The 50,769-nt window shown below is 57.4% G+C and carries 39 protein-coding genes and 1 pseudogene; 15 read left to right on the forward strand and 25 right to left on the reverse strand.

All coding sequences use genetic code 11. The annotated features are described in order from the left end of the window. The 4 genes from VK725_RS06270 to VK725_RS06285 all read right to left on the reverse strand — a co-directional run. Positions 1 to 599 (reverse strand): 3-hydroxyacyl-CoA dehydrogenase NAD-binding domain-containing protein (locus VK725_RS06270; protein ID WP_325317202.1); only part of this gene is annotated, 599 nt, incomplete at its 3' end. A 1-nt stretch (position 600) separates the two neighbouring features. Beyond that, on the reverse strand, positions 601 to 1,383 hold the full coding sequence (locus VK725_RS06275) for a hypothetical protein (RefSeq protein ID WP_325317203.1): 783 nt from the start codon (positions 1,381 to 1,383) through the stop codon (positions 601 to 603). Between the two features lie 352 nt (positions 1,384 to 1,735). Beyond that, a complete protein-coding gene (locus VK725_RS06280) occupies positions 1,736 to 2,044 on the reverse strand; it encodes a UBP-type zinc finger domain-containing protein (RefSeq protein ID WP_325317204.1) in 309 nt (102 codons plus the stop codon). A 32-nt stretch (positions 2,045 to 2,076) separates the two neighbouring features. Further along, positions 2,077 to 2,550, reverse strand: a complete 474-nt coding sequence (locus VK725_RS06285) for a cupin domain-containing protein (RefSeq protein ID WP_325317205.1) — start codon at positions 2,548 to 2,550, stop codon at positions 2,077 to 2,079. Positions 2,551 to 3,260: 710 nt separating this feature from the next. On the opposite strand from VK725_RS06285, the gene VK725_RS06290 reads away from it, so the two are divergent. Beyond that, positions 3,261 to 4,100 carry an alpha/beta hydrolase gene (locus VK725_RS06290; RefSeq protein WP_325317238.1) on the forward strand — a complete coding sequence of 280 codons (840 nt, stop codon included), beginning with the start codon at positions 3,261 to 3,263 and terminating at the stop codon, positions 4,098 to 4,100. Between the two features lie 310 nt (positions 4,101 to 4,410). Further along, complete coding sequence (locus VK725_RS06295; RefSeq protein ID WP_325317206.1) at positions 4,411 to 6,735, forward strand: FdhF/YdeP family oxidoreductase; 2,325 nt, start codon at positions 4,411 to 4,413, stop codon at positions 6,733 to 6,735. Positions 6,736 to 6,889: 154 nt separating this feature from the next. On the opposite strand, the gene VK725_RS06300 is transcribed toward VK725_RS06295, so the two are convergent. From VK725_RS06300 to VK725_RS06355, 12 genes and pseudogenes are all read right to left on the reverse strand, one after another. Further along, the gene (locus VK725_RS06300) at positions 6,890 to 7,558 is read right to left on the reverse strand and encodes a hypothetical protein (RefSeq protein ID WP_325317207.1); all 669 of its coding nucleotides are present in this window, start codon (positions 7,556 to 7,558) and stop codon (positions 6,890 to 6,892) included. 123 nt (positions 7,559 to 7,681) lie between these two features. Beyond that, positions 7,682 to 10,612, reverse strand: a complete 2,931-nt coding sequence (locus VK725_RS06305; protein ID WP_325317208.1) for a TonB-dependent receptor — start codon at positions 10,610 to 10,612, stop codon at positions 7,682 to 7,684. 363 nt (positions 10,613 to 10,975) lie between these two features. Beyond that, positions 10,976 to 12,307, reverse strand: coding sequence for a hypothetical protein (locus VK725_RS06310; protein WP_325317209.1), 1,332 nt, complete (start codon positions 12,305 to 12,307; stop codon positions 10,976 to 10,978). A gap of 99 nt (positions 12,308 to 12,406) precedes the next feature. After that, on the reverse strand, positions 12,407 to 14,101 hold the full coding sequence (locus tag VK725_RS06315) for an alpha/beta hydrolase (protein ID WP_325317210.1): 1,695 nt from the start codon (positions 14,099 to 14,101) through the stop codon (positions 12,407 to 12,409). 102 nt (positions 14,102 to 14,203) lie between these two features. After that, entirely contained in the window at positions 14,204 to 16,429 is a 2,226-nt protein-coding gene (locus VK725_RS06320; RefSeq protein WP_325317211.1) for a family 20 glycosylhydrolase, read from the reverse strand. 81 nt (positions 16,430 to 16,510) lie between these two features. Then, complete coding sequence (locus VK725_RS06325; RefSeq protein WP_325317212.1) at positions 16,511 to 19,465, reverse strand: TonB-dependent receptor plug domain-containing protein; 2,955 nt, start codon at positions 19,463 to 19,465, stop codon at positions 16,511 to 16,513. A gap of 142 nt (positions 19,466 to 19,607) precedes the next feature. Further along, entirely contained in the window at positions 19,608 to 21,287 is a 1,680-nt protein-coding gene (locus VK725_RS06330; RefSeq protein WP_325317213.1) for an alpha-L-fucosidase, read from the reverse strand. Continuing rightward, entirely contained in the window at positions 21,284 to 22,378 is a 1,095-nt protein-coding gene (locus VK725_RS06335) for a glucokinase (RefSeq protein ID WP_325317214.1), read from the reverse strand. The genes VK725_RS06330 and VK725_RS06335 overlap by 4 nt, the downstream gene beginning before the upstream one ends. A gap of 364 nt (positions 22,379 to 22,742) precedes the next feature. Continuing rightward, positions 22,743 to 22,892, reverse strand: a pseudogene (locus VK725_RS06340) (exo-alpha-sialidase); the annotation flags it as partial. 92 nt (positions 22,893 to 22,984) lie between these two features. After that, entirely contained in the window at positions 22,985 to 24,034 is a 1,050-nt protein-coding gene (locus VK725_RS06345; RefSeq protein WP_325317215.1) for a glycosyl hydrolase family 18 protein, read from the reverse strand. Positions 24,035 to 24,058: 24 nt separating this feature from the next. Further along, the gene (locus tag VK725_RS06350) at positions 24,059 to 25,675 is read right to left on the reverse strand and encodes an alpha-L-fucosidase (RefSeq protein ID WP_414648456.1); all 1,617 of its coding nucleotides are present in this window, start codon (positions 25,673 to 25,675) and stop codon (positions 24,059 to 24,061) included. A gap of 98 nt (positions 25,676 to 25,773) precedes the next feature. Then, positions 25,774 to 26,895, reverse strand: coding sequence for a glucokinase (locus tag VK725_RS06355; protein ID WP_325317216.1), 1,122 nt, complete (start codon positions 26,893 to 26,895; stop codon positions 25,774 to 25,776). 386 nt (positions 26,896 to 27,281) lie between these two features. On the opposite strand from VK725_RS06355, the gene VK725_RS06360 reads away from it, so the two are divergent. From VK725_RS06360 to VK725_RS06385, 6 genes are read left to right on the forward strand one after another with little or no spacing between them, the layout of a single operon-like run. Next, a complete protein-coding gene (locus VK725_RS06360; protein WP_325317217.1) occupies positions 27,282 to 28,259 on the forward strand; it encodes an aldo/keto reductase in 978 nt (325 codons plus the stop codon). Then, positions 28,256 to 29,131, forward strand: a complete 876-nt coding sequence (locus tag VK725_RS06365; RefSeq protein ID WP_325317218.1) for an amidohydrolase family protein — start codon at positions 28,256 to 28,258, stop codon at positions 29,129 to 29,131. The genes VK725_RS06360 and VK725_RS06365 overlap by 4 nt, the downstream gene beginning before the upstream one ends. Positions 29,132 to 29,177: 46 nt before the next feature. Continuing rightward, entirely contained in the window at positions 29,178 to 29,924 is a 747-nt protein-coding gene (locus tag VK725_RS06370; protein WP_325317219.1) for an SDR family oxidoreductase, read from the forward strand. Positions 29,925 to 29,941: 17 nt separating this feature from the next. Next, entirely contained in the window at positions 29,942 to 30,805 is an 864-nt protein-coding gene (locus VK725_RS06375) for a fumarylacetoacetate hydrolase family protein (protein ID WP_325317220.1), read from the forward strand. A 43-nt stretch (positions 30,806 to 30,848) separates the two neighbouring features. Further along, complete coding sequence (locus VK725_RS06380; RefSeq protein ID WP_325317221.1) at positions 30,849 to 32,168, forward strand: L-fuconate dehydratase; 1,320 nt, start codon at positions 30,849 to 30,851, stop codon at positions 32,166 to 32,168. Next, positions 32,165 to 33,316 (forward strand): alpha-hydroxy acid oxidase, encoded by a 1,152-nt coding sequence (locus tag VK725_RS06385; RefSeq protein WP_325317222.1) that lies wholly within the window; start codon positions 32,165 to 32,167, stop codon positions 33,314 to 33,316. The genes VK725_RS06380 and VK725_RS06385 overlap by 4 nt, the downstream gene beginning before the upstream one ends. 32 nt (positions 33,317 to 33,348) lie before the next feature. On the opposite strand, the gene VK725_RS06390 is transcribed toward VK725_RS06385, so the two are convergent. Further along, entirely contained in the window at positions 33,349 to 33,717 is a 369-nt protein-coding gene (locus VK725_RS06390) for an L-rhamnose mutarotase (RefSeq protein WP_325317223.1), read from the reverse strand. Next, positions 33,717 to 35,003, reverse strand: a complete 1,287-nt coding sequence (fucP, locus tag VK725_RS06395) for an L-fucose:H+ symporter permease (protein ID WP_325317240.1) — start codon at positions 35,001 to 35,003, stop codon at positions 33,717 to 33,719. The genes VK725_RS06390 and fucP overlap by 1 nt, the downstream gene beginning before the upstream one ends. 231 nt (positions 35,004 to 35,234) lie before the next feature. On the opposite strand from fucP, the gene VK725_RS06400 reads away from it, so the two are divergent. Beyond that, positions 35,235 to 36,014 carry an IclR family transcriptional regulator gene (locus VK725_RS06400; RefSeq protein WP_325317224.1) on the forward strand — a complete coding sequence of 260 codons (780 nt, stop codon included), beginning with the start codon at positions 35,235 to 35,237 and terminating at the stop codon, positions 36,012 to 36,014. A gap of 63 nt (positions 36,015 to 36,077) precedes the next feature. Continuing rightward, complete coding sequence (locus VK725_RS06405; protein WP_325317225.1) at positions 36,078 to 37,436, forward strand: alpha-L-fucosidase; 1,359 nt, start codon at positions 36,078 to 36,080, stop codon at positions 37,434 to 37,436. 136 nt (positions 37,437 to 37,572) lie between these two features. Here the strand turns inward: VK725_RS06405 and ald are convergent, their stop codons facing one another. Beyond that, positions 37,573 to 38,691 carry an alanine dehydrogenase gene (ald, locus tag VK725_RS06410; protein WP_325317226.1) on the reverse strand — a complete coding sequence of 373 codons (1,119 nt, stop codon included), beginning with the start codon at positions 38,689 to 38,691 and terminating at the stop codon, positions 37,573 to 37,575. Between the two features lie 161 nt (positions 38,692 to 38,852). Here ald and VK725_RS06415 point away from each other — a divergent pair, with 161 nt between their 5' ends. After that, positions 38,853 to 39,326, forward strand: a complete 474-nt coding sequence (locus tag VK725_RS06415) for an Lrp/AsnC family transcriptional regulator (protein WP_325317227.1) — start codon at positions 38,853 to 38,855, stop codon at positions 39,324 to 39,326. Between the two features lie 25 nt (positions 39,327 to 39,351). On the opposite strand, the gene VK725_RS06420 is transcribed toward VK725_RS06415, so the two are convergent. Both VK725_RS06420 and VK725_RS06425 read right to left on the reverse strand, forming a co-directional pair. Next, entirely contained in the window at positions 39,352 to 41,055 is a 1,704-nt protein-coding gene (locus tag VK725_RS06420; RefSeq protein WP_325317228.1) for an NAD-dependent malic enzyme, read from the reverse strand. A 148-nt stretch (positions 41,056 to 41,203) separates the two neighbouring features. Beyond that, a complete protein-coding gene (locus VK725_RS06425; protein WP_325317229.1) occupies positions 41,204 to 41,875 on the reverse strand; it encodes a YceI family protein in 672 nt (223 codons plus the stop codon). Between the two features lie 278 nt (positions 41,876 to 42,153). Between VK725_RS06425 and VK725_RS06430 the strand changes: the two genes are divergently transcribed. Continuing rightward, on the forward strand, positions 42,154 to 43,020 hold the full coding sequence (locus VK725_RS06430; RefSeq protein ID WP_325317230.1) for a winged helix-turn-helix domain-containing protein: 867 nt from the start codon (positions 42,154 to 42,156) through the stop codon (positions 43,018 to 43,020). Between the two features lie 15 nt (positions 43,021 to 43,035). On the opposite strand, the gene fghA is transcribed toward VK725_RS06430, so the two are convergent. Both fghA and VK725_RS06440 read right to left on the reverse strand, forming a co-directional pair. Beyond that, positions 43,036 to 43,866 carry an S-formylglutathione hydrolase gene (gene fghA, locus VK725_RS06435; RefSeq protein ID WP_325317231.1) on the reverse strand — a complete coding sequence of 277 codons (831 nt, stop codon included), beginning with the start codon at positions 43,864 to 43,866 and terminating at the stop codon, positions 43,036 to 43,038. 18 nt (positions 43,867 to 43,884) lie between these two features. Continuing rightward, the gene (locus tag VK725_RS06440) at positions 43,885 to 44,994 is read right to left on the reverse strand and encodes an S-(hydroxymethyl)glutathione dehydrogenase/class III alcohol dehydrogenase (RefSeq protein ID WP_325317232.1); all 1,110 of its coding nucleotides are present in this window, start codon (positions 44,992 to 44,994) and stop codon (positions 43,885 to 43,887) included. A 208-nt stretch (positions 44,995 to 45,202) separates the two neighbouring features. On the opposite strand from VK725_RS06440, the gene VK725_RS06445 reads away from it, so the two are divergent. Then, complete coding sequence (locus tag VK725_RS06445; protein WP_325317233.1) at positions 45,203 to 45,790, forward strand: hypothetical protein; 588 nt, start codon at positions 45,203 to 45,205, stop codon at positions 45,788 to 45,790. A 24-nt stretch (positions 45,791 to 45,814) separates the two neighbouring features. Further along, on the forward strand, positions 45,815 to 47,176 hold the full coding sequence (locus tag VK725_RS06450; RefSeq protein WP_325317234.1) for a hypothetical protein: 1,362 nt from the start codon (positions 45,815 to 45,817) through the stop codon (positions 47,174 to 47,176). On the opposite strand, the gene VK725_RS06455 is transcribed toward VK725_RS06450, so the two are convergent. Beyond that, on the reverse strand, positions 47,170 to 48,288 hold the full coding sequence (locus VK725_RS06455; protein ID WP_325317235.1) for a hypothetical protein: 1,119 nt from the start codon (positions 48,286 to 48,288) through the stop codon (positions 47,170 to 47,172). The two genes, VK725_RS06450 and VK725_RS06455, sit on opposite strands and share 7 nt — an antisense overlap. A gap of 129 nt (positions 48,289 to 48,417) precedes the next feature. Continuing rightward, positions 48,418 to 48,921, reverse strand: coding sequence for a hypothetical protein (locus VK725_RS06460; RefSeq protein WP_325317236.1), 504 nt, complete (start codon positions 48,919 to 48,921; stop codon positions 48,418 to 48,420). A 941-nt stretch (positions 48,922 to 49,862) separates the two neighbouring features. Between VK725_RS06460 and VK725_RS06465 the strand changes: the two genes are divergently transcribed. Then, a partial coding sequence (locus VK725_RS06465; RefSeq protein WP_325317237.1) for an outer membrane beta-barrel protein occupies positions 49,863 to 50,769 on the forward strand: 907 nt, incomplete at its 3' end.

Below are 50,769 nucleotides of genomic sequence, written 5' to 3' on the forward strand. Positions count from 1 at the left end.
GCCAGCGCAGCTTGCAGACGATTGGCTACATGCCCGGGCACCTCCTTGTTCACGCGGACCGTTCGCTTGCCGAGGCTTGTGTAAAATTCGTCGACGCGCTCGATCGTATCTTTCGATGTCTTTGCGCCGCCGACAATCTCGACCAACGGGACCAGATGCGGGGGGTTGAAAGGATGACCGAGGACGCAGCGCTCGGGATGATTTGTGCATGCCGACTGGATTTCGCTCATCGTCAAACCCGATGAGCTTGAAGCGATGATGACGTTGGCAGGCAGCAATTCGTCCAGTTGACGATAGAGCGTTTTCTTGAAGTCGATTTTCTCGGGGCCGTTTTCCTGCACGAGGTCGGCGTCCTTCACAGCGTCAGCAAGCGAGGCGGTGAATGACAGCCGATCCTGTGAGGCACCCGGTGCGAGGCCGAGTCGTTGCAGTGCCGGCCATGCGGTTGAAACGAAGTGTCTCAGCGCTGCTTCCGCGCCCGGCGCAACGTCGGTTGCTACGACATCAAGACCCTTGGCAAGGAAGAGTGAGGCCCAGCTGGCACCGATGACTCCGGTGCCGATAATGGCAACGCGACGAATGGGCTTGTGTTGTGACATCTCACTTCTCCTTGGGAATTTCGGCGTATGCGATGCCGGCCAGGTTGCCCTGCGCGTAACGGACGTTCTCCTTATCGGATCCATCGAGCCGTGCGGAGTAAATCGATCCCCCAAGATCGGTCACATACATCCGGTCGGTTGCCACATTCAGGGCAATGCCAATGCCTTCCATCAGATGCCGGATAAGGATCTGTGGTTCGGCCGGCTTGTTGTCGATGGAGGCGCGATTGACGGTATTGCCGCGCGGCGCATCGCCCCGATCCGTCCAGTACAGCACGCGGTTTTCCGCATCGAGCTCAAGATCGATTGGCTCCGGCAGACCGTCGAAGAAAACCTCGATGTCGGTTCTGCTCGCTGCAGTTTGGCCTACGGGAATGTCGAGATTGGCGCGGAAGATACGACCGAGCCCCGCTTTATCGGGGCCCTTTTGCGTCCAGTAGATCTGTCCGCGTTTCGCATCGATCGTTAACCCAACGCACCAACGTTTCGGATCCCGGCTATCGGATTCACCATGGCCAGATTCAACAAGCGTTTCCAATTGCGAGCCATCAAGGTTGCAGCGCATGACGCGCATGCCTTCGCGGTCGCACCAATAAAGTTTGCCCGCGCTCTTGTCGGCGATGATCTGCTTCGGCGTATGGGTGTCGCCCTTCGCGACGATGGTCGTCCGGTTCTTGCCGTCGATATCGGCGCGCTCGATCGATCCGTCGTTTAGATTTGGCACACCCATGTTGGTCCAATAGATGTGGCCCGCTTCAACGTCGACGACGATGCCATCGGGCAAGCGACAGTCCGTCACGATGGTTTTTTTGTCGGAACCATCCGTATTCATGGAGTGGATGTGCCCGGCGTTTAGCTCAAGCACGAAGAGACGAGATACGGTGGCGTTAGCGGCAGCGCTTCGATGGTTTTCTTTGATAGCTTCGGACATGCAGCACCTGTGTGGCGCTCTGACACGACATCGTTCAGAGCTCTGCCGTTACGGTGCAGCGAAGAGTGGTTGCCGTATAGAACGAAACTATCATCGCAAGAATGATTGTGTTTCTACTCGATGTGTCGAGCCGAAGCACATCGGTCACGTCTTGGTTGTTATTTGGTTTTTGCTTCGTTTTGAACGTAAGCGCGAGAAGCGATGTTCAGTAGTAGCGCGGAATCGGGCCGACCTGCGGCGTGACGCGATCGCTTAAATCGAACATGACTTCATCGACATAGCACCAGCCCCAACCTTCCGGCGGATCGTAGCCTTCGATGATAGGGTGTTTGGTGTGATGGAAGTGCGCGGTTGCATGACGGTTTGGTGACTGATCGCAACAGCCCACGTGACCGCACGTGCGACACAGGCGCAAGTGCAGCCAGGTGTCTCCCGACTTGAGACATTCCTCGCAGCCGCGCGTATGCGGCGTGACATCTCGGATAGACGCAAAATGGGGACAATGGGTGGTCATCGGGCACTCCGCAGACGGCGAATGAAGCGCAATTAATGACGCTTGGAAATGCGCGGATCGTTGTCGGGGTCGACGTAGTCCATGCCCAAAGGACCTATCGCAGTGACTTGGCTTATATATTCGCCAGATTTTGCCCAATGGAAGTGGGATTGGTTGCCCGGCAGTATCACGACGCTTCCTGGCGCGTAAGCAACCAATTTACTTTCATCAAACTCTTCTCCAAGCCCGATGTAGAACACGCCCGATATCACCGTGTAGATGCGGTCTTCGGGATGTTTGTGCGGCATCATTTTCACATCGCCCGGCACCCTTACACGGATCGTATAAGGCCCTGGTTTGGACGGATCGCCCACGAGGATCGCGAGACCGACACCCGGCGGGTATGCCGCGAATGTCGTCCACTTGATCTCGTCGCTTCGGATCGCATGAAATCGATCCTGATCTGGCTGATGGATGCGACTGATTTGTGTAGCACCCGTCTTTTTGGTTTCTGACGCACGCACCATGACATCCTCCTTCGAGGCGAAACGGTATTGCCCCGTTACAACCATGGAAAACGCAAAAAGGTCAGAGTTAGTTCCTATACGAAAAAGTACTCTGCGCCCTTTTTTCGCGCTAGTCCACTCCGCAAGCCGCAGATTGTTGCTAAATGGACGATTGTTCGACAAATTGGATATCCAGGCTGTCTGAGTGCGTAAAACGGCATCCGCGTAAAAGCATCATTTTTAGTCAAAATGATGTTGAAAGTGACAGCGCTTGTGCGCCTAAAGAGTCCATTCTTCAGCCTGAGCTGGAGGCGAAGTTTGATTAACGTGTCCATGAGTACATTTGGACGAGACAGAAAGCTTGCACCCGGATAGTTAGTTGCTCGGCCTACATAGAACGCCCTGTATGCATGCTTGCCCCAGCAGGCACTGTTCGACACAAGGTATTGGGCATCACGAAGACGATGAAGCAAATACGTCGCGATTATTTTCCAGGATCTGGTCATTCATCTGCATTGAGGGCCAGGTATATTTCGCGTCTCCCTTATCGGAGGGTTGCCATGAATAGTAAAGATAAAGTCGACGTCCTCTGCGCGTCGCGTCGTAAGGTAGTGATCGGCGCCAGTGCGGTAGCTGCTGCCTCCATCGCGATACCCCTGCTTTCTTCGACAGGCGCAGCGAGCGCGGCGCCCGCGAATTCAACGCATCCATCCACTCAAGGCCGACAGATGATGAGCAGCAAGATTGTCACGAAAGATGGTGTTGAAATCTTCTATAAAGATTGGGGTCCGAAAGACGCGCAGCCTGTCGTGTTTCACCATGGCTGGCCCTTGTCGTCGGATGACTGGGACACGCAGATGCTGTTCTTCGTTGCCAACGGCTATCGCGTCGTCGCGCATGACCGGCGTGGCCACGGTCGCTCCTCGCAAGTGGACACCGGTCATGACATGGACCATTACGCGGCCGACGCCTCCGCAGTGGCCGAGCATCTGGATCTAAGAAATGCGATCCACATCGGCCATTCGACGGGTGGCGGCGAGGTGGCGCGCTATGTCGCGAAGTATGGCGAGCCTCAGGGACGCGTCGCCAAGGCGGTGCTTCTCGCCTCCGTTCCTCCGCTCATGCTCAAGACCGCGAACAACCCGGACGGCACTCCCATCGACGTATTCGATGGCCTTCGCAAGGCGCTAGCGGCCAATCGGGCGCAATTTTTCCTCGATGTTCCTTCAGGCCCGTTTTATGGCTTCAACAGAGCCGGCGCAAAGGCCTCGCAGGGAATCATCCAGAATTGGTGGCGCCAGGGAATGATGGGCAGCGCGCTCGCGCACTACGAAGGCATCAAGGCCTTTTCGGAGACAGATCAAACGGACGATCTGAAAGCGATCACGGTACCAACCCTCGTGATGCAGGGCGACGACGATCAAATCGTTCCGTACAAAGACGCTTCATTACTGCAGGCCAAACTGCTCAAGAATGCCACGCTCAAAATCTATCCGGGTTTCCCACACGGGTTGATGACGACTCACGCGGATGTCATCAATACCGACATTCTGGCCTTCATCAAGCGCTAGTGATGGCACGGCCTCTCCGATAAGGAGAGGCCGCACCCCCGCGCTCCGATGTCTGAGCGGCTTCCTTGCGGCAGCGCCGTGCCTCTTCCCCTAGCTCGTCGCTAAGGGGCTGCATAAATGTTCCACTTATTGCTTTCAATTGTTTGACGTCACGCTAACGCGTCGGTGGGCATCCCGAAGGCCAGAACATTCGATACGGACAGTGAGGGGTTTCGCCGGGCATTTTGGCCTCCTCTTCAGCGTTGCCTAAACAATCCGCGCCCTTGGGTATGGCGTAGAATGGAGTCCCCTCACCGCTCGAGTAATGGTTATGGCCGACGAGACGAAGGTGCCTGGCGTTGGCACGTACGATGGTCCCGCCGGTGGATGGGGCGCGCTGCGCGCTGTCGCGAAAGCATTGCAGGGCCAACTCGCTGTCGGGCGCGAAACCTCCGCACTCCGACGCGTAAATCAGCCGCATGGTTTTGACTGCCCGGGTTGCGCGTGGCCCGATCCCAAGGAAACGAGCTCGTTCGAGTTTTGCGAGAACGGCGCCAAAGCCGTTTCGTGGGAAGCGACGGCGAAGCGAGTGAAACCGGAGTTCTTCGCTGCCAATACGGTGTCGTCACTTTGGCATTTGACGGACTATGCGCTGGAAGGCCTTGGCCGCATTACGCATCCGATGGCGTACGACGCCGGTAGCGATACCTATGTGCCCATCGCGTGGGAGGAAGCGGCAAGGCGCATTGGCTCTGCGCTCAACGCGCTGCCGGATCCCAACATGGCGGAGTTTTACACCTCCGGCCGTGCATCGAATGAAGCGGCCTTTCTTTATCAGATTTTCGTTCGGGAATATGGCTCCAACAATTTTCCCGATTGCTCGAATATGTGCCACGAGGCGACGAGCGTCGGTCTTCCGCAATCGATCGGTGTCGGTAAAGGTACCGTGACACTAGAAGACTTCGATCACTGCGATGCCCTCTTCTGCATTGGTCACAATCCTGGGACCAATCACCCCCGCATGCTGAGCACGCTTCGCGAAGTCGCCAAACGCGGCGTACCCATTGTGGCGATCAACCCGCTGCCCGAGCGTGGACTTGAGCGATTCACTGCGCCGCAGGATCCGGTTGAAATGGTGGCGGGTCTTTCCACGCCGCTGGCTTCAACGTTCTACCAAATCAAATGCGGCGGTGATTTGGGGTTCCTTAAAGGGATGATGAAGTGGCTGTTTGAAGAGGATGCACGCGACCTTGAAGGTGGCGGTTCCGGTTTGATCGATTGGGAATTCATCAGAGAACATACGATCGGTATCGATGCGCTTAGAGCGGATATCGACAGCACGCGATGGGAAGACATCGAAATCAAATCAGGCTTGACGCGCGCCCAGGTTGAAGACGTCGCGCGAATCTATGGACAGGCCAAGCGCGTGATCGTGTGTTACGGCATGGGCATTACCCAACACGCGCATGGCACGGAAAACGTGCAGCAAATCGCCAATCTTTTGATGTTGCGGGGAAACATCGGGCGCGAAGGCGCTGGTATTTGTCCCTTGCGCGGTCATTCGAATGTTCAAGGCAATCGCACCGTGGGCATTACCGAAAAGCCGGATGATGCGCTTGTGGCAGGTATCGAGCGTGCGTTTGGGTTCAGTCCGCCCAAACATCACGGGCATGATGCGGTACGCGCGATTCAGGCGATTCGCGATGGCCATTCCAAGGTACTGCTGTGTTTGGGCGGGAATCTTGCGGTGGCGATGTCCGATCCTGACGCGACGTTCGAAGCAATGCGCAAGCTCGACTTGTCGGTGCATATTGCCACGAAGCTCAATCGGTCCCACCTGATCATCGGTAAAGAAGCCATCCTTTTGCCCTGTCTCGGCCGCACCGAGCAGGATTTGCAGGGCAGCGGCGCTCAATCGGTTACCGTCGAAGATTCGATGTCGATGGTGCATGCCTCCGAAGGTGGCCTGATGCCTGCGTCCGAGCATTTGCGCTCGGAACCGTGGATCGTTGCGCAGATAGCCAAAGCGACGTTACCGAATACGCGCGTGGATTGGGACGCACTGGTCGGTGACTACGACCGCATCCGCGACAAGATCGAGGTGGTCTATCCCGCCTTCAAGGATTACAACGAGCGCATCCGCCACCCGGGCGGCTTTCGTTTGTATATCCCAGCGTGCGAGCGCAAGTGGGCAACCTTCGATGGCAAGGCTCATTTTCTTATCGCGCGTTCCATAGACGAAGATCCGCAGCTTGTCGGCACGTACCTGACATTGACGACGGTGCGGTCGCACGATCAATACAACACCACGATTTACAGCTTGAACGATCGTTATCGCGGCATTACCGGGCGACGCGATGTGATCTTCATCCACCCCGACGATCTGAAGGCATCGGGTTTATCGCACGGCGAGCGCATCGATGTAGAAGTGATCGGTCCCGGCGCGGTTGCGCACGATGGCACGCCTCGCGCTGTGCGTGGTTTCATCGCCGTCAGCTATCCCATCGCACAAGGTACGGTGGCCATGTATTACCCCGAAGGAAACTGCCTGGTCGGATTGGAAAACTTCGATCAGGAATCGGGTACGCCTTCGTATAAATCGGTGCCTGTTGCGCTTCGTGCGTCGACGAAGACCAACGTGCCGCTCGACGTCTAAGAGATTATTCAAAGTCTTTTCTGCTGCGCTGCGAATTTCAAATGTGCGCGGATTCGCTCCCTCCCCTGCAAGCATGGGAGGGAGTAGATGCCGCTTCGCTGAGACTCTCCGAGCTGGTTTGAAAGTTCACTCTCGATATCAACGCACGAGCGCACTAACGATGATGATCTTGCTCATCGTTGGCAAATGGATCGCTACGAACCCCCATCCCGCCACCTCCCATGCCACCGCCGCCCATCCCGGCACCGCCACGCTTCCCCTCTTCCTTCGAACCGCCCTCTCCTTTTCCACGCGATGCGGAAGGACGCAGCGGGCCTTGTTTGGGAATGGATAGATGTTGCGGCACGGGTTCAAGGTCCAGCACTTCGCGTATGAAGTTGCGCAACGACACCACCAGTTCTGCCGTGTGAACAGGGCGTCCGGCGATGAGTTCCGTCGCGGCAGTCGTAGCAAGCTTCACTTGTTCTTCCGTGCCAAGAAGAATGATGTCGGACAAGGCAGCCTCAACCGCATCGCGCATCCGCCTTGAGCGATCGGAACCGATCTGCGCCCTCTCATTATCGGCATTTTCTTCGCGGCGCTTCAGATCACGCAGATGAGTGGGGTCCACGGCGAGGTTGCCCGTAAAGGAGCCGCCGAGCGTCTTATACGCAGCAATAAGCGTGCGCAAACGCTCGTTGATCTGGCGATTATCCCGCTCCCGTTTGTGCTGCACCGTCTGCATCAGCAACAGGCGTATGCCTACCATGATCAGCGAGACAACGGCCAGACCCACGAGCGTCGAAAGGAGTGCCTGCCACGAGCTGAAATCGAGGTTGCGCATAGGGACCTCCGGAGGATCGCCCCTAGTCTAATCGGCTGCGGCACACCTTTCGAATGCCCAGTCTTCAAATAACAAGGGCCGCGCACGAAGGCGTGACCCTTGTCCTCATACAGTAAGCGCAAATCAGAATTTAAGCTTCACACCGACATTCCAGAAGCGGCCCACGATGCCTGCGAAGGCATACGTCGGGTTGTAGTTGATGGCTGCATAGTTGGCGGGATCGAAAGGCGGCTTGCGATCGAACACATTCATGATCGACGCGGTGACGCTGATGTGCTGGTTGATGGCGTAGCTACCCACCAGGTCGAAATCCGTGAACGAGCCTGTGCGGCAGTTGGATGGGAAGAACTGGCCCTCCGTGTTCAGGGCTTCGCATGAACCAGGATAGAAGCCGAGATCCTCACCAATTTCGGACATGCCGCTTGTGTAGTAGAAGGTGCCGGTGACTGTCGCCGGGCCGTATTCGATCGTGTTCGACCACGATCCTTTGGTACGCGGCGTGCCGGCGCCCGATGACAGGTTGTACGGGCCCTGCGTGCCGACGTAAGTCTCCTTCGAGCCGTTCGGTTCAACGAGGTACCACTCAAAAATCTGCGTGCCCTGCAGTTCGCTGGTGTAATGAAAGCCGCCACCGAAGTCGAAATGCACTTGCAGGTCCAGATCGACGCCGGTGGTCTTGAGGTAATTGGCGTTGGTGTATTCGCCAATCAACTCGATTGCGCGCGGCAATGCATTGGGCGCTGCCGGATCGGGAACGTCTCGAACGGCAGTGATACCCGGAATGCTGATCACACCATTGTTCGCGTAGTACTCGGCGATCGCGTCATTGAAGTCCGGCGTGACGATGACGTTGCTCTTGACGATGTTGTAGTAGTCCAGCGATGCGTTAAGCCAGCTAGTGGGTTGAACGACAACACCGAACGTAAAGTTTCTTGCTTTCTCGGGCTTGATGTTGTGATTCGCCAGGCTGTATTCGGCGAGCGAATACGGCGTGGTGGCATACGTGCTGAAGTTGTGGTCCGCCTGGTAGTTGAGCGGCGCGACGTATTCTGGGATGAAACCCTCTGCGGAGCTTGAACCGTTTTCGGAAAAGCTCGGGGCGCGAAAGCCCTTAGAGTACGTACCGCGAATAGCAACCCAATCCAGCGGTTTCCATTTGAAGCCAATCTTCGGCGAGAAGTTATTGCCGAAATCGGAGTAGTGGTCGAAACGGCCCGACGCATCGACTTCCAGCGAATCGAGCAACGGCATGTCGAACTCGGCGTAGACACCTGCGACATCACGCGAGCCTTTGGTCTGCGCTATGCCGAGTCCTTGATAGACGTCATCTGGGTTGAGCGCGGGATCGTTCTGCGCTTCGTGCCGCACCTGTGTACCAATCGCCAGTCCCATGGGGCCGCCTGGCAAATCCCAAAGCTCGCGGTTGCCAGTCAAATCCAGCACATCCATGTCGGAGGTCGAGGTCTTGGTAATGGCCGGCGCTAATGTGTTGAGTTCGGAAGAACTGTTGGCACCCGGGTTGATGAAATTGTATGAACCACTGGTGATGGCATTCAATAAAGCCGGATAGCTGAGAAAACCGAAGTTATCGACGTTCAACCAAACATGATTCAATGCAACGGATGCATCGAAGTTCCAATCGCCCGCTGTACCGGAGACATCGCCTACAACCCGTAGATTGTGATTGTCGTAGTTGGCACCGGTGCCGCCCAACTGGCCAAAAGCATAGTTGAGTAGTGCGTATTCGCCGGCAGCTGCGTAAGGATCGTTGGGATTCAGTTGTCCGGCATTCGGGCCCGTGGTTAGCACCGGCGGAAGCGCGATACCGTTGGTATTGTTCGGGACCAGTGTCTGAATCTGCGCGGGAGGCGCGATGATTGTGTACGTCTTCTGCTCCATGTAACTGGCGGAGAGATAGGCCTTGGTCGTGTCATTGATCTTGACGGTGATACGGCCGTACAAACCACCGTTCTGCGTCTTCGGTTGAACCTGGTTGTATTGATTGATGAAGTCCTGTTCGCAATACGAGCCAGTTGAGTTGGTCGTATTGAACGAGCCCGCGCCACACGGACGCAACGGGGAGTAGAGCGAACCGGGGATCTGCGTGACACCGCCGACGAAGCCCTGTGCAGGATTGGTCAGCGTGCCTGGCGCGACGGACCCGTACACGGAGCCTGGGAAATTACTGGTATTGGTGCCCTGACCGCCATTGAGGTTGAAGCCGCCAATGGAACTCAGATTGGCCGTGTTGAACGGAAAGCTGCGCTCTCTGTTGTAGATGACGTTGTCGCTTTCATACTGCGCACTGAAGTAGGCGTTGTAGTGATCCGTATTGAGATCGCCGCCACCTGCCAGGAATGTCGCTTTCTTGGTGAAGCCACCGCCGTGCTGTGAGTTGCCCACGTCGATAGTGCCTTCTACGCCCTGGTAACCGGGCTTCATGATGATATTCACTACGCCTGCAATGGCATCGGCACCGTAGATTGAAGAAGCACCGTCCTTCAGCACTTCGATGCGTTCCACCGAGGCCAGCGGAATCGTGTTCAAGTCCACGAACGAACGTTCGCCGTCGTCTGCCAACGGATAGCTGGCGAGGCGTTTGCCATCGACCAACACCAGCGTCGAATTCACCGTCAAGCCACGCAACGCGACACCGGACGAACCTGCCGCAAACGCGCCGGTGAAGGACGTTGGCAAGCTGCCGCTGTTATCGGCGGAGATGGAGCGGACCACGTCGGAAACCGTGGTGAAGCCGCTGCGTGCAATCTGCTGGGCGGTGATCACCGTTACGGGCGATGGCGTTTCGGTGTCCACGCGCGGGAGCGCCGAACCCGTTACGGTGATGGTCTGCAACTGCTGCGCATTTTGCGAGGATGGCGGTGCCGGCGTCGGTGTTTGGCTTTGTTGCGCAGGTGGCGAGGCTCCTGTCGTGCTCTGGGCGATTGTCACCATGCTGCTTGCGGCCAGCGCGAGGCCGATGAGCGTCGATACCGGTGTGCGTACAAGGTGGCGTGTGCAATGGCGGATGTATCCGCTGTGGATGTGCGATGTCATCGTGGCCGTCCTCATTTTGGGGGCAACAACAAGCCGCAACGACCTGCAAACAGGTCGCTTCGTCGTACGCTAGACGTTGTAGAAAAAGCCCCGCAGGCGACCACATGGGGGGAAAGCCAGCCTGCGGGGTGAGGTAGCTGGCCCTTGAAACTGTCGTGGCGTTAAGGAACGTGACTACTACAACTTTCTCACGCTCCTTTTATGTATGAGGCTAGGCACCTGCGCACGCAGCATCCATAACCAATTCACGGAAAATTGTTGATGCCAATTTTTTACAGGGTGAAAACCAAGGCGACGCAACACAACGCCGAATGCAATGCGCTGAAAAAGAGTCATGACACTTTTTAGGCGGCGCAGGATGGATCAATGCACGAGCAGCTCGCCATCCACGTCCCGGTTTTTGCGCGCAAATCGCCGCAAACGTTGCGCAAGCAAGATTGCGAAAGCGATGTCGAATGCCAGGTAGGCATATTGTGTACGCGACACGCCCGTACCGAACGGGAACCAGATGCCGGGAACGTGTATCGCCGAGAGCTCCTGCGCGAACAGGCCGATGGAAATGAAAACGATGGCAGGTAGCGCATACCACCCTTCTCTGCCCATCTTCTGCATTCCGCGAACAACGATGAAACTCAGTGCAAGCAAGAGCATCGCGCGTACGGTCGTCGCCAACCAGCCGACTAACGTTGCTGTCCACGACGGCAACACGTCGTAAAACCACGAGCAATTCAAGAACTGAGCGACAACATAAATGAGCGTAAGTATCACGATGGACTGGCGTAACCAGTAAGGCTGGTTTACCTCGAACCACGCACGCCAAGCCATCACCCATGTGCCAAGACACAATGGCACCAACATCACATAGCTGACAAATTCGAATGTGTGGATGGATTCAAATTGCCCCCAGTAGAAAAACGCCTGATTGGCGCGATACGCAGCGACAAGTAGCAACGCCAGCGCAAACCAGCTGTACGCGGTATGGGAGCGATCAAAGGGAAGCAAACTGAGACACATCAACGCGAGCAAAAGAAACAGGAATGCCTCCACGACTTCAACGATGTAACCCTTCACCGTCTCTAGCCATTGCATCCGGTATTGCGCTTCGACGCCGCTGCGCTCTCCGATGGCTGGCGCGATATGGATACCACCTGCGTCATCGGCACCGATATCCCAAGGCCCCATGAAGACTCTTATGGCGAGCACAACGGGATGTCCGCTCACGACCGTGGCGGGCAATTCAAATACACGTGGCTGGATGCTGTAGGCGATGGGTGTGCGACCGGAAAAGTCGCCGATACCGCCCAGCAGATGCCCATCGAGAAACACTTGATAAGCGCTATCGACATCCGGTGGCCCGCTCAATGCGAGTGCGCTACCGGCAGGCGCGTTCACGGTAAGCGTCAACCGGTACCAGCCATAACCAACGTAACCGCGGTAGCCCCTCGCCTGCCATCCCGCCACGTAACCGGAAAGGCCAACATCTGAATCGTGCGCACCCGGTAAGGGTGTCAGGTCGACCGTTTCCCATGAGGCGTCGTCAGCATCCGGATTCGCCCCATTCGGATCGTCGCCTGCATGGAATTTCCACGGACCATTGAGCGCGGCGACTGAATGGCCAAGCGTAACCGATACCGGCGGTGCGGCGGCGCCTGCAATACCCGGTTGCCATGACAGCACGATGAGCGTCGCAACCATCCATCGTGCCCAAGCGGTACAACGAAGCATCGGTCGGTATCCGTGGATCGAGATGCGTTGCACTCTACTCAATTCGCAAGACCCCAGCGTGTGCCGCGTCTATGGGGTTGTGTCGTGATGGCGAAGAATATCGAGCACCGCGGCGATGGCCTGCGCGTTATTGGGTACTTGATGATCCGATTGCACGATCAACGTGGATGCAGCACCGGGAATCAAGGCGCTGCTTAGTGGTACGAATCCGTCACCGGGCGGCTTTCGTCCCGGAAGTACACCCGCAATGGTGTGATAACGCACACCGGCTACGGGGAGAAGTTGCGAGTCCACTTTGGTGACGGGTTCGTCGGGCAAGAGAGACGTGAGACTGCTTAGGTGCCCCAATCTGAAGTCCCGAAGAAGCTCGATTTGAATGGCGTTTGGGTTTTCTTTGGCCACGCGTCTAAGGCCCGCAAGCTCGGGGACTTCTTCCCAGGCCAGACTTTGCGCAATGCGCCCGTACCAATAGCCGGCAGCGGGGCTTCCATGCTGCGGCGCGGCCATGAAGATTTCTTCATCGATGCCCGGATATGGCGCGAACTCGAAAATATCCCTGAGCAACGCGAGGTCTTGATCATTATCGTGCAGGCTTTCGAATGGCACGGTAAACGCTGCGCTCCACAGTGCCGGAACGCTTTGAGCGCATAACAGACGTGCAATGACGCCACCCAGACTGTGGCCGATCAGCACGTCGCCTTTTCTCGCCGGAGCGGTACCGTCGGGATCGACCCTCTTCCAGGTTGTGTCGAGATACGTCTGAACGCGATACCGTTCGATAAGCAACGGCGCGTTGGTCTGATAGACCACGTGCCATATCTGATATCGCTTGTGCAGCTGCGGATCGCCCATGATGGCATTGCTTAGGCGCGCCCAGATTCGCGGACTGCTGGCAAGCCCGTGAATCATGATGATGGGTGTCTTGGTGGGGTCGTAATCGTCAAGCAAAAACACGCCAGCACGGTGGCCCACTGCGGTGCCGCCGATCAACCCCCACCATCCCAGGCGCCGCAAGTTGGAGTGTTCAATGAGCTGTGCGTAAGGTGCGGAAAGATCGTCGGCAAGGCGATATATTTGCGTGCCGACCTGATCGTCCGGTTGTGTCACGGAATACTGGAGAACGAATACCGGCTCCTCGCCCTTGTGAGCGCCATCCGGAGCACCTTCCAGCCAGAAGGTCGCGGGACGAAATATACCTTCCGGCGGATACAGCGCGCAGACTGGCCGATTTGTGCAGGTGGGTGCGAAGGCGACGAGCGGAACGCCGAAACCATCATGGCGATGACGCACGCCCCCGAAGATTTCCACCGAAACCTGACCGGAAGACTCTAACCATACGTGGTCGCCAAGGCTCTCGGGGAGCCCACGAAATTCGACTCGAACGATGCGATGGCCGAGCAATGCATGCCCGGCACGCACGTCGATCACATCGCCCTGAGCCAAGGTATCGATGTACCAGCGACTGCAGCTTGTCGCGAGCGATGCAGCGGCTTCCCGTGTGGAGGCTTGGTCGCTGGCCATCGCATCGTGTGCAAGAACGGCGCAGCGCATCCACGCGTTAGTCTGTGCGTCGATATTGTGCAAGGTTGGGGCTTGCGACGCCCACGTCATGGCGAGCTTGAGCGCTTCTTCCGTTGAAACACCGTGGCCGGGTCCCTTCACCGTTGCCGAAGGTGTGAGCGTCGTGCAGCCGTGCATCACAACGAGGGCGAACAGGCTCGCCAGACAGCGAATAATAAGCCGTATGCCCGAGCGACACGTCATGCTGGTAATCCCGCGTGGTTGGGTAACCGGATCGTCGAGAAACGTGTTACCCCCGCAAGTTTGCTAGCCTTCCGTCATGACAGCAAGCACTAAACCTCGATGTTAATGAACCAGAATCTCATCGACGAAAAGCCACGTATTTTTTGCACCACCCGAATAGGATGCCGGTGCCGATTGGGTTCTCTCTGCATTGACACGCACGTAGCGGGCCGTTACAGGTTGCGGCGAGACAAAACTGATCGGTTGAACGCGCAACGGTGATGAAAAGTCCGGCGTTGGCATATCGGTGTAAAGAGGCGTCCAGTTCTTACCGTCCATGGACACAAAGAAGTACACCTCTTTGGGTAGCAGAATTCGCGAATTGGGCCGCAGTAAAAAATTGACGTCGATAGCGTGAAACGTCGTGGCCCGCTGCAGATCGATCGTGGCGCGGAAATCGCTATCGTGCCAAGCAGCCCAACGTCCGTCGTAAAACTCGTCGCTTCCCATGATGCCGTCCACGAGCACGTCGCCCGCTCCGTACTGTGACGCTACCGGATTGGAAAACGTAATCGGTTTACCAAAGGCGAGATTGTCTACCAGGGTGAAAGAGCTGGCCTTGTCATAAGGAACACCGTGAAGAAATGGCGTGACTTTCACGATGCCGGCTTTTTTGATCGTCAACGTATCGTCAAAAGACGGCGACTTTATCGTCGGTTCCGAACCGTCCAGCGTGTAATGATTCTGAAGATCGGGAAATCCACGCACGGCTTTGAGCTGCCAATCATTCTGTTGCGCATCAAGGCCCATGGTGTAGCTCACGACGGGCTGGTCTTCCGGACCGTAGGCCACGTGCTGCGCACCCAACCAGCCGTATTGAGCTTGCAGTCGATGTTCAAAATCGGCGTAGGCAACGGCGTCGTGGGTTCCGCCCGTCCATAGGTTTTCAGCGAGCGCAAGGATGCGCGGGTAGATTTTCCATTCGGCATTCAGCGGATTGGCACGTTCGCTCCACAACGGCGCTTCGCCACCCAGAATTTGCGCGCGATGGCTTTGCAGGAATGCGTCTGTGTTTCCACCGGTTATGTCCGTGCTATAGACGTTTTTGATGGTCAGCTTATCCAGCGGCGCATCGAGGTAAAACGGGCCTGCGACAATAATGCGGTTGCCATTGGCGAGCGCCTTATGCGCTTCGTCGTCGCCGCGCCAGATTTCGACGATGGCATTTTTGTCGGCACCGCCCTCGAGAATTTCGTCCCAGCCCACCAACGTTTTGCCCTTGCTGGCGAGATAAGCCTGAATTTGCCGGATGAAATAGCTTTGCAGTCCTTCTTCGTCTTGCAGGCCCTGCTCTTTCATCAGCGCCTGACATGATGCGCAGTCTTTCCAACGATCCTTCGGCGTCTCGTCGCCGCCGATGTGTATATACGACGACGGGAAAAGATTAATGACCTCATCCAATACGTTCTGCAGGAATGTGAAGGTACTTTTGTTGCCCACGCAATCGATATCCTTGAAGACGCCCCAGGTGATGGCGACCGTCAAGGGTTGCTTCGTGCAGGAGAGTTCCGGGTACGACGCCAATGCGGCCAGGCTGTGCCCCGGCATTTCGATTTCGGGAACGACCATGATGTTGCGCTGACGCGCGTACTGCACCACGTCGCGAACCTGTGTTTGCGTGTAAAAGCCGCCGTAGCGCGTGCCGTCCTCTTCGGTACGCCATGCACCCACGCCGGTCAGTTTGGGATAGTGCTTGATTTGCAGACGCCAGCCCTGGTCTTCCGTCAGATGCCAGTGAAATGTGTTTATCTTGTAGTAGCTCAACAGATCGAGCTGCTTCTTGATGAAGGAAACCGGATAGAAATGCCGGCCCACATCGAGCATGAAACCGCGATAGGCAAAAGCCGGAGCGTCCTCGATCTGGACCGAGGGAATCGCGGCTGGTGAGCCGTGCTCAAGCGGCAACAGTTGACGCAGCGTTTGAACACCCCAGAACAGCCCCGTGTCGGTAGAGGCCTGAATGATTACACCACGGGGCGTAACAGAAAGCCGGTAGGCTTCATCGCCCTTCACAGAGGGATCGATCGCCAGCGCGATACCGTGTGCATGCACACTTCCGGAAAGCTGTATGCCCGTCTGATCGCGGACTGCCTCGCGCAAAAAAGAGACGATTTCGCGCGCTCGTGCATCGCCCGGGGCGTCGATACCAGTGTTGGCATCAAGTTGATAGCTGCCCTGCCCAGCTTCTATATGTTGCGGTTCCGGGATGATCGAGATCTCGGCGGACGCACATAAGCTCGTCATCAGGACCGAGGCACCAAAGCAGTAAGCAAGCAACGACTTCGACATCCGCAAAACTCCATCTGTTCAAACATACCGCTCAAAGCAAGCGAGCCCGGCTTTTGGCCGGGCTCGCTTGGATTGCTTACCTCAATCGATCTTCCAATCAACCGACAAAAAGACCTCGCGACCGTTGTATTCGTCGGCGCTCTGCCCCGTCGTGACGAACTCGAAGCCACCGGCGTAGTACGGGATTCCAGCAACCTTGTTGAAGATGTTGTTGACGGCGAAGGTCAATTTCACTTGCTTCAAGAGCTGGTAGCTGACCGCGCCGTTCCAGGTGATCCAAATCGGGACGTGACCGTTGTAGACCACGCATTCGGGATCGCCCAGGCTCGGCTGGATGCCGTTGGCTAGCGTTTCACAACCACCGTAGCCAGGAGAGCGCAAGGTGCCGTCGCGCTGGCCGGACACCGACACGTTCCAGAGATCCTTGTTCCAATCGGCAATCCAATTGACCCTGCTCGCCACTTGGTTATAGCGCGTATTGAGTAGCGGGTCGTTGGCCAGCACACGCTGCTTGTACGACAGATTGTTGGTGTAGTTGATGCTGCCGCGGAAGTTGCCGTACTCGGTCGCTTTCTTATAGTCCAGCGAAGCATCGATACCGCTCACATACAGCGAAGCCTCGTTGATCGGACCGGACTGCACTTCGGTAATTAGGCCAGCCGCATTGCGCGTGACCATTTTCTCCACCATCTGGCAATACGCCGACCCTGGGATGTGTGCGGTATATGCCTGCAAGCCGCTCGTGCCGTTCGCCTGCAGGCCGGTCATGCAGCCGGCCTCGTCCGTCAGCACGGTTTGCTGACTGAGGTACTCGATGGAGTTGTCCACGCCCATGTGCCAGTAGTCGGTGGAGAACGACAGGCCGTCCACGCCCGGAATCTGCCACACGAAACCATAGGTCCAGGAGTGACCAGTCTGCGGCAACAAGTAGCGGCTGCCGCCTGTGACCAGGTTGTAGTACTGCGAGGGCGGACGTTGTACCTGCGAGCACCACGTGCTGTTGGTCTGGCCGGCCTTGATGGCCTGGATGCACTGCAAGGGATCGATGAAATCGCCCTGCGGTTCCGTGGAGCCGGTCTGATAGATCGCCTGCATGTCCGGCGCCTTGAAGTTGGTGCCGTAGGTGCCACGAATCAGCAGACTATCGATGGGACGCCACTCGATGCCGGTGCCCCAGGTGCGGGCGACGTCGGCGCTGCTGGCGTCACGGTACTTGTCGAGGCGACCGGAGAGAGTCCAGGTCAACGTATCCAGAATCGGCATGCGGAACTCGGTACCGAACGAGAAACGCTGGCGAGTGCCGCCACCGGTGTTGTATTCGTCGAACGGGTTCTGGAACGTATCGCCATTGGCGCCGCGCGGATCGGGCGAAAGCAGGAAGCCGTTGTGCGCAGCTTCGAACACCGCTGCCCAGCCGATCGGCTCCTCGCTCACCCACGGCAACTTGTACAGGTCGCCGTTGACGCGGAACTGCGCCTGGTCCAGCCACGACGTCGAGGTGTTCTCGCCACTGGCTGCGAACGTGCCGTATTGCTGGGGCGTGATGGGGTTCCACCACTGCTGCCAGTTCATGGCGTAAATGGGCAAACCTGCGGCGTTGGTACCCAACTGCTTGCCGAGGAAGAAGTTGGTCATGGCCTCGGGATTGATGGCCGTGAAGTCCTCGCGCACGGTGTACTTCTGCGAGTTGAGGTTGAAATCCCAGTTGAACATGCCGTCGAACCAGGTGCCGCGCAGGCCGGCTTGCAGGTTCCAGTTCTGCTCGCGATCGTGGGTGTTAGCCGACGTGCCCATTTCCTGCGCGGTCAACTGGCGCACAGCCTGATTGATGACCTGCCCCGTCGTCTGGTCGTAAAACTGAGGGCTGACATATACCGGTAACTGGGTGTTGGAAATGCCCACCGTGTCATACAGCGCCGCCGAGCCGTAAAGCTGCAAGCCATTCTTGAAGTCGTACTCGCCTGCCACGAAGCCACTGTTGTTGCGGCTGCCTGGTGTGAGCACCCAGTCTTTGAACAGGGCCGGCTGCGAACAGTAGTAACCATTGTCGGTCACACCGGTAATCTGGTTGCCCTGGGTGGTGACAGTGTGCGACTGGCTGAGCTGGAAGTTGTTCCCGAACTTCGAGCAGCTGCCTGCCTGAGGCGTGATGTATTGACCCGAGCTGTTCGTCGCGGAGATGCCGATGGCGCTGGCCGCGTCGTACTGGTAGCCGAACATGCGGTCGGCCGGATTCCACGAACCGTATCCCGCATCGGACACAGAGTCCTGATAGGGACGATCGCTACCCCACAGCGCCGTGCGGTTGGATTTCTCCGCGTTGTAGATGATGTGCCAGTTCTCGCCGGACTTGCCACCGGAGAAATTGATGTCGCCGTATCTGCGACCGCCACGGGTGGCGCCACCGCCAGTCACCTGGAGATCGTCACCCTGGTAGTTCTTCTTCAAGATCACGTTGACCACGCCCGCGATCGCGTCCGAGCCGTAGATCGACGAGGCACCGGAGGCCAGAATTTCGATGTGGTCGATCATGCCCGTGGGCAGGTTGTTGTAGTTCTGGAAGTTGCTCTGCGCGTTCAACGGCTGCGGGTAGTCCACCACGCGATGTCCGTCGATCATCAACAGGCTGAAGCCAGCACCCAGGTTGCGCAGGTTGACCGAGCGCGCGTTCACCGACGTCGCACCCCAACTGGCCGGGTCCTGCGTCTGGCCAAACTGCGGCAGCGAATCGAGGAATTCCCACAGCGTGGTGAAGCCCTCTGACTTGATCTGTTCGCCTGTGACGATTTCGACCGGTGCAGGCCCTTCGATTTCCACGCGTGGGATCATCGAACCGGTGACGGTGACTGTCTGCAGTTTCGTCGCGTTTTGCTGACCGGCCGGCTGCCCGCTGGATGAGGTGCTTTGCTGCGTGGTTGATTGATCGCTCGAAGACGTTGTCGACGTTGTCGATGTTTGTGCGAAAGCATGCGGCGCGAACAGCGCCAAAGCCATGGAACTGGCCAGTACGCCACGGCGTACGCGGATAGTGCTCATGTTTCTCCCCTCCCGGTGAAGTTTAAGTGTCTCTTGCCGCATTCGATCCCCTACTTAGTCGAAATCGGCGTTTTTGCTTGCTCGTCTGTGATCGCGCTGAAAGCGGATCGGTGTTCGTCTTTCTTTTTCGAATGACAGCGATTTATGAATTGGGTACGTCTCCCTCCCTCGCTGCCGGCGCGACATGGTCTTTCATTTCTATTCGATAGACATAGGTACGCACACCAGCAGGTTGCGTAGGCAGATCGAGATGCAAGCCATCGGCTTGTTGATCGAACGTCACCGGCTTACCCGTAGCCAGCAACGTCACCGATGTGACGTTCATGCTCGGCGTAATCGAATGAATCAGCGCGTGACTTGTCGTCGGCCACGCCATTTCGATGGCGTAGAGGCGTCCATCTTTGGTGGTGAAGCGGAAATCTTCCGCGGTGTAAGGCTTGGTCTTAGTGTCTTGCATCGTGCCGGCTGCGACTTGCGTGGGACCTTCGCCGAATCGCTGCCACGGACGCGTGCCATAGATCGCTTCGCCGTTGACTTTCAGCCATTGCCCGATCGCCAGCAAGATGTGCTGCGCCTGTTCCGGAATGGTGCCATCGGCTTTAGGACCGATGTTCAACAGCAGATTGCCGTTCTTGCTCACCACATCGGCGAGCAGTTGCACGATTTCATCCGGCGACTTGTAGGTATCGCCTTCGGCATATCCCCAAGAATCGGGACTTACGGAGGTTTCAGTCTGCCAAGGTTGCGCGCGGATATCCGACGCCTGCCCGCGCTCAATGTTCAACGTTCCGGTGCCCGGACGCATGTCATCAAGCTTGTAGTTGAGTACGACGCCCTGCCCGCGCGCTGCCGCCTGGTTGTAATAGAACGCAGCGAACTCGGCCAATGCATTGCGGAAGCGCGGCTGACCCACCCACCAATCGAAGTACATCAGATCCGGGTGATAGTCCTGCACAATTTCGGAGGAGCGAGCTAGCCAGTCGTTGAGATATGCATCGGATACAAACGTCCAGTCCACATCCTGGCCGTCTTCGCCCTTGGCACCCTCCAACGGATGCGCCGGCCCATACAGCGCCGCATAACGCGGATCGTTCACATCGGAATTGAAAGTGCGGCCGTATTCGTAAAACCAATCGTGTTCGGCACGGTGCGACGACAACCCGAGCTTCATGCCTTGTGCACGGATCGCCTTGGCCAGCTCGCCGATCACGTCGCGATGCGGCCCCATTTTCACCGCCGTCCAGTCCGACAACTTCGAGTCGTACATGGCAAAGCCGTCATGATGCTCGGCCACCGGCACGACATAACGCGCGCCGGCTTCGCGAAACAGCGTCGCCCAGGCGTTGGGATCGAAGTGTTCCGCCTTGAACAACGGAATCAGATCCTTGTAGCCAACTTGTGGCATCGGGCCGTAGGTTGCGATCTGATGCTGATAGCGGTCGGAGTTTTCGCCGGTGCGCTCGTACATATGGCGCGGATACCACTCGCCCTTGTACGCAGGGACCGAGTACACGCCCCAATGAATGAAGATGCCGAACTTGGCATCCCGATACCACTCGGGCGTGGTGTAGCCGGTAAGGCTCTGCCAGTCTGGCTGCATGGGTCCTTGCCAAGCAACCTTGTGCGTCTGCGCGAGAATGGTATTGCGCGCGCCGTCGTATGGCTTATTGGCTGCTACCCATTGTTGCTCGATCGTTGCTGCATCCGGCGGCGTTGCGGCATGCGTATTGTCGGTGGCGACGACTGCTGTCACACCAAGTAATGCAGAAACAACGCCTACACATAGAGCGGCACCACGCGACATCGAACAGCGCGTTTTCATGCGGCCTTGTCCTGTGTCTGGTGGCTCATTAGCCAGCTTGCCGCACCAATGACACCAAGCCGCGTGTGATCCACCACATGGACAGGAATCGTTTGCAGGAACGGGCGCATTACACCCTTGTCGAGAAAGCGACTGACGAAAGTGCTCTTTTCTACAAACTCGACCATGTGCGAGAGGAAACCTCCAGCGAGGTAGATACCGCCGGTGGCGCCATACAACATCGCCAAATCGCCAAGGAAGGAGCCGAGCCATCCGCAAAACAGCTCTAAAGTCTCCACCGCTCTCACGTTCGTGCCGGCGCATGCAGCAGCAGTGATGGCAGCAGGCTCGTGAAACACGGCAGGTAACCGCTCGATGCGACACAACGCACCGTAAAGACGCAAAAGTCCAGGGCCGGACAATACGTGGTCGTAAGGTACATGCGTGTTGGCTTGCGCCAATTCAGCAAACACTTGCTGTTCGCGCCCTACGCGTGCCGCCAACTGGATATGACCGGCCTCGGTCGCCAACACTTTCGGCTGCGCACCGGGCAAACGTACCGCTACGCCGAGCCCCGTCCCTGGACCGACGATGACGACCGGACCTGTGCCCGCTTTTTCGAATCGTTGCGGGTTATGCAACGACGTGACATGAGTGGCATCCAGGTAGGCTGTACCATAAGCCAGTGCTTCAAAATCATTAAGTATTTTGACGTCGCTCAACCCCAACTCCGCTTCGAGCGCAGTCGGCGCGACTGGCCATTGCAAGTTGCTGTTGACGACGTGTCCTTCGTGCAGAAAACCCGCACAAGCGAGCGCAAGGTGAGACGGTTTGGCCGCGTACGTATCGCAGAATGCACGTACGATGGCATCAAGACCCGAGTAATCAGCACACTTGTACACACGGTACGCCAGCACATTGGGCGTGGTTTCGCCGTGCCCAAAGGCAATCAAGCCTATGCGCGCGTGGGTGCCTCCTACATCGGCAGCAAGGAACGGCTCGTTGGAAAACGGAACGACCTTTCCGGACGATGCAGTCCCTTCCCGTGCAGCACTGAACGGCGGAGAGTAAACGCCTGTGGACTCGTTGAAACCTTGATAGCCGCCTTTCATACGCGACGCGTTTCCACGCCGCCGAACGGCGGAGCCGCTGCGTATTTACTCAGCTGGATCGGTCCCATCATCTCCCCTCCCAGTGCCCTAGCGACAGCCCGGAACTCCTCCCGGCGTCACCTGGTTATTTCATACGTAAACATCCAATTCATATTTACGTATAAAGAGCTTATAGGTCGAATTTAGATCGAGGCAAGTCGCATCGCAACACAAATTTTCGATTGGCGACCCATGAAATCGCGCTTACTTGTAAATCATTGTTTTATATACACACCCAAGGACACCCTAGCCCCGGCTTTTGGGACGGGTTTCGTTGGCGACCGGTCGGTCCCTGCCGAACCGCCGTTGCCGTAGCCACAACGACTCAAAAGGACGACGGAATCGGCGCGAGCCAGGGCATTTGAAGATCGAGAACCACGTGCGCAATGCGCAATCGCTTCCATGTGTAAGTGATGTGAATCAACCCGTCGCTGGTCTGGATGACGGCCGGGTAAGAAAACTCCGCACCCGGACTTTTTTACAACGTCAGTACATGCTTCCCTTGTCCACGCCACCACGCGTAGGCGACGGCGCCGAGTCGCGGTATGAAAGGCGCGCCACTCTGCATCAACGCTGCATGACTGGCAGTTCATCCCAAACTTTTGGGTCTTCAGAACCCAATACCCAGGCGCAAAAACCTTCCAAACCGTACTGGTTTATCAATGCATAACGGTCGCGAAAGCTGTGCGCATCGGGCATGAAAACCCATTCGCGCATGTCGTCGCGATAGAAGTAAAACCAGGATTCGTGCTCCACCGGATCCCATTGCACGTTCGCTTGCTGCTCCTGCACTAAAGGCATCCATTCGTCCGCGTCTATGTAGTCGGCTTTGATGTTGGAAGCTTCGGTGCCATCCTCCCGCACGGGATCGCCGGTATACCAGTGGTATCCATACAGTGCGATGCCGAGCGAGAGTTTTTCCTTCGGCACCATCGTCAACGCGTACTTCAGCTGCGCCGATACCCATGGCATGCCGTCGACTGGGCCCGGTGTGGTCCAGCGGGTGTGCTGATCGTAGGTCATCAGGCAGATCAGATCCGCGTATTTGCCCAGCGCGGCCAAATCGTAAGCGCCACGCCAGTACTGCCACATCCATTTGGAGAACTTCCCTTCCCCTGCATGCCCCGGCGCGTTCGGAACTACCGCGATCGACAGCTTAAAACCGTGTTTGTGCAATGCCTCGGCGGTCTGTTTGACCAGCAAGGTGTAGGCGTCTCGATCTGTCCATGAAATGCTTTCAAAGTCGAACTGAAAACCGACGTAGCCATGTTCCGCCGCCTGCTGCAGCATGGCATCGATCATGTGCTGCTTGGCGATCTCGTCGTGCAGCAGATCGTGAAATCCTTTGCGGCCGGCCGACATCGACATGATTGGCATTACCGGAAGGCGGTGATCCTTGGCGATATTCAGTACGTAAACATTCGGTCCGCCATTGACCAATCCCTGATTGTCGACGCCGTACCAGGTTGGCACTAGCAAGCCGATCTTATCGACATGGGTCACAAAGGAGTTGAGCGACTTCGGCGTACCCATGAGATAAAACAGCGCATCAGGCTGTTTCGCAAACGCAACGCCACATGCAAGCATGGCGAGTAAAAGCCCGATGAATCGTTTCATGGAAATCCCTAGAAAAATGCGAATTTATGGCACTGCCGCGGATAATTCGATGCGGTAAACGTAGGCGTATTCGCCTGCCGATGGTTTAGGCAGCGTCAGGTGCAAGCCATCGGGCTTTTGTTGCCATGTCACAGGCTGATCGTTGACAACCAGATCGACGGCACGCACATGGTCGGTCGGTTTGATCGAGTGGATGACTACCGTTCCATCTTTAGGCCAATCCATCTCAATTGCATAAAGCACGCCCGGCTTGGTGGTGAAGCGAAAATCCTGCGCGGTATACGGTTGAGTCTTGGTGTCTTGGAATGAGCCACCTATCACTTCGGTAGGGCCTTCACCAAAGACGCGCCATGGCTTCGTGCCATAGATAGCGTCGCCGTTCGCTTGCAACCATTTGCCGATCGCTAATAACACCTCGCGCTCGCCATCCGGGATGGTGCCATCTGCACGCGGTCCGATATTGAGCATGAGGTTGCCGTTCTTGCTGACAACGTCGACAAGCAGATGGATAAGCTCCCTGGGCGATTTATACGTATCGTGCTCGATATAACCCCATGACTTGTCGCTGATAGACGTGTCGGTCTGCCAATGCGTGGGATGAATACCGGTCAGCTGGCCGCGCTCAATATCGAGCGTACCGGCACCCTCCGGAAAATCGCCAAGCTTGTAGTTGACCACCACACCGTCGCGGCGTGCACCATCGTTGTAGTAATACGCCAGCATTTTCGGCAAGGTGTTGCGGAACGTTGGATGGCCGATCCACCAATCGAAATAAATAAGGTCCGGGTGGTAGTCGTCGATCAGCTCGGCCGTCCGCGCAAGCCAGTCATCCAGCCATGCCTGCGATACATAGGTCCAGTCGTCGCCGAGGTTCTGGTCGTCTTTCGAAAGGTGCGCTTCGGCGGGGCCGTAGAGTCCGGCATATCGCGGGTCGTTGACATCCGAATCGAATTGCCGGCCGCCGTCGAAGAACCAATCATGTTCGGCACGATGCGAAGACAGGCCGAAACGAAGCCCTTCCGCGCGCGCAGCCTTGGCCAAGAGTCCGATGATGTCCTTGTGCGGCCCCATCTTCACGGCGGTCCACTCCGATAGCTGCGAGTCGTACATCGCAAAGCCATCGTGATGTTCCGCTACAGGCACGACGTAACGCGCGCCTGCCTCTCGAAACAATTTAGCCCAATCCTGTGGATCGAAATGTTCGGCTTTGAATAGCGGGATGAAATCCTTATAGCCGAACTTCGATTGCGGACCGTAAGTCGCTACATGATGGGCAAATTCCGCCGAGCCCTGTTGATACATCAGTCGCGGATACCATTCACTGCCAAACGCCGGAACCGAGTACACACCCCAATGGATGAAGATGCCGAATTTTGCATCGTCGTACCACGTTGGCGAGCGATAGTTTTGCAATGAGGCCCAGTCGGCGCGAAATGGCCCCTTGTCCATGCCACTGGCAACGCGGGACAAGATAGCGCGTCGCTCCGGTGCAAATTTTGCCGAGGCCTTCTGCCAAGCCATATCGGCATCGTGCGGCGAAAGCGTCTTCGCCGTGGCGGCGGTCGATGACTGCGCCACGGCGATATCGGCAAATACGACACAAGCGACAAACAGAACCATGCTGATGCGAAATCGTTTCATGGTCTGAATGCCTTTAGCCCTATGACATGGTGGTTATAAAAAAACCGATCGCGGCAACAGAGGGGCTGTTTAGCCGCGATCAGCGCGGGAAACTAGTACTAAAATTTGAGACCGGGCGAGCAAGCTTCGCGCTCGCTTCCCCATGGATTGCCAACATTGACGCAGTTATCGAGATGCCAACTGGCTGCGCCTATGACACCGTGTCGATCGTGGTCAATGACACGGATCGGGATCTTTTGCAGAAACGGACGCACCACTCCTTTGTCGAGAAACCGCTCGACAAACGGGCTTTGCCGCATGAAGTCGACCATGCTGGAAAGAAAACCACCGGCCAAATAGATGCCACCGGTGGCGCCGTAGAGCATGGCGAGATCTGCCGTAAAAGATCCGAGCCAACCACAAAACAAGGCGAGCGCCTCACGCGCAACGTCATCGTCATCAGCCAGTGCAGCGCACGTAATGGCGGCAGGTTCGGCAAGAGACGGATAGCGGTCTCGTATGGCACATAGCGCAATATAGAGACGATGCAGCCCCGGACCGGAAAGCACCGTCTCATAGGAAACATGACTATCGGCTTGGGCCAATTGCGCAAGCACTTGCTGCTCGATGCCAACGCGGGCCGCCAGTTGAGTATGGCCAGCCTCCGTGGTCATGACGCGCGGTGGCGCACCGGGAAACCATACGGCCGCCCCCAATCCAGTGCCTGGACCAACCACGACAATGGGGCCGTTTTCCGGTGTAGCCGCGATCGGAGCCTTGAGCATCGTTGCTTTATGGCCGGGCACACGCCCTACGGCATACGCGAGCGCTTCGAGATCATTGAGGAACGTGACGCTCTCAAAACCCAATGCCTCTTTCATCGCCTGAGGCATGACTCGCCACGCGAGATTCTTGTTGATCACAGAACCCGCGTGCATGTAGCCGGCGCATGCAAGCACCAGTTCGCGAGGCTGTACGCCAATTTCCTCGCAGAAGCAGCGAACGATGTCCTCCAGATGCGGATGATCGCTACAACGATACATACGATAGGCAAGGATCTCCGACCTGCCCCCTTGGGCAACCGGTGCGATGAGCCCGAGGCGCGCATGGGTACCACCGACGTCGGCTGCAAGAAATCCCCGGTCGCGGATGTCGACGGACACACCTATCTGAGTCGCAGCCACGTTCGCCTGGGCATCGTCCAACGGACCTGAGGACGTGGACGCCGTCATCTCAGTCATAACGCGGCATCCCATAGTGGAAGCGGGATTCGCCGAACTTTTCCATGGGAAACGGCATCTGCGCGGCCCCTGCCTGCTGCGAACCAAAAACAGTCCTAGCCGGTGGCTAGGGCATATTCATTAGCAAAACAACTATTCATATATGTTTTAGATCGTGGGAAATCGAATTGCAACCCTTTTTTTCGTCCCGTCATCCTGTCCCTTTCGAACACCTATAAATTTGATGTTTATATGTACACAGGCGAATAGATGCGCGATCATGCGCGGAAAGGTCATAGCAAGCAGCGGGAAACCCCGTTCTACGGCGGTTTCTCCCTAGCCACCCTGAGGTTGGAATGACGCAAGTGACAACCAGGTCGGTTCCAGACACCGCCAGAGATCAGCGGATGCCCTGGCTACGTTCGCCTTTGTCATTTGGAGGCGCCCCGATCGGCAACCTTTACGAACCCGTGGACGATGCTGGAGCCGCCGCCGCGATTGCGCGGGCCTGGCAACAAGGCATACGGCACTTCGATACGGCGCCCTACTACGGCTACGGCTTGAGCGAGAGCCGGCTAGGCAACGTGCTAAGCGGTCTAACGCGCGACAGTTATACGCTGTCGACCAAGGTCGGCCGCACGATCGAAACGGATCATCGTCAGACGCGTCACGAAGATGGTTTCATCGTCGATGGTCGACGCGCTCATTTCGATTACAGCCGGGACGGCATCATGCGCTCGGTCGAAGCCAGCCTGAGCCGGCTGCGCACCGATCATATCGATGTCCTCTTGCTACACGACATCGGTGCCCAAACCCATGTAGTAAACCATGCCGATGTGCTGCGTCAGGCATTGGATGAAGCATTGCCTACGATGGCGGAATTGCGCGCACAACGCGTGTGCGACGCGATCGGTATCGGCGTTAACGAAGAGGCAGTGTGTCTCGAAGTGATGCCACGGTTCCCGCTGGACGCCATCATGTTGGCCGGACGCTACACACTGTTTGAGCAACAGCACAGCGAAGGCGTAATGGCGCAAGCGCAAGCGCGCGGTGTAGCGATCCTTGCCGCAGGCCCCTATAACTCGGGGCTGTTAGGTGGAACAGGCGGACCGGGGAGTTTCTACAACTACGCTCCCGCTGACGATGCCATTCTCGAAAGAGCCCGACGCTTCTACGAGATCCTTGCCCTCTCTCACACCGAGGTCGGTGCGGCAGCCTTGCAATTTCCGTTGGCGCATCCCGCCGTTCTGAGCGTTGTTTGTGGATTGCGTTCCGTTGCAGAGGTCGATAGCGCCACTGCGCGCATGCAAGCCAGTGTTCCCCCTGACGCATGGCGCGCATTGCGCGAGGCAGGCTTATTACAGGTTGGCATTCCCACGCCATGATCATCGTCGATGCTCATCAGCACTATTGGCAGCCGTCGCGTGGCGACTATGGCTGGCTGGCGCATGCCCCTATAGCGTTGCAGCAGGCTTTTCTGCCGGCTGATCTTTGTGCCCAACGAGAAGCGGCAGGCGTCACGTTCAGCGTACTCGTGCAAGCGGCGCCGACTGAGGAAGAAACGCGCTATCTATTCGAATTGGCGCGCACCGATGAGGCTGTCGTCGGCGTCGTTGGCTGGGTTGACCTGGAGGCCGATGACGTGGGTGCCCGCATCGATGCCCTGCTTCGTGACGGCGGAGGCTTGCTACGTGGATTGCGCCCGATGGCGCAGGACATCGCCGACCCCGATTGGTTAGCCAGGCCATCACTCGATCGCGCCTTCGATTGCATACAGGACTGCGGCCTGGCTTTTGACGCATTAGTCGGAATGCCGCAGCTGCCTGCGCTCTGTCGCCGCCTACTCCGGAATCCACAACTGAGTGTTGTGCTCGATCACGCAGGCAAGCCGGCCATTGCCGACGGACGATTCGATCAGTGGACAAGCTGGATCGATGAGTTAGCACAACATCCGCAGCTTCACTGCAAGCTATCGGGTCTGCTCACACTGCTCGGCGAGCCTATCCATGAAGATGCGATAGAGCCTTACGTCGCCGATCTTTTTTCGCACTTCGGGCCGGAACGCCTGATGTGGGGCAGCGATTGGCCGGTGCTCACCACACATGCTGATTTTGGCCATTGGTTGCGTGTCGCCGTGATGTTGACCGAGCGCTACGCACCGGGCTCGCAAGCAGATGTCTTCGCCGCCAACGCGGTGCGTTTTTATGCACTGGACGTCGACTTACCTGTTCCAGACCTTGTAGGAGCACCACCATGACTTTATTCGTTGCATCGCTTTGCATCCGATATCGAGGGGATGCCGCATGAGTGAACGTTTGCACGGTAAGCACGCGCTGGTCACAGCGGCAGGCGCCGGCATCGGTCGCGCAACGGCACTTGCCTTCGCGCATGCCGGTGCCACGGTGCTGGCTACCGATATCGACAGCAGCGCACTTGACAGTTTGGCGGCGGAGCACCCCGCACTATCCACCCAGTTACTGGATGTCACCCACGCGGAAAGCATCCAGACGCTGATAAGTTCATCGGGCCCCTTCGATGTGCTGTTCAACTGTGCCGGCTACGTGCATGCGGGAAGCATCCTGGATACCGACGATGCGAGTTGGCACCGCTCATTCACCATCAACGTTGACAGCATGTTCCATTTATGCAAGGCAGTGCTTCCCAGCATGCTTGAGCGCGGCAAGGGCAGCATTATCAACATGGCATCGGTTGCCTCCAGCATCAAAGGCGTACCCAACCGATTTGCTTATGGCGCCACGAAAGCCGCCGTGATCGGTCTGACCCGCTCGATCGCCGCGGATTTCGTTGCGCGTGGCGTGCGCTGCAACGCGATCTGTCCCGGCACCGTAAAAACCCCATCACTGGCGCAGCGTGTGCGCGCGCTTGGCGGCGACGAGGCCACCAACTGGCGAAGCTTCACCGAACGTCAACCGATGGGACGCCTGGGCGAGCCTGAAGAAATTGCCGCACTCGCGCTGTATCTCGCATCCGATGAATCCGCCTTCACGACCGGCACCATCCACGTTGTGGATGGCGGCTGGTCCAACTGAGCGCAAGGAGCGCATCTATGAAATTGATACGTTACGGTGCCCTCGGTGAGGAAAAGCCCGGACTCATCGACGAAGCGGGCACGCTTCGCGATCTCTCATCCGTCATCAACGATGTCGACGCAAAGGCGCTTGGCCGCGATGGCCTCGCACGCATCGCGGCCATCGATCCAAAGACACTGCCAACCGTGGCCGGCCAACCACGCTTCGGCGTGCCGCTGGCGCATGTCAGCAAGATGATCTGCGTCGGCATGAACTACGCCGAACATGCTGCGGAAACCAACGCACAAGTTCCCGAACTGCCGGTGATTTTCATGAAAGCCACCAGCGCAATCACGGGCCCCCACGATGACGTCGTCATTCCGCAAGGTTCCAACAAGACCGACTGGGAAGTGGAGCTTGGCGTTGTCATCGGCGAAACGGCTCGCAGTGTGACGGTCGAGAACGCACTGTCGCATGTCGCCGGCTATCTCGTGGTGAATGACTTGTCCGAGCGCGCGTTCCAATTCGATCACGGCGGTCAATGGGTCAAAGGCAAGAGCTGCGACACATTCGGACCGCTCGGCCCATGGCTGGTAACCACCGATGAAATTACCGATCCGCAAAATCTCCATCTTTGGCTGGAGGTCAATGGGCACCGATATCAAAATGGGCATACGCGCACGATGATTTTCAACGTGGCAAAACTGGTAAGCCACATCAGCCGTTACATGACGCTGCTGCCTGGCGATGTCATCAGCACTGGCACGCCCTCCGGCGTGGGTCTTGGACAAAAGCCTCCCATCTATCTTCGCCCGGGCGATGTGATCGAACTGGGCATCGATGGGCTTGGCCGACAGCGACAGCAAGTTCGCGCACATGTCGCTGACGAACACGCGGCATGAATGCGACGAACTTGCGCACCTCTTACTCAAGGAAGGTCATTGCATGACAAAGATCACGGCATTGGATACCTACGATGTCCGCTTTCCGACCTCCCGTGAGTTAGACGGCTCGGATGCCATGAATCCCGATCCGGACTATTCGGCCGCCTACCTTGTTCTGCGCACCGATCAACCCGGTGTGGAGGGTTACGGCTTTGCGTTCACCATCGGTCGCGGCAACGATGTGCAGAAAGTCGCTATCGACGCGCTGGCTCACCATGTGTTGGGGCTTAACCTCAACGACGTAATCGGCGACCTGGGCGGATTCGCCCAGCGTCTGGTTGGCGATTCCCAGCTGCGTTGGCTCGGTCCTGAAAAGGGCGTGATGCACATGGCCATCGGCGCAGTGATCAATGCAGCCTGGGATCTCGCTGCACGGCTTGCTGGTAAACCGCTATGGCGCTTCATCGCCGACATGACGCCCGAGCAATTGGTCGCGACGATCGATTTCCGTTATCTCACCGACGCGCTCACGCCCGACGAAGCGCTGACCATGCTGCATACCGCCAAGGTCAGCAAACCGCAGCGCGTCGAAAAATTGCTTGCCGAAGGCTATCCGGCCTACACCACTTCGCCAGGCTGGTTGGGTTACACGGACGAAAAAATGCAGCGACTCGCACGCGAGGCCGTCGCAGCGGGTTTTCGTACCATCAAGCTCAAGGTCGGCATGAATGTGGAAGACGACGTGCGGCGTTGCCGCCTTGCACGCCAAACCGTTGGGCCCGACATAGCCATTGCTATCGACGCCAACCAGCGTTGGGACGTACCGGACGCCATCGCGTGGCTGCGGCGCCTATCGGATGTACACATTGCCTGGGCGGAGGAGCCGACCAGTCCGGACGATATCCTCGGCCATGCTGCCATCCGCCGCGCTGTCGCGCCGGTGCCGATTTCAACCGGCGAACACACGCACAATCGCGTCATGTTCAAGCAGCTGTTCCAAGCCGGTGCGGTCGACCTCGTGCAGATCGACGCGGCCCGCGTCGGTGGTGTCAACGAGAATCTGGCCATTCTTCTGCTAGCTGCAAAATTCGGCGTGCGCGTATTTCCGCACGCCGGTGGCGTGGGTCTATGCGAGTTGGTACAGCATCTTGCGATGGCGGACTTTGTTGCGATCAGCGGAAAGAAGGACGATCGCGCGATCGAATTCGTCGACCATCTGCACGAACATTTTGTCGATCCTGTCATCGTGCGCGATGGCTGTTACATAGCTCCTGAGTCGCCCGGCTTTTCCGCGCAAATGCATACGGGCACCTTGGCGCATTATCGTTACCCGGACGGTCCCGCATGGCGTGAACCGCCCAGTGTGGCCAGAGCACTATGACCAGCCCCATCACCTGTGTTGCCGACTTACGAGAACTGGCGAAGCGCCGCGTACCGCGCGCCTTCTTCGAATACGCCGACCGCGGTTCCTACGAGGAAACCACGTTGCGGGCGAATCGCGCCGCGCTGGCACAGATAAACCTGCGGCAACGGGTGATGCGTAACGTCGACAATCGCTCCCTGGCCACTGACATCGTCGGCCAGCCGGTATCGATGCCTTTGGCCATCGCTCCAACCGGTCTCACTGGGCTTCAACGCGGTGGCGGCGAAATCCTTGGTGCACGCGCTGCGGAGAAAGCCGGTATTCCGTTTTGCCTGAGTACCGTATCGATCTGCTCCATCGAACAAGTGCGTGACGCGGTCAAGACACCGTTCTGGTTTCAGGTCTACGTGATGCGCGATCGCGGTTTTACGCGCGAACTGATCGAGCGCGCGAAGGCCGCCGGTTGCACAGCACTGATGTTAACTGCGGACCTTACCGTGCAAGGTCAACGCCATCGCGAGATCAAGAACGGTTTGTCGGTACCACCTCGAATTACCCTGCATAACCTATTGGACATGCTCAGCAAGCCACGCTGGGCGTGGAGCATGTTGAATGCACCGAGCCGATCTTTCGGCAACTTGCGCGGGCGCATCGAGAATACCGACAGCCTCACCACACTCGCGCAGTGGATCGCCAATCAGTTCGACCCGACGCTGACCTGGGACGACCTCGAATGGATCCGCGCATTATGGCCCGGCAAGCTAATTATCAAAGGCATCCTTGATCCCGAAGACGCCCGTATCGCGGCAGATCATGCGGTCGATGCCATCGTTGTATCCAATCATGGCGGACGCCAGCTGGACGGTGCGCCCGCCAGCATCGATGTGCTGCCATCCATCGTGCAAGCAGTTGGCGATCGATTGCAGGTACTGTTCGATGGCGGCATTCTCAGCGGTCAGGACTTGCTCAAGGCGCTGGCCTGCGGTGCGCACGCCGGGTTGATCGGCAAGGCATTCCTGTATGGATTGGGTGCTATGGGTGAGGCTGGCGTCACGCAAACTATTGAGCTTATCCGTCGCGAACTAAGCGTGAGCATGGCGTTGACCGGACAAACTGACGTGCGCAACATCGCCAAAGATGTGATCTGGCGTAATCACTGCACCTAAACGCCATAGGCAGAGCTTGCGCTGCCTCTTGTTCAAATCTTCTTTGCAGAAAGGTCCGCACTGAGCGTTTCAGTCAACGAAAAAATGCGCTTCATGGGCATCCACTTCTGCCCCGTCTCAGCCCACGGCAAACGCTGCTGATAACGATCCATCAACGCCTCCCACGCATGCGTCATCGGATCGTCTACATGACGCTTGGCCGACGCATCGTAGCCATGGGGCACCTGCACAACCATCACTAAGCGATTGCCGGTGCGAAAAATCTCCATCTCTTCGATGCCCGACGTCTTGATCGACGCGGCGATCTCTGGCCACACATTTCCAGGTCGATGCAACCGCTCGTATTCGGCAATGGCAGCGTCATCGTCGCGCAGATCCAACGCATAGTAGTGACGCGGCATCATCCCTCTCCTTCCAAAGCATTCCGACGGCGTTGCCATGCGAACAGCAACACCACGGCAAAACTGCAGGCCGGCACAATCATCGCGCGCGCCATGCTGCTCTGATCGGATACGGCCCCCATCAACGCGGTAAGCACCGCGCCCCCAATAATGGTCATGACGAGCAAGGCCGAGCCGAGCTTACGTTCGTCGTCGCCGCGCCCTTCCACACCCAGTGCGAACACTGTCGGATACATCACCGACATGAAAAAGCTGCATGCCACCAGCGCATAGGCGCCGTGGGCGCCCGGTTGAAACACTGCAAACAAAGTCAAAGCGATATTCACCGTGGCAAACGCCATCAGCAGCCGCACCGGAGCCAGATACTTCATCAGCGCGGCGCCCGCAAAACGGCCCACCATGAAACACACCAGTCCGGCGGTGAGAAAATTGGCGGCTTCCCTAGACGATGTACCCGGCATCGTGGCCTGTACGTAGCGGATGGTGTAGCTCCATACACCTACCTGCGCGCCGACATAGAAGAACTGAGCGAACATCGCTCCGACAAAACGCCGGTCGCGCAGCAACCTCCGCAGTACTCCGCCACCACCGGCCAATATGGTAGTCGCGTGTGACGCCGTAGCCTTTGGAAAGCGCGTCAGCACAATCAATAGCGCCCAGCACAGCACGACGATGCCGATCACCAGGTATGGCCACTGCACAGCCTGCGTTTCGCTAGCGTAGTAAGCGGTACGCTGTGCAACACTCATCGCTGCCAGCTGGTCAGCGGAGTGATCGATGCCGGAAAAGATGAAGTGCTGGCCGATCAGAATGCCTGCGATCGAACCCAGCGGATTGAAGGCCTGGGCCAGGTTGAGCCGGCGCGTTGCCGTTTCCTGCGGACCAAGCAAGGTGACAAAGGGATTGGCCGATGTCTCCAGAAAGGCCAACCCGCTTGCGATCACGAACAGCGCAAACAGAAACAGGCCGTATGTGGCAGACGCCGCAGCCGGCCAGAACAAAAGCGCGCCCACCCCGTAAAGCGCCAAGCCGAACACGACGGCGCTCTTGTAGCCGAATCGACGCATGTACATCCCCGCCGGCATCGCGACCAGGAAGTACCCGAGGTAAAACGCGCTCTGTACCAGCCCGGCGCGAAAGTCGCTGAGTACAAAAGCCTTTTTGAACTGCGCGATCAGCACATCGTTGAGATTGTTGGCGCCGCCCCAGAGAAAGAACAGGCTGATGACCAAGATCAGTGGCAACCATGATTGCCGGTCGGTCTGAGTGGCGCCGGCGAGCGGCATCGCTTGGTTATCTGTCACCGGCTGCACGTCCACCCTCTTCTCTCAATGACGCGTACCCCAAAGCGGGAATCGCGGGACAGCATGGCGGCCTCCGCCGTTATGTGCAAATATGAAACGATTATTCACCTGCGTCACAAGACGCGCTGCAACAAATTCGCCGGATGGCCCGGCATGATAAGCGGCAGCGTTGCACGAGAGGCGGCAAGCTGGCCGCCAAAGGAAAGGAGAGTCATGCCGACCCAAGTCCCCAAATACCGTGCGCCTGCGCTCGACAAAGGGTTGGATATCCTCGAGCTTCTAGCCAGCGCCCATAAACCGCTCAGCATCGCCGAGATTTCAGAAGGCGTCGGCCGCTCTCGCGGCGAGATCTTCCGCATGCTGCAGGTGCTGGAAGAGCGTGATTACATTACGCGTGGCGAAGGCGACACGGGCTATTCGGTCACCACGAGGCTATTTCGCCTTGGCATGGAACAGCCGCCGGTAAAAAGTACGATCGAAGCAGCGTTGCCGGTCATGCATCAGCTCGCCGATACCAGTGGCCAGGCTTGCCATCTGGTTGTGCCGTCGCACGAACAGATCGTGGTCGTGGCCCGCGTGGATCCACCCGGTGAAGTTGCCTTGGTCGTACGCGTCGGACACCGCCGTCCTATGTCCAAGTCCACATCGGGTCATGTACTCCTCGCTTTTCAAGACGAGCCGGTACGCGAGCGTTGGCTGGACCTGATCGTCAAATACGAACCCGCACTGGACCGCAAGAAGCTCACCAAGTTATTGGTACAGCTGCGCGCACGCGGTTATGCCAGCGAACCGAGCCAAATAGTCGATGCAGTCACCGACCTGTCTGCGCCGGTGTTGCAACACGGACGTGCGGTATGCGCGCTCACCATTCCATTTATCGAGCAACGAACCGAAGCGCAAACCACCAAGGACGACGTGCTTGCTGAGCTGCGCCGCGCCACGAAAGAAATCTCCGATGCATTGCAGTTTGGAGCGGCAGCTCGTCCCGACTGAACTGCGCAGATTTCTTGTCCAGTTACTCCACTTCCAAAAAGCACTTACGCAGGATTTGAAAACATGCGGATGGGTTTACGCGTTCTCCTCACCATTGCAATCGGCATCCTGTTCGGCACAAGCACTTCTTCTGCACAAAATTTCGTCGACATCAAACCATCGCCGCAACAAGTGCATTGGCAAGATCTTGAATTCGGTGTGATCGTACATTTCGGTACGAACACCTTCCTCGATCGCGAATGGGGGGATGGCACGGCCAGCCCCAAAGTATTCAATCCAGACAACGTCGATCCGGCGCAATGGGCTCGCGCGGCCAAGTCTGCCGGCGCGACGTATCTCGTGCTTGTAGCCAAACATCACGATGGTTTCGCGCTTTGGCCGACGGAGCAAAGCGATTACTCCGTTAAAAACAGCCCGTGGTTGAATGGCAAGGGCAACCTGGTGCAAATGACCGAAGAAGCCGTCCGCAAGGAAGGCATGGGATTCGGTATCTATCTGTCGCCATGGGATCGCCATGAGCCGCGTTATGCCGACTCGGCGGCTTACGATAAATACTATCTCGCGCAGATGGATGAGTTGGTTCAAAGTTATGGACCACTCACGGAATGGTGGCTGGACGGCGCAGGTAGTGCAGGCCACGTTTACGATTTCAAGAAATATGTGGAAGAGCTGAGAACGTATCAGTCGAACGCGATGGTCTTTGCCGACGTTGCACTCTTTGGCTACGGCGACATTCGCTGGGTCGGCCAGGAAGACGGTCATATCCACGGCGAAAATTGGAATGTGATCGATCGGCACGCTGAATTGCGCTGGCGCCCGGTGGAAGTGGATACGCCGTTACACAAGCTGCAATGGTTCTGGCATCCGGATAGCGATAAGACGTTGAAGAGCGTCGACGAACTGGTCGATATATGGGAGAACAGCGTCGGTCGCGGCGGCCAGCTCATGCTTGGTATCGCGCCGAATCGTCATGGTGTTTTGCCCGATGCCGACGTCGCACGCCTGAAAGAGTTCGGTGAAGCACTGCAAGCACGCTATGGTGTCGACAAAGATCTAGCTCGCAACCATATCGCCAGCGACACGAATGTCGAGGCTGCCCTGGATGGCGATCCCGATACCTTCTGGTCTGCTGCAGAGGGTTCGCGCCACGCAACGCTTGAAGTCGATTTCGCCAAACCCATTACCATCAATCATGCGCTCACCATGGAATGGCTGAACGACGGTCAATGTGTGCAGAAATATGCGATCGATGTATGGGCCGATGGCAAATGGTTGCCAATAGCCAAGGCTGAAGCCATCGGCCATATGAAGATCGATCGCTTTGCTGCAACAACCACCAGCAAGGTGCGGCTGAATATCCTGTCCAGCGCCTGCACGCCTCGCATTCGCGAGCTTCAGTTATTCAACGTGGCAGGTGGTTGATCTTTGTTGCGTGACAACCCGAAAGGCGTTTCAGCAAGTTTCTAGAAAGCCGCCATCGTGAATGACGCCTTGCGGCCTACACAAAAAAATAGCCTCCCTGCGCTTACGCAACAGGGAGGCTACGTTGCACATCGCCTTACAGGCCGATCGCCGTTTCCGCTTTCACGTACGGCAAGCCATGGGCCAGCGCGACAGGTTCACACGTCACCTTGCCTTCGAACACGTTCAGACCGTTGCGCAGATGGGTGTCTTGCGCAAGCGCCTTCTTCCAGCCGTTGTTAGCCAGTGCCAGCGTAAACGGCAAGGTCACGCTATTGAGCGCAAACGTGGAAGTACGGGCGACCGCACCAGGCATATTGGCCACGCAGTAGTGCACCACACCGTCGACAACGTAGGTGGGATCGGAGTGCGTGGTGGCATGCGATGTCTCGACGCAACCGCCCTGATCGATCGCCACGTCGACGATGACCGAGCCAGGCTTCATGGTGCGCACCATGTCATGCGTCACCAATTTGGGAGCCGCTGCACCCGGGACCAGCACGGTGCCGATCAGCAGGTCGGCGCGACGCACCAGTTCTTCAATGGCCGAGCGAGTGGAGAACACAGTCGAGATGGAAGTGCCAAATTGCGAAGCCAGACGCTTCAGGACGTCGGCCGAACGATCGACCACAGTTACCTTGGCGCCCATGCCCACTGCGATGGTCGCCGCATGAGTGCCGGACACGCCGCCGCCCAAAATGACCACTTCAGCCGCCGGCACGCCCGGCACACCGCCGAGCAACACGCCACGGCCGCCCTGCGCTTTCTCCAGCGAATGCGCGCCCACTTGCGGTGCCAGGCGTCCAGCTACTTCTGACATCGGAGTCAGCAGCGGCAGCGCGCCATTGGCCGAGGTGACGGTCTCATAAGCGATACAGATGGCGCCCGAGGCGATCAGATCGTGTGTCTGCTCAGCATCGGGGGCGAGGTGCAGGTAGGTGAAGAGAATCTGGCCCTTGCGGAGCTTCTTGCGCTCGACGGCCAGCGGCTCCTTGACCTTAACGATCATGTCGGCTTCGGCAAAGATCTGGTCCGCGCTGGCTACGATCGTGGCACCGGCAGCGACGTAGTCGGCATCGGTCAGGCCCGCGCCGACGCCAGCGTCGGCCTGCACCAGCACTTGATGACCGTTGTGCACCAGTTCCTGCACGGACGAAGGCACGAGGCCCACGCGGTATTCATGATTCTTGATTTCTTTCGGCACACCGATGCGCATGGCTAGATTTCTCTCACTCAAGGGTTGGTCGCGCGCCGGCCCGCCCGGATTCGCGCGGATCGCAGTATGATCGAGGTATTGCGCAATTTCTCGCTTATTAAGCGGGACTATCAGCCATTAATTCGCACATGATGCGAATTATATTCATTATTATAGAATCCATGACGAACAACGATCAGACCCTCGACGACCGCGATCGCGCCATCCTTCGACTTCTCCAGGAGGACGGACGGCTAGCCAATATGGAGCTTGCCCTACAGATCAATCTCTCACCGTCCGCTTGCCTGCGACGGGTGAAGTTGTTGGAGGACCGCGGCCTGATTTCCCGCTATGTGATGTTGCTCGATGAGAAGGTGGCGGGGCTGCCGGGCACGGCCTTTGTGCTGGTGACACTCGATCAGCAAGGCCGCGCCGCGCTCGATGCATTCGAAGCAGCCATCCAGCGGCACCCGGAGGTCACTGAATGCTGCCTTCTAGCCGGTGCAGCCGATTACATGGTGCGCGTGGTCTACGCCGACTCCGCCGATTTTGAGCGCATCCACACCGAGATCCTGACGCAGCTTCCTGGCGTGGTGCGCGTTCAATCAACGCTGGCGCTACGGACGGTAAAGAAGACGACGGCATTGCCGATGTGATCGACGCCGTCGCCGTCGGTTCCGCTTACGATGGTTTCACCAATTCGTAAGGGCGATATCGCGGTTCCCACACCATGGCTTCAATGCGTTTGGCCAGCGTTGTTTCGTCGCAAGCCTCCGCAACACCATCGGTCTGGGCTTGGACCGCAACGGCCTTGGCAACGGCCAGAGATACAGCACGCAATTGATCGACCGGCGGAAGCAGGCGACCGTTGTGATCTTGCGCGGTAGGCGACATGGCTGCGACCACCTTTGCGGCCACCATGAACATGCCGTCCGTAACGCGTCGCGCGCGCGCGCCCAAGACCCCCAAGCCTATGCCCGGGAAAATATAGGAGTTGTTGGTCTGATCGACCGGGGTCGTCTTTCCATTCCAGGTCACCGGTGAGAACGGACTGCCGGTTCCTATCAATGCACGACCGTCCGTCCATTCCATCAAGTGTTGCGGTATCCCTTCGCTGCGCGAGGTCGGGTTGGACAGCGGAAAGATCACAGGCCGTTGAACATGCTTGGCCATTTCGCGGATAACCGGCTCCGTGAACGCACCAGCCTGCCCCGACACGCCGATCAAAACCGTGGGTTTCGCGTTTCGCATGACTTCGAGCAGGCCGATTTGATAAGGCTTCTCCAGCACCCACGTGTCGACTGCGTCGCGCTGCTGCACGAACGGCGTCTGCGCAGGCGTAATGCCTTCCATGCCTTCGACAATCAAACCGTTGCGATCCACCAGATAAAACGACGCGCGCGCCTGATCTTCAGCGAGACCGGCATCGACCATCGCGCGCAGCAAAAGATTGGAAATGCCGCAACCGGCCGAACCTGCACCCAATACAGCGATACGTTGATCGGTGAGCTTGACGCCCGTGACATTGATCGCAGCCAGCAACGTTCCCGCTGCAATGGACGCCGTACCCTGGATATCGTCGTTGAACGTGCACAGACGATCTCGGTACTTCTCAAGCAAACGACTGGCATTGGAGCCTGCGAAATCTTCCCATTGCAGCAAGATATGCGGCCAGCGTTCGACCACGGCTTGGACAAACTCTTCGACGAACGCGTCGTACTCTGCACCAACGATGCGCTCATGGCGCCATCCGATATAAAGCGGATTGGAAAGACGCTCGCTGTTGTTCGTACCCACATCGAGCAGGATGGGTAGCGTCAAATCCGGATGGATGCCCGCGCACGCGGTGTACAGCGATAACTTACCAATCGGTATGCCCATGCCCCCGGCACCCTGATCGCCAAGGCCGAGTATACGTTCGCCGTCGCTGACGACGATCACGCGCACGGGATCGAAACGCGGATCGGCGAGAATATCGCGAATGCGTTGCTTGTTCGGATAACTCAGAAACAAGCCACGCGGCTTGCGCCAGATCTCGCTGAAATGCTGACAACCCTCGCCCACCGTAGGCGTGTACACCAGCGGAAGCAGCTCTTCGATGTAACGAACCAGCAATGCGTAGAAAAGCGTTTCGTTACTGTCCTGCAGCTCTCGCAGAAAGGCGTAGCGCTCGAAATCTGTCGCGAAGGAACGCATGCCTTTCAAACGGCGTTCAATCTGCTCATCCATCGTACCGATATGCGGCGGGAGGATGCCATGCAATCGAAACGTGTCGCGCTCGCCCTGGTTGAAAGCAACGCCTTTATTCAACATCGACTTATTGATCAGATCGAAGCCCGTCACGCTGACCTGGATCGGCTTGCCTGCATCGGTCGTATCGCTCATCGCACATCATCTCCTCAAGCACAGCCGCGATACTTAAGCACACATCGTATGCACATGTGTTGCGTTTTTGTGCAAGCGAGCGGCCCGGCAATGCCGGGCACGACCGGGGCAGTTGCGCACGGCAGCTGCCCCGAACTTGACGAAACGATTACTGTTTCGCTGCCGCTTCAGCCTGGGAGGCACGTTGGGCGGCAGCCTTGGCATCGGCTGCTGCCGCATCCGCATCGGCGCGCAATATTTTTGCGTAGCCTTTTGCTTCGTCCGCCTGGACGGTGATATGGATGCTCACCTCGTCGCTGACCTGCGGAACGTACGCGCCCAAGCCAAAGTCCGATCGCTTTAGTGTTGTCGTAGCATCGAAACCAATCGATGGCAGATTATTACGAACATCGAGCCCGATCTTATTGAGCGTCACATCCAAGGTGACAGGCCGGGTCACCCCGTGCACGCTGAGATTGCCGGTGACGACGAACTTGTCTGCCGCCCCACCCGGTGCGACCTTGGTGCTCTTGAACATTGCGGTGGGAAACTTGGCGGTGTCGAAAAAATCCACGGAATGGAAATTATCGTCCAGATCCGGCACGCCGCTACTCATGTTGGCCAGCGCGATCGTGGCGGTAACGGAAGCGCGGGTCGGGTCGGCCGCATCGAAGTTCAGCGTGCCTTCTACCCGGCTGAACTGGGCGGTAGGGTTGGCGAAGCCCAGATGGCTCCAGCGCACGATGCCTTCGGTATGTTGCGGTTCGAAGGTGTAGGTGGTGGCGTGGAGCGGCAGATTGACGAGCGCGAACGCGACGGCAGCAGCGATGTAGCGAATCATGCGACAGGACTCCTTGAGATCATGGCCGGCTTTCGGCCCGGATGGCCGAAAAACGCAGCGGCACTGTGGACTCACCCCGTCGCTCAAGTCCTGAAAAGCACCCTGAAGGAAGCTGAAGATCTCTGAATCTCCTCGTTCATCGCCTGGGCTTTCAGCAGTTGCCGCTGTCCACGCCCGAATGCGAACATCGACGGATCGATTTCCTCACACACAAGGCGCGTATGTCTTCGAGCATGGGTCTGTCTGCCAAGGCAACACTGCGCATCGGGGAGTGGACCGTGAGCCCGTTGTCCGGCCAAATCTCTCGCGGCGAAGAAACCGTTCGGCTCGAAGCCCGCACCATGCGCCTGCTGCTGTGTCTGGCAGAGCGCGCAGGCGACGTGGTCAGCATCGAGGAGTTGCTCAATCAGGTGTGGGAAGGCGTGATCGTCACGCCCGATTCGGTCTATCAGGCGGTCACTTCACTGCGGCGCCTGCTCGGCGACGATCCCAAGCAGCCGGTTTATATCGCGACGGTTCCGCGTCGCGGTTATCGAATGGTGGCCCCTGTCAGCACGGACGATGCACCGCCGGGCGTGCCCGTCGCACCACAACGGGCTGCCAATGATGCGTTGGCGTCGCCGCAGAACGCATCGGTGCGAACGCACCGGGCCGCATGGTGGGCAATTGCGGTCGTGCTAGTGGCCGGCGCTGCACTGACTGCCTATTCATACACGCATCGGCATCAGACACAGGCGGCCGCGGCAGCGATACCGAATCCAAGGTCCATTGCAGTGCTTCCGTTCCTGGATATGACGGACACGATGACCGAGGAACCGTTCGCCGACGGCATGACCGATGAGTTGATCGATAAGCTGAGCCAGTCGCAAGGCTTGCACGTATCATCGCCAACATCGTCGTTCTACTTCAAAGACAAGCAGGTGACCGTTGCGCAGGTAGGCAAGGCGCTCAACGTTGCCTACGTGCTGGATGGCAGCGTACGCAAATCGGGCAACACACTGCGCGTATCGGCACGATTGGTACGCACCGACGACGGTTTCGTCGTCTGGTCGCAAACGTACGACCGTTCCTGGGCCGACAAACTGATGATTCAGGACGATATCGCGAGCGAAGTGACCAAGGCACTCAAGACGTCCATCAACTAGCGACTGCCTGCGTTTTCAGGCTCGCAATGCGGCAGCGTGATAGGCCACGTGCTCACCGATAAAGCTCGCGACAAAGTAATAGCTGTGATCGTAGCCCGGCTGCATGCGTAGCGTGACGGGATAACCGAGTGCATCGGCTTCGCGCTTGAGCCTATCGGGCTGCAATTGCTTATCGAGAAATTCGTCCGCATCGCCTTGATCGATCAGCAGCGGCAGCTTTTGCGTTGCCGCTTTCAGAAGCTCCACCGTGTCATAGGCCTTCCAGGCTTCGCGATCATCACCGAGGTAGGTTGAAAATGCCCGTTCGCCCCACGGTACCTGCGAGGGCGCCACGATCGGTGAAAATGCCGATGCACTGCGGTATCGCTCCGGGTTTCGTAGCGCAATCATCAGCGCACCGTGACCGCCCATGGAATGTCCGCTGATCGCACGCGAGGAAGTTGCCGGGCAATGCGCTTCGATCAGCGCCGGCAATTCGTTCACCACATAGTTGTACATGCGATAGTGCCGCGACCAAGGTTCTCTCGTCGCGTCGACATAAAAGCCCGCGCCCTTCCCCAGATCGTATCCGTCGGCATCGGGGACGTTATCCCCGCGTGGGCTGGTATCGGGCGCGACCAGCATCACGCCATGCTCGGCCGCATAACGTTGCGCGCCGGCCTTGGTGATGAAATTCTGCTCGGTACACGTCAGACCCGAGAGCCAGTACAGCACCGGCACGCTGCGCTCTGCTGCTTGCGGCGGCAGATACACCCCAACCTGCATGCTGCAATTGAGCGCGGGCGAATCGTGGCGATAGACATCCTGCCAGCCGCCAAAACAGGCGCGGTGTTCGATGCGTTCCATGAGCGTTCCCAACAATGGTCAGTAGTGAATGACGGTACGGATGGACTTGCCATCGTGCATCAGGTCGAACGCCTCGTTGATTTTCTCCAGCGGCAACGTGTGCGTAATGAAAGGATCCAGACGAATTTCTCCGCGCATCGCCTGCTGCACCATGTCCGGTAACTGACTGCGGCCTTTCACGCCACCGAATGCGCTACCGCGCCACACGCGGCCCGTCACCAATTGAAAGGGACGCGTACGGATTTCCTGTCCTGCGCCCGCGACGCCGATGATGATGCTTTCACCCCACCCTTTGTGGCAGCACTCCAGCGCTGCGCGCATAACGTCGACGTTGCCGATGCATTCGAAGCTGTAATCGACGCCACCATCGGTCAATGCCACGATCACGTCCTGAATGGGCTTGTCGTGATCTTTCGGATTGACGCAGTCGGTCGCGCCCATGTTGCGCGCAAGATCGAATTTGGCTGGGTTGGTATCGATCGCCAGAATACGCCCGGCCCTCGCCTGCTTGGCACCTTGAATCACCGCCAGACCGATGCCGCCCAGACCGAACACCGCAACGCTTGCGCCCGGTTCGACCTTGGCCGTGTTGTGCACCGCGCCGATGCCGGTGGTGACGCCGCAACCGAGCAGGCAGACTTTCTCCAGCGGCGCTTGCGGATCGATCTTCGCCAACGAAACTTCCGCCACCACGGTGTATTCGCTGAACGTGCTGGTGCCCATGTAGTGATACACGGGCTGCCCCTGGTAGGAGAAGCGCGTCGTACCGTCGGGCATCAGTCCTTTGCCCTGTGTAGCGCGCACGGCTTGGCACAGATTCGTTTTGCCCGACAGGCAGAACTTGCACTTACCGCATTCGGCCGTATAGAGCGGAATCACATGATCGCCCGGTTTGACGCTGGTGACGCCCTCGCCCACTTCGACCACCACGCCGCCACCCTCGTGTCCCAGCACGGCAGGAAAAATGCCTTCCGGATCGTCGCCGGACAGCGTGAACGCATCGGTATGGCAGACGCCGGTGTGCGTGATCTTGACGAGTACTTCCCCCGCACGTGGCGGTGCAACGTCGATCTCCACGATTTGCAGCGGTTGTCCTGGTGCGAAAGCGACGGCGGCGCGAGATTTCATGAGGGACTCCAGCTCGAAACATAGATAGATGAAAGGAGCACAGCATAACGGGCATGCGTCCATCGCGCAGGAGGCTAACCCGCTAGGTCATGTTATCTGAGCCCACCAAATGGCTATATCGCCGAACGCTAAAGTGGTTATTGGGACGTTCGAACCGCTGGCGTAATGTGCCCTTGACGCGATGGGACATCACACGGGGATGACGACGATGAGATTCGACACGATCGGACGGTTTGCAGCAACCTTATGCGTGACAGGCTTTCTGGCATCTTCGGCCCACGCCACCAGTCAAACGAACGCCGCACAGGCCGGCAGTACCTATCGCGACGGTCAGCACGACTTCGACTTTGAAATCGGCACGTGGAAAACGCATTTGAAACGCCTCGTTCATCCACTAACCGGCTCGCAACAGTGGGCGACGTATGACGGCACCACCGTGGTCCGCAAGGTCTGGGACGGCCGCGCCAACCTCGTGGAACTGGAAGTCGATGGGCAAACCGGGCACATGGAGCTTCTGTCCCTGCGCTTGTACGACCCGCAGGCGCATCAATGGAGTCTCAATGTCGCCAGCAGCAAAGGCGGTTCGCTAGGCGTACCCACCATCGGCGAATTCCGGAACGGGCGTGGTGAATTCATCGATCAGGAGGGCTATAACGATCGCATGATCCTCGTTCGCTTCATCATTTCCGATATCACGCCCGATTCATGCCACTTCGAGCAATCGTTTTCCGGCGACGGCGGAAAAACATGGGAAATAAACTGGATCGCAACGGATACTCGCGTTAAAACGGGTTGAGTCCGCAACGAGGCTAAAAGTTGCATGGCTGCACGATGCCTGGTTTGCTTGATGGCAGCGGCGCTGTCGCTTAGCGGCACGGCGACAGTGTGTCGTGCGCAGTCGGCCGAGCGATGGGCCGCACAGCAACAGGCGGCAGCGTCCAAGACGGACAAAATCATGGCCGATGTCAACGCCCATAAAGGACTGCTCGATCAATACCTGGCCATGCGCAACGCCTACGCCAGCGACAATTCGCAGGCATTCCGCCTATTATTCGGGCAATACATTAGTTGGTACCAAAGTTTTCTCGGCGCCTATCCCGAGGCCATGGACAGCTTCTCCATCGCGCAACACGCTCAACCCGATGACAGCCCGTCACCGCTCGCCGAAGATGGCTATGCAGCTCATCCCGCTATCGACACCCTTCCGGATCTGGCCAAAAATTATCGCGTTGTGCTTTTCAACGAAGCGCACAACATCGCGCTGACACGAAGCCTGACCGTGCGGCTTTTAAGCCGTTTGCACGACGAGGGTTTCAACTACTTCGCTGCCGAAACCCTTGTCCAAACCGATACGACGCTAACCTCGCGTGGCTATCCAACCGACAACAGCGGCTTTTATACCGAAGAGCCCATTTATGCGGAGATGGTGCGCACCGCACTCAAACTCGGCTACAAGGTGATTGCCTATGAGGCCACCACCGACACAGACAACAGCGATACGCGAGAAAGCGAACAGGCGGAAAACCTGTACAAGCAGGTGTTCGCGCGCGATCCGCATGCCAGATTAGTCATCAATGCGGGCTACGAACACATCACCAAATCCGGGAGTTATCTGGGGGGCGCATCCATGGCGCAGCACCTTCACAAGCTCATCGCGCTGCCAATGCTGTCCATCGATCAAACGACAATGTATCCGCATCCGTCATCGAGCGACGATCATCCTTACTACACGGCGGTCATGCAAAAGCTTCAACCGCAAGACGCGATTGTCTTCGTCAATGCAACAGGAAAGCCGTGGTCGCTGCGCTCGACTTACGACGTCAACGTATTTTTTCCACCTTCATCCTTGATACGAGGCCGCCCTGCATGGCTCACGCTGGGCGACCTACGCCGACCTTACGCCATGAGCGCAGAGGACTGCCACGCACACTACCCGTGTCTGATCGAAGCGCGTTACGGCAGTGAGGGCGATGACGCCATTCCAGCCGATCGCCTGCTGCTCGATCTGCAGCCGCTTGGGATGGACGAATCTCACATGGCGCTATACAGCAGCACGCAGGATGTTCCCTCAGGCAATCTGTATCTGCGTCCCGGCACGTATCGGCTGAAGTTCATCACCAAGGGTGACAAGGTCGTCCATCAGGAAGATATCGTCGTTCCCGACACGCAAACGCATCACTGAAAGATGAAGAAGATATAGGCGGCAAAGAGGATGAGATGCACGCCGCCCTGAAGGATGTTCGTGCGCCCACTGGAAAAGGTGACGGTACACAAAAACAACGTCAGCACGAACAGCAGCAGGTCGGTATGCTCTAGCCCTAGCCGGATGGGATGATTCGTCAGCTCGCTGATCACGATAATCGCCGGGATGGTCAATCCAATCGTGGAAAGCACCGAACCCAGAAAAATATTCATCGAACGCTGCAGATTGTTTTTGCCGGCAGCGCGCACGGCACCCAGTATTTCAGGCGTTGCAACCAGCACCGCCATCGCCAATCCCGCGAGCGCAGCGGGCTTGCCCATGGTCTCCACAACGTAATCGACCGGTGGCGCAAGCTTCTCGGCCAGATAGACGACTAGCGCCATGTAGATCGCAAGCAACGCGACATGCCACGTGAGCGGCGATGTTGAGATTGGCAAGTCGGCAGTCGGCGCCTCCTCAACGCCCTGCTCCGCTGCAAAATATGCCCGATGCCGCCGCGTCTGAAGAAACAAAAAGGACGCATACAGTCCCAACGAAATCGTGGCCACAAAGATTTTCTCCGCGAAAGAGAGCCTCGGTGGCCCGGATTCGACCACCGTGAAATTCGGCAGCACGAGACACAACACGCCAAGCGGAATGATCACGCCAAGATAAGTGTTGGCGCCCTGCAGGTTGTAATACTGCTCGCGATAACGCCAGCCGCCCAGCAACAACGAAAGACCTACCATACCGTTGAGCACGATCATGGTCACCGCAAACAGCGTATCGCGTGCCAAGGTGGGGTTGTTCGCACCGTGCAGCATGATTGCGGTGATACTGACGACTTCGATCGAAGTAATGCAAAGCGTGAGGATCAGCGTGCCATAGGGCTCGCCAAGTCGTTCGGCGATGTGATCGGCATGCCTCACCACGGCAAGTGCGGAACCAAGTACTACGGAAAATAACCAGAAGAACACCAACGCCAGTCGATACATGTCGGACAATCCGCTGAATAGCGAATCACTGAACACGTAGAACGCAATAGTCGTAAGGACGCTTAGGGCAAGAAAGCGTTCCTTATGCACCCATCCCAGCGCACTGGCCTTTTGCATAGCATCTTCCCCGTCACGCAATGCAAACCGTTGAAAATGTACTGCTCGCGGCGTGTTGACGTGGAGAGGTTAAACACGGTGGCGAGCCGTGTCAAAACTCGGGTTATTAGCCAATGATCGCCTCATTCATTACGTCGAGGCGCGGGTGCTTTCCAACAAGGCGCGGCGCCATTGCTGCCCTATATGCACTGCATGGGTACGGCAGACATTGAGTCCTTCGAGAAGTAACGCCTGGTGATCGGCGAAGACAATTCGGACGTCATACATGCAGCCGCTATCGGCATGGATCTTCGTCATGGCTTGCCCGACGTAGCCACCTTCCAGGCTGACGTAGCCACCGTCAATGACGCCACTCAATTTCACCGGAGTCCAATGCTCGCTGCCAGGCGTTGCCATTTCAATGGCAACTACCGAGCTGTCGCCATCATTGATAAAATTGACGTACTGTTCTGAAGACGCTTCCACCGATTGAAATATCAACAAGGTTGCTGCTGCAACTAGCGCGCATCGCATACCTATCTCCTTCATTGGCATAGCCGTGCCCGCCTGGCGCGCAAACACTGCGGCCAGTTCAGACAACACGATTGGGATGCGGCTATCCAGTGAAAGGTTTAGTGCGCGCAGCTTGCGCACTCAACGAACGCGCGTCGTCGATTTACGATGCGCTGGTACTTAATACGTAACGTTGAAGTCGGCGCGAAGTTTTTTTGCTCGACTAATGTTCTATGCGCCGGATTGTCGAAGCGCATCGACCGACATAAGCAACTATAAGAATCTCGAATAACCTTCAGCTCGAAGCCTGTACCACGCAGTCGTCGTGCGTAGAGAGGTACATGGCGAATGTCGTCGATCATCACTCATCTGAGAAATGCACTAGGCGCATCGATAGGCGATCGATGCCATCTCATCCTCGTCGACCGACTGTTTCAAATGCGAACACCTGTAAAAATGACGGACTCATTCCAAACTTGCATAAGAAAATAATTCGTAAGTTTGGTTTAAGTTTTACTCGGTAGTTGCACAGTTTTTAATAATCCGGAAACGCACGCGATGAGACAGCGTCAACCAATTAGGCTGAAAAAGCGCGATTTTTGTATGAAACCGCTGCTACTTAATTCGTTTTGTCGTGACCTTGATGCCATGAACACGTGTCCTTAACAACATCGCCACGAACCGACATACGGTCATCTCACAAATTAATGCGATGAACTGTTTCGTTTCCTATGGCTGACCGGCTTGTCGCCGCCATCAGCCTGACTATTTGGCAACGACTTCTTAAGCCTTGTCGGTTCTTTCACTTTCATAGCGATAACTAAAGCGTTATGGATCGATGCAATTGGGGTGTTAAGGCCGCGAGCGAATGCTTTTGCACCAGATCCAGAGAGAGTTCGAATGGGGTGTATGGGGTTTGACGAGGAGAAGAGTCGGTAATTGTTTTGACACGGATTAGGGTAATAAAGGGATTTAGTGGGGCCGACGGGGGCGGAGTGCATTCTTTCCACTGATATCCAAAGGGCTTAGCTGGTTTTATCAGCAGGAAGATCCAAGAACTAACAACCGCAATTGGGAGACCCATGATGAAGCGCCAATGTCTGTTTCTATCGGTCGCTCTTGCGCTTGGAGCCGCTTTCGGTGTCCACGCGCAAGACAACACATCTACCGCAGCGGGCAGTGCCCCCAGCAGTGACGTCACAAACACAAGCTTTGATGATCGTTGGTACGTAGCACCCTATGTGGGCTGGTTCCACAATGACACCAAGCGTCTGACCAACAGGAATCAGATCTACTACGGTATAGGCATCGGCAAGTTTGTCTCGCCGAATGTCTCGGTCGATCTGTTCGCCGATCGGACCTCACGCCGGGTCGACTACGGCCTGGGCGGTGGTCGATGGTCAAGCAACAATATCGGTGTCGACGTGCGCTATTACTTCCTCGACTGGAACGCATGGCGTCCGTACTTGGTGGGCGGCGTGATGGCCAGCCAGCACATCGATCCGTTCAATCACGGTGTCGATCCTGCTGCAGAAGGCGGCGTCGGTCTGTCAAAGACAATCACCGAGAACATCGATATCCGCGGCGAAATCAAGTATCGCTACGACTGGGACGACAAGACCTTCCCGCAACGCAACGGTTTTGGCGATGCGATAGCCGACTTGGCGATGGTGTTCCGCCTTGGTCCGCCACCTGCCCCGCCAGCGCCGCCGGTTGCACCGCCGCCGCCGCAACCGGATTGCTCCAAGCAATTCCGCAATGGCGTGAACCTGTGCGACAACAAGTGCCCGGATCTGCCGGAGGGCACGATCGTCGGTCCGGATGGTTGCCCGCAGAAGGTTGTAATCGATCTGAAGGGCGTGAACTTCAAGTTCGACCGTCCGAAGAAGAGCGAGACCAACATCGAGCCGACGCTGGCCGTGCCGAGCAGCGACTCGTTGGCAATCCTCGACCAGGCTGTGGATACGCTCAAGCGCTATCCGCAGGTGC

The sequence above is a fragment of the Dyella sp. genome (assembly GCF_035486915.1).
GTDB lineage: Bacteria > Pseudomonadota > Gammaproteobacteria > Xanthomonadales > Rhodanobacteraceae > Dyella_B.

What these genes read in the sequence shown, in the direction of transcription:
- VK725_RS06280 (WP_325317204.1), bottom strand. Translation starts at nt 2,044, where the DNA reads ATGACCACCCATTGTCCCCATTTTGCGTCTATCCGAGATGTCACGCCG.
- VK725_RS06285 (WP_325317205.1), bottom strand. Translation starts at nt 2,550, where the DNA reads ATGGTGCGTGCGTCAGAAACCAAAAAGACGGGTGCTACACAAATCAGT.
- VK725_RS06290 (WP_325317238.1), top strand. Translation starts at nt 3,261, where the DNA reads ATGAGCAGCAAGATTGTCACGAAAGATGGTGTTGAAATCTTCTATAAA.
- VK725_RS06295 (WP_325317206.1), top strand. Translation starts at nt 4,411, where the DNA reads ATGGCCGACGAGACGAAGGTGCCTGGCGTTGGCACGTACGATGGTCCC.
- VK725_RS06300 (WP_325317207.1), bottom strand. Translation starts at nt 7,558, where the DNA reads ATGCGCAACCTCGATTTCAGCTCGTGGCAGGCACTCCTTTCGACGCTC.
- VK725_RS06305 (WP_325317208.1), bottom strand. Translation starts at nt 10,612, where the DNA reads ATGACATCGCACATCCACAGCGGATACATCCGCCATTGCACACGCCAC.
- VK725_RS06310 (WP_325317209.1), bottom strand. Translation starts at nt 12,307, where the DNA reads ATGGTTGCGACGCTCATCGTGCTGTCATGGCAACCGGGTATTGCAGGC.
- VK725_RS06315 (WP_325317210.1), bottom strand. Translation starts at nt 14,101, where the DNA reads ATGACGTGTCGCTCGGGCATACGGCTTATTATTCGCTGTCTGGCGAGC.
- VK725_RS06320 (WP_325317211.1), bottom strand. Translation starts at nt 16,429, where the DNA reads ATGTCGAAGTCGTTGCTTGCTTACTGCTTTGGTGCCTCGGTCCTGATG.
- VK725_RS06325 (WP_325317212.1), bottom strand. Translation starts at nt 19,465, where the DNA reads ATGAGCACTATCCGCGTACGCCGTGGCGTACTGGCCAGTTCCATGGCT.
- VK725_RS06330 (WP_325317213.1), bottom strand. Translation starts at nt 21,287, where the DNA reads ATGAAAACGCGCTGTTCGATGTCGCGTGGTGCCGCTCTATGTGTAGGC.
- VK725_RS06335 (WP_325317214.1), bottom strand. Translation starts at nt 22,378, where the DNA reads ATGAAAGGCGGCTATCAAGGTTTCAACGAGTCCACAGGCGTTTACTCT.
- VK725_RS06345 (WP_325317215.1), bottom strand. Translation starts at nt 24,034, where the DNA reads ATGAAACGATTCATCGGGCTTTTACTCGCCATGCTTGCATGTGGCGTT.
- VK725_RS06350 (WP_414648456.1), bottom strand. Translation starts at nt 25,675, where the DNA reads ATGAAACGATTTCGCATCAGCATGGTTCTGTTTGTCGCTTGTGTCGTA.
- VK725_RS06355 (WP_325317216.1), bottom strand. Translation starts at nt 26,895, where the DNA reads ATGACTGAGATGACGGCGTCCACGTCCTCAGGTCCGTTGGACGATGCC.
- VK725_RS06360 (WP_325317217.1), top strand. Translation starts at nt 27,282, where the DNA reads ATGCCCTGGCTACGTTCGCCTTTGTCATTTGGAGGCGCCCCGATCGGC.
- VK725_RS06365 (WP_325317218.1), top strand. Translation starts at nt 28,256, where the DNA reads ATGATCATCGTCGATGCTCATCAGCACTATTGGCAGCCGTCGCGTGGC.
- VK725_RS06370 (WP_325317219.1), top strand. Translation starts at nt 29,178, where the DNA reads ATGAGTGAACGTTTGCACGGTAAGCACGCGCTGGTCACAGCGGCAGGC.
- VK725_RS06375 (WP_325317220.1), top strand. Translation starts at nt 29,942, where the DNA reads ATGAAATTGATACGTTACGGTGCCCTCGGTGAGGAAAAGCCCGGACTC.
- VK725_RS06380 (WP_325317221.1), top strand. Translation starts at nt 30,849, where the DNA reads ATGACAAAGATCACGGCATTGGATACCTACGATGTCCGCTTTCCGACC.
- VK725_RS06385 (WP_325317222.1), top strand. Translation starts at nt 32,165, where the DNA reads ATGACCAGCCCCATCACCTGTGTTGCCGACTTACGAGAACTGGCGAAG.
- VK725_RS06390 (WP_325317223.1), bottom strand. Translation starts at nt 33,717, where the DNA reads ATGCCGCGTCACTACTATGCGTTGGATCTGCGCGACGATGACGCTGCC.
- fucP (WP_325317240.1), bottom strand. Translation starts at nt 35,003, where the DNA reads ATGCCGCTCGCCGGCGCCACTCAGACCGACCGGCAATCATGGTTGCCA.
- VK725_RS06400 (WP_325317224.1), top strand. Translation starts at nt 35,235, where the DNA reads ATGCCGACCCAAGTCCCCAAATACCGTGCGCCTGCGCTCGACAAAGGG.
- VK725_RS06405 (WP_325317225.1), top strand. Translation starts at nt 36,078, where the DNA reads ATGCGGATGGGTTTACGCGTTCTCCTCACCATTGCAATCGGCATCCTG.
- ald (WP_325317226.1), bottom strand. Translation starts at nt 38,691, where the DNA reads ATGCGCATCGGTGTGCCGAAAGAAATCAAGAATCATGAATACCGCGTG.
- VK725_RS06415 (WP_325317227.1), top strand. Translation starts at nt 38,853, where the DNA reads ATGACGAACAACGATCAGACCCTCGACGACCGCGATCGCGCCATCCTT.
- VK725_RS06420 (WP_325317228.1), bottom strand. Translation starts at nt 41,055, where the DNA reads ATGAGCGATACGACCGATGCAGGCAAGCCGATCCAGGTCAGCGTGACG.
- VK725_RS06425 (WP_325317229.1), bottom strand. Translation starts at nt 41,875, where the DNA reads ATGATTCGCTACATCGCTGCTGCCGTCGCGTTCGCGCTCGTCAATCTG.
- fghA (WP_325317231.1), bottom strand. Translation starts at nt 43,866, where the DNA reads ATGGAACGCATCGAACACCGCGCCTGTTTTGGCGGCTGGCAGGATGTC.
- VK725_RS06440 (WP_325317232.1), bottom strand. Translation starts at nt 44,994, where the DNA reads ATGAAATCTCGCGCCGCCGTCGCTTTCGCACCAGGACAACCGCTGCAA.
- VK725_RS06445 (WP_325317233.1), top strand. Translation starts at nt 45,203, where the DNA reads ATGAGATTCGACACGATCGGACGGTTTGCAGCAACCTTATGCGTGACA.
- VK725_RS06450 (WP_325317234.1), top strand. Translation starts at nt 45,815, where the DNA reads ATGGCTGCACGATGCCTGGTTTGCTTGATGGCAGCGGCGCTGTCGCTT.
- VK725_RS06455 (WP_325317235.1), bottom strand. Translation starts at nt 48,288, where the DNA reads ATGCAAAAGGCCAGTGCGCTGGGATGGGTGCATAAGGAACGCTTTCTT.